35 protein-coding genes and 1 riboswitch are annotated in these 45567 nt (G+C 40.9%); of the genes, 31 read left to right on the forward strand and 4 right to left on the reverse strand.

Going from position 1 to position 45567, the window contains the following annotated elements; translation table 11 throughout:
• Positions 1 to 414: 414 nt before the first annotated feature.
• The 16 genes from HMPREF2795_RS04925 (at position 415) to HMPREF2795_RS05000 (ending at position 17645) form a co-directional block, all read left to right on the forward strand.
• Positions 415 to 1566: an iron-containing alcohol dehydrogenase gene (locus tag HMPREF2795_RS04925; RefSeq protein WP_075228372.1), complete on the forward strand. Its 1152-nt coding sequence runs from the start codon at positions 415 to 417 to the stop codon at positions 1564 to 1566.
• A gap of 185 nt (positions 1567 to 1751) precedes the next feature.
• Positions 1752 to 3023, forward strand: coding sequence for a glycosyltransferase (locus HMPREF2795_RS04930; RefSeq protein ID WP_075228373.1), 1272 nt, complete (start codon positions 1752 to 1754; stop codon positions 3021 to 3023).
• A complete protein-coding gene (locus HMPREF2795_RS04935; protein ID WP_075228394.1) occupies positions 3023 to 4003 on the forward strand; it encodes an NAD-dependent epimerase/dehydratase family protein in 981 nt (326 codons plus the stop codon). Before HMPREF2795_RS04930 ends, HMPREF2795_RS04935 begins: the two co-directional genes overlap by 1 nt.
• Positions 3978 to 4793, forward strand: a complete 816-nt coding sequence (locus HMPREF2795_RS04940; RefSeq protein ID WP_075228374.1) for an MBL fold metallo-hydrolase — start codon at positions 3978 to 3980, stop codon at positions 4791 to 4793. Before HMPREF2795_RS04935 ends, HMPREF2795_RS04940 begins: the two co-directional genes overlap by 26 nt.
• The gene (locus tag HMPREF2795_RS04945) at positions 4771 to 6033 is read left to right on the forward strand and encodes a F390 synthetase-related protein (RefSeq protein ID WP_075228375.1); all 1263 of its coding nucleotides are present in this window, start codon (positions 4771 to 4773) and stop codon (positions 6031 to 6033) included. The genes HMPREF2795_RS04940 and HMPREF2795_RS04945 overlap by 23 nt, the downstream gene beginning before the upstream one ends.
• Before the next feature lie 14 nt (positions 6034 to 6047).
• Entirely contained in the window at positions 6048 to 6992 is a 945-nt protein-coding gene (locus HMPREF2795_RS04950; protein WP_075228376.1) for a 3-oxoacyl-[acyl-carrier-protein] synthase III C-terminal domain-containing protein, read from the forward strand.
• Positions 6993 to 7162: 170 nt separating this feature from the next.
• Positions 7163 to 8695 (forward strand): cardiolipin synthase, encoded by a 1533-nt coding sequence (gene cls / locus HMPREF2795_RS04955; RefSeq protein WP_075228377.1) that lies wholly within the window; start codon positions 7163 to 7165, stop codon positions 8693 to 8695.
• A gap of 107 nt (positions 8696 to 8802) precedes the next feature.
• Positions 8803 to 8905: riboswitch (TPP riboswitch) on the forward strand.
• Between the two features lie 75 nt (positions 8906 to 8980).
• A complete protein-coding gene (locus tag HMPREF2795_RS04960; RefSeq protein ID WP_075226824.1) occupies positions 8981 to 9271 on the forward strand; it encodes a thiamine-binding protein in 291 nt (96 codons plus the stop codon).
• Entirely contained in the window at positions 9234 to 9992 is a 759-nt protein-coding gene (locus HMPREF2795_RS04965; RefSeq protein WP_075228378.1) for an ABC transporter permease, read from the forward strand. Before HMPREF2795_RS04960 ends, HMPREF2795_RS04965 begins: the two co-directional genes overlap by 38 nt.
• A gap of 37 nt (positions 9993 to 10029) precedes the next feature.
• Positions 10030 to 11037 carry an ABC transporter substrate-binding protein gene (locus HMPREF2795_RS04970; RefSeq protein WP_075228379.1) on the forward strand — a complete coding sequence of 336 codons (1008 nt, stop codon included), beginning with the start codon at positions 10030 to 10032 and terminating at the stop codon, positions 11035 to 11037.
• Complete coding sequence (locus HMPREF2795_RS04975; RefSeq protein ID WP_075228380.1) at positions 11037 to 11765, forward strand: ABC transporter ATP-binding protein; 729 nt, start codon at positions 11037 to 11039, stop codon at positions 11763 to 11765. Before HMPREF2795_RS04970 ends, HMPREF2795_RS04975 begins: the two co-directional genes overlap by 1 nt.
• Positions 11766 to 11880: 115 nt before the next feature.
• Positions 11881 to 12339, forward strand: a complete 459-nt coding sequence (locus HMPREF2795_RS04980) for a CtsR family transcriptional regulator (RefSeq protein ID WP_075228381.1) — start codon at positions 11881 to 11883, stop codon at positions 12337 to 12339.
• A gap of 6 nt (positions 12340 to 12345) precedes the next feature.
• Positions 12346 to 14778 (forward strand): ATP-dependent Clp protease ATP-binding subunit, encoded by a 2433-nt coding sequence (locus HMPREF2795_RS04985; protein ID WP_075228382.1) that lies wholly within the window; start codon positions 12346 to 12348, stop codon positions 14776 to 14778.
• Between the two features lie 247 nt (positions 14779 to 15025).
• Entirely contained in the window at positions 15026 to 16072 is a 1047-nt protein-coding gene (locus HMPREF2795_RS04990; protein ID WP_075228383.1) for an AAA family ATPase, read from the forward strand.
• 21 nt (positions 16073 to 16093) lie between these two features.
• A complete protein-coding gene (pnuC, locus tag HMPREF2795_RS04995; RefSeq protein ID WP_075228384.1) occupies positions 16094 to 16870 on the forward strand; it encodes a nicotinamide riboside transporter PnuC in 777 nt (258 codons plus the stop codon).
• Between the two features lies 1 nt (position 16871).
• On the forward strand, positions 16872 to 17645 hold the full coding sequence (locus tag HMPREF2795_RS05000; RefSeq protein WP_075228385.1) for an NUDIX domain-containing protein: 774 nt from the start codon (positions 16872 to 16874) through the stop codon (positions 17643 to 17645).
• Between the two features lie 211 nt (positions 17646 to 17856).
• Here the strand turns inward: HMPREF2795_RS05000 and HMPREF2795_RS05005 are convergent, their stop codons facing one another.
• Entirely contained in the window at positions 17857 to 18087 is a 231-nt protein-coding gene (locus tag HMPREF2795_RS05005; protein ID WP_045762774.1) for a hypothetical protein, read from the reverse strand.
• Positions 18088 to 18369: 282 nt separating this feature from the next.
• Between HMPREF2795_RS05005 and HMPREF2795_RS05010 the strand changes: the two genes are divergently transcribed.
• Positions 18370 to 19062: a hypothetical protein gene (locus HMPREF2795_RS05010; RefSeq protein WP_075228386.1), complete on the forward strand. Its 693-nt coding sequence runs from the start codon at positions 18370 to 18372 to the stop codon at positions 19060 to 19062.
• 211 nt (positions 19063 to 19273) lie between these two features.
• On the forward strand, positions 19274 to 19960 hold the full coding sequence (locus tag HMPREF2795_RS05015; protein ID WP_075228387.1) for a YoaK family protein: 687 nt from the start codon (positions 19274 to 19276) through the stop codon (positions 19958 to 19960).
• Between the two features lie 45 nt (positions 19961 to 20005).
• Here HMPREF2795_RS05015 and dusB read toward each other — a convergent pair whose 3' ends face one another.
• Positions 20006 to 20986, reverse strand: coding sequence for a tRNA dihydrouridine synthase DusB (gene dusB, locus HMPREF2795_RS05020; protein ID WP_075228388.1), 981 nt, complete (start codon positions 20984 to 20986; stop codon positions 20006 to 20008).
• The gene (gene hslO, locus HMPREF2795_RS05025; protein WP_075228389.1) at positions 20973 to 21845 is read right to left on the reverse strand and encodes an Hsp33 family molecular chaperone HslO; all 873 of its coding nucleotides are present in this window, start codon (positions 21843 to 21845) and stop codon (positions 20973 to 20975) included. Before hslO ends, dusB begins: the two co-directional genes overlap by 14 nt.
• Before the next feature lie 236 nt (positions 21846 to 22081).
• Here hslO and HMPREF2795_RS05030 point away from each other — a divergent pair, with 236 nt between their 5' ends.
• The 10 genes from HMPREF2795_RS05030 (at position 22082) to HMPREF2795_RS05075 (ending at position 32580) form a co-directional block, all read left to right on the forward strand.
• Positions 22082 to 22213: a teichoic acid D-Ala incorporation-associated protein DltX gene (locus tag HMPREF2795_RS05030; protein ID WP_000375187.1), complete on the forward strand. Its 132-nt coding sequence runs from the start codon at positions 22082 to 22084 to the stop codon at positions 22211 to 22213.
• Positions 22214 to 22233: 20 nt separating this feature from the next.
• Positions 22234 to 23784, forward strand: coding sequence for a D-alanine--poly(phosphoribitol) ligase subunit DltA (dltA, locus tag HMPREF2795_RS05035; protein ID WP_007555757.1), 1551 nt, complete (start codon positions 22234 to 22236; stop codon positions 23782 to 23784).
• Complete coding sequence (gene dltB, locus HMPREF2795_RS05040; protein ID WP_075228390.1) at positions 23781 to 25025, forward strand: D-alanyl-lipoteichoic acid biosynthesis protein DltB; 1245 nt, start codon at positions 23781 to 23783, stop codon at positions 25023 to 25025. The genes dltA and dltB overlap by 4 nt, the downstream gene beginning before the upstream one ends.
• A 13-nt stretch (positions 25026 to 25038) precedes the next feature.
• The gene (gene dltC, locus HMPREF2795_RS05045) at positions 25039 to 25278 is read left to right on the forward strand and encodes a D-alanine--poly(phosphoribitol) ligase subunit DltC (protein ID WP_000351968.1); all 240 of its coding nucleotides are present in this window, start codon (positions 25039 to 25041) and stop codon (positions 25276 to 25278) included.
• Entirely contained in the window at positions 25271 to 26539 is a 1269-nt protein-coding gene (dltD, locus tag HMPREF2795_RS05050) for a D-alanyl-lipoteichoic acid biosynthesis protein DltD (RefSeq protein ID WP_075228391.1), read from the forward strand. Before dltC ends, dltD begins: the two co-directional genes overlap by 8 nt.
• A gap of 139 nt (positions 26540 to 26678) precedes the next feature.
• Positions 26679 to 28880 carry a cell surface ecto-5'-nucleotidase Nt5e gene (gene nt5e / locus HMPREF2795_RS05055; protein ID WP_001042068.1) on the forward strand — a complete coding sequence of 734 codons (2202 nt, stop codon included), beginning with the start codon at positions 26679 to 26681 and terminating at the stop codon, positions 28878 to 28880.
• Positions 28881 to 29124: 244 nt separating this feature from the next.
• Entirely contained in the window at positions 29125 to 29565 is a 441-nt protein-coding gene (gene adcR, locus HMPREF2795_RS05060; protein ID WP_001249315.1) for a zinc-dependent transcriptional regulator AdcR, read from the forward strand.
• Positions 29565 to 30269, forward strand: a complete 705-nt coding sequence (locus HMPREF2795_RS05065; RefSeq protein ID WP_001269493.1) for a metal ABC transporter ATP-binding protein — start codon at positions 29565 to 29567, stop codon at positions 30267 to 30269. The genes adcR and HMPREF2795_RS05065 overlap by 1 nt, the downstream gene beginning before the upstream one ends.
• Positions 30262 to 31068, forward strand: coding sequence for a metal ABC transporter permease (locus HMPREF2795_RS05070; protein ID WP_000933416.1), 807 nt, complete (start codon positions 30262 to 30264; stop codon positions 31066 to 31068). The genes HMPREF2795_RS05065 and HMPREF2795_RS05070 overlap by 8 nt, the downstream gene beginning before the upstream one ends.
• A 9-nt stretch (positions 31069 to 31077) precedes the next feature.
• Entirely contained in the window at positions 31078 to 32580 is a 1503-nt protein-coding gene (locus HMPREF2795_RS05075; protein WP_000733019.1) for a zinc ABC transporter substrate-binding protein AdcA, read from the forward strand.
• A gap of 142 nt (positions 32581 to 32722) precedes the next feature.
• On the opposite strand, the gene HMPREF2795_RS05080 is transcribed toward HMPREF2795_RS05075, so the two are convergent.
• Positions 32723 to 33580 (reverse strand): 5'-nucleotidase, lipoprotein e(P4) family, encoded by an 858-nt coding sequence (locus tag HMPREF2795_RS05080; protein WP_000844832.1) that lies wholly within the window; start codon positions 33578 to 33580, stop codon positions 32723 to 32725.
• Between the two features lie 430 nt (positions 33581 to 34010).
• On the opposite strand from HMPREF2795_RS05080, the gene HMPREF2795_RS05085 reads away from it, so the two are divergent.
• The 3 genes from HMPREF2795_RS05085 to HMPREF2795_RS05095 all read left to right on the forward strand — a co-directional run.
• A complete protein-coding gene (locus HMPREF2795_RS05085; protein WP_075228392.1) occupies positions 34011 to 37613 on the forward strand; it encodes a DNA-directed RNA polymerase subunit beta in 3603 nt (1200 codons plus the stop codon).
• Between the two features lie 32 nt (positions 37614 to 37645).
• Positions 37646 to 41308 carry a DNA-directed RNA polymerase subunit beta' gene (gene rpoC / locus HMPREF2795_RS05090; protein WP_075228393.1) on the forward strand — a complete coding sequence of 1221 codons (3663 nt, stop codon included), beginning with the start codon at positions 37646 to 37648 and terminating at the stop codon, positions 41306 to 41308.
• 262 nt (positions 41309 to 41570) lie between these two features.
• On the forward strand, positions 41571 to 45567 hold a 3997-nt coding region (locus HMPREF2795_RS05095), incomplete at its 3' end, for a CshA/CshB family fibrillar adhesin-related protein (RefSeq protein ID WP_148131279.1).

Genomic DNA, 45567 nt, shown 5'->3' on the forward strand with positions numbered 1-45567 from the left:
TAATCTAGCTTAGCGATGACTTCTTTATGCGTTCCAGCATCAAGATAATCCAAGATTATGATGTTCTTGTCTTTAATATCGAGTAGTTTTGTGATAAAATGTAATTGTTCCATATGATTCTTTCTAATGATGGTTTGGTCGCTTTTCATTATAGATCTTATGGGACTTTTTTTCTACACAAAAATAGGCCCATAATATCCATAGGGGATTCACCCACTACAAATATTATAGAGCCTTTTTTCAATAAAATAATCCATCTCAAATTTGTCTGGTTATCTTTTCCTTATGAAATTTTATTAAAATATTTTTTCAATCTCCTATTTGTTAAAAAAATCACAAATATTTGAAAATGTAGAAAATATATTATATAATTAACCTAAATATATAGCGTAAAAAGCGCAAGGAGGATAAAATATGGCAACATTTTACGTTCCAGCAGTTAACCTTATTGGTAAAGGTGTGGTAAATGAAGTTGGGCCTTATGTTAAGGAATTGGGTTATAGTAAGGCTCTTTTGGTGACAGATAAGTTTATCGAATCAAGTGATATCTTGCCAAAAATTTTAAAACCTTTAGATGATGAAGGGATTGCTTACGTTATCTTTAGTGATGTTGAACCCAACCCTACTTGTAAAAATGTTATGGATGGGGTTGCTGCTTTGAAAGAGTACAACTGTGACTTTATCATCTCGGTCGGTGGTGGCTCTCCACAGGATGCAGCTAGCTGTATTTCTGTAATCGCGACTAATGGTGGTAAACCACAGGATTATGAAGGTTTGCATAAGTCTGCTCAAAAAGGTCTTCCAGTTGTCGCTATCAATACTACTGCAGGTACATCAGCAGAAATTACCATTAACTACGTGATCACTGATGAAGAACGTAAGGTTAAAATGGTAATGGTGGATAAAAACAGTCTTGCCCTTATCTCTGTTAATGACCCTGAATTGATGGTTTCAAAACCTCAAGCTTTGACTGCGGCTACTGGTATGGATGCTCTTACTCACGCTGTTGAAGCTTTGGTAACACCAGGTGCTTATGATGTGACTAAGAAACTCTCTATCGGAGCTATCGAGCTAATCAAAGAATATCTTCCACGTGCGGTAGAAAATGGACACGACATCGAAGCTCGAGAAGGTATGGTTAATGCTATCTTCCTTGGCGGAATGAGTTTTAACAATGCTGGACTCGGCTATGTTCACTCAATGGCTCACCAATTGGGGGCTGTCTATAACTTGCCTCATGGCGTGTGCTGTGCTATGCTTTTGCCAGTCGTTGAGCGTGAAAATGCCAAACGTGTACCTGTAGCCTTCCGTAATGTTGCGAAAGCCTTGGGAATGAAAATTGAAGGAAAATCAGATGAAGAATGTGCTGCTTATGCTATTTCTGAAATTGAAAAACTATCTGAAACTGTCGGTATTCCTAAGAAATTGACAGAACTAGGTATTGAAGAAAAAGACTTTGACTTTGAATACCTTTCTAAGAATGCCTTGATTGATGCTTGTGCACCAGGTAATCCATTTATGCCAACTTTGGAGGAAACCATTGCTTTCTATAAGGAATTGTTCTAACGAAAGCTACTTCAGAGCCCTTGTGGGATAGTAAATTTAAGATCCTTACATTACTGAATTCCTCCCGATTATTCAAATAATGTATGAGGAAATCAAATACTATTCCTATGATTTAAAGCCAATAATATTTAAGAAGAACTATCCTCGTGATAGTTCTTTTTTTGAAAATTTGATATGCTAGAACTATGAAGAAAATCAAAATTGATGTTGTAGTTGTCCCTTTAAGTGGTCATTTGTATCCAACTATGAATTTATTACTACCTCTATTAGACAATCCTCAGTATGAGATTCGTCTATTTACAGGCCCTCAGAAGAAAACTGTTGCTGAGGCTGCAGGTTTTAATGTAGTTACCATACTAGAAGATCATATTGAGGAATTTGAAAAGGCAGCAAATAACTCTGAACAATTAGGGATTTTATCAGCCTATCATCAACTTTCTGCTAGTATTGATTTAATTAATTTAGTTTCTGATCAATTAATGAAAGAGTGGCAAAAGAATCGCCCAGATATTGTTATTGCTGATTTTATAACTTTGTCAGGTGGGCTCGTGGCAGATCAGCTTGGAATTCCTTGGATTACTACCATGGCTACACAATTTGTTTTAGAGACTACTGATGGCCCGCCCTGTTTAATTGGTGGGATGGGGAGTCCCAAGAATGTCTGGGAGTCTGCAGTACAATTTTTAGGTAGAAAGGGAACTCGGTTAGTAAAACGGATTGTATCTTTTTCGTTTCGTGATCGTTTAAAGAGATATAATTTTAGACTCTATAATCAGCTGGACCAAGAGACTATTTATTCTCCATATTCAATCCTTGGTATAGGGATGAAAGAAGTAGAGTTAAAAAAGGGATTCCCAAAACACTACAAGTGGGTTGGTCCTTCTGGTGCTTCGGTTGAGGCAGGAGAGGATTATCCTTTAGATTTGTCGGTTTTCCCTAATCGAAAAAAGGTTTTGGTTACTTGTGGGACACAACTGGCATGGGCCAAAGATAATCTAATCTTTCAAGCGAAGCAACTAGTAAAAGCGCATCCTAATTTTCACTTTTTTGTGACTCGTGGAGTTGGTGGAGAACCTTTTCAGTGTGAGAATCTGATGGAGAATCTGTCCCTTGTTTCTTATCTTCCTTACAAAGAATACATTCCTCAGATGGATTATGTGATTCATCATGGTGGAGCGGGAATTTTTTATCAGTGTATCATTTATGGTAAACCGGCTTTGATTTTGCCTCATGACTACGACCAATATGATTATGCTGTTCGTGGTGTGGAAGCGGGTGTTGCTTTCACAGCTAAAAGAGATAATAGCCAGGAGATTGGGCAGGCATTTGAAAAATTAATTGCTAAAGAAGATTGGTCAGAATTAGAAATTTTACGCCAGGCTGCACAATCCTATCATCCAACAGAAATTTTGGAAAGCGAAATCCACCGTCTGTTAGCAGATAAGGAGAAAGAATGATGAAAAAAGTATTAGTTACAGGAGCCACTGGTTTCTTGGGTAAATATGTTGTAGAAGAACTAGTTGAGCATGGTTACCAAGTGCGAGCTTTTGGTAGAAATAGTCAGGTAGGGCAATCCTTGGAAGACTCTTCTGTCAGTTTTTTTCAGGGTGATTTGACCAAAGCTGATGATGTGCTAGAGGCATGTCAAGGGATAGACATGGTTGTTCATGCCGGGGCTCTTTCAACTATTTGGGGGCCATGGGAAGATTTTTATCAGGCTAATGTTTTAGGAACCAAATATGTTCTCGAGGCATGTCGCCAAACAGATATTCAACGTTTAGTCTATGTATCCTCACCAAGCATCTACGCTGCTCCTAAGGATCAGTTGGAAATCAAAGAAAGTGATGCACCAAAGGAAAATAATCTCAATAACTATATACGTAGTAAATTGGCTTCGGAGAGACTCTTTAAGGATTATCCAGATGTTCCTAGTATTATCTTGAGGCCTCGGGGACTGTTTGGGATTGGAGATACCAGCATCTTGCCACGGGTGATCAATCTTAGTCAAAAAATTGGTATTCCTTTAATTGGAGATGGGCGTCAGCTCATGGACATGACTTGTGTGGAAAATGTTGCTCTCGCAATTCGTTTAGCCTTAGAAGTCTCAGAAGCAAAAGGTGAGGTCTATAACATTACTAATGGTGAACCGAGGGCTTTTAGAGATTTGTTAGAGGAAAGTTTGACAGGTTTGGGTTTCCCAATCAAATATAGAAAAATTCCAGCATCTCTATTAGCAGGAATTGCAAGTAGTTTAGAGTTTCTTTACAAGTCCTTGAATCTGAAAGGGGAACCGCCTTTAATACGATATACCTATTATCTACTTCGTTATAGTCAAACTCTAGATATTAGCAAGGCTGAGAGGGAATTGGGGTATCGTCCGAAAATTAGTATTTCAGAAGGGATTGAACAATATGTCCAAGATTATCGAAAGCATTGAGTATTTCCCAGCGGGATATTGTACGAGTTATGCCGGTTTGCTCTTTAAAGGTGTTAAGAATAGAAAGATGACTTTCCCTGCAGGTGTCTTTTTGATTAAGCACAGGGATAAAGGTTATCTGCTATATGATACTGGCTATCACTACGATATTAAGACAAAACTAAGATATGCTTTATATCGCTTGGGGACGCCCGTTCAAATGATAGAGCAGGATCAGATTTCGCATTTGCTGAAGGCTCAAGGAATCAAGCCAGAAGAAATCAACTATGTCTTGTTGTCTCATCTACATCCAGATCATTTGGGAGGAGCTAGCTTCTTTCCGAATGCAAACTTTATCCTGACCCAGGAAGTCTATGATGTTTACAAGAAACCAAAACTAAAAGATTTAATTTTTAAAGAATTTTTGCCGAGTGACTTCGAGGAAAGACTGACAGTCATCAAGGCAGATCAGCAAAACTCCAACTTTAATTACCGTCCTACCTATGATTTGTTTGGAGACGGAAGTATCCTTGTCTCTTCTATTGATGGGCATGCCAAGGGACAAGCTTGCCTCTTTATTCCAGACTATCATCTCTTTATCGCAGCAGACCTTTGTTGGGGAATTGACCTTTTGCCTTACACTAAACAGATGCATCTGATTCCTTCCTTGGTGCAAGATAGTAAGGCTGACTATATCAAAGGAACAGAGCTCTTGGAAGAAGTTTTAAAGGATGGAATAGAAGTGCTAGTTAGCCATGACCCTGTAGAAAGGATTGAGCGGATTTTATATGAAAAAAATAACCTTTCTTAAAACTTTTTTCCAAACTCGTTGGCTACATAATTTTAAATCTCGAAAAGCCTTAGAAAACTATCAGAAAAAGCAGTTGGCTGCCTATATGGACTTTCTCAAACGTGAGTCGCCTTATTTTAAAAATGGTGTACCTAACGACTTTGACCATATGGATAAAGCATTTATGATGACGCATTTCAATGAGCTTAATACTCAAGGTGTGGATCGAGACGAGGCCTTGGCATTGGCTATCGAAAGTGAGAAGACCCGTAATTTTACAGAACTCAAAGGAGAAATAGCTGTTGGGCTGTCTTCTGGAACATCTGGACACCGGGGACTCTTTATCACAACTGAAAAAGAGAGAAGTATGTGGGCAGCGGCTATCTTGGCAAAGATGTTATCCAAAGGTCACCTTTTTGGGCACCGCATAGCCTTTTTCCTCAGAGCGGATAATGAATTGTATCAGACCATCAATACGGCGCTTATTCGTTTAGAGTACTTTGATATTTTCAAGAATACAGATGAGCATACCGAGCGTCTCAACAATTATCAACCGACCATTGTGGTGGCGCCTGCTTCTATGTTGATTGAATTGAGCAAGCGTCTAAAAGCTGGGGAGTTAGTCATTCACCCACAAAAAATCGTTTCGGTGGCTGAAATCTTGGAAGATAGTGACAAAGAGCGAATTTCGAACGCTTTTGCATTACCGATTATTGATCAGGTTTATCAAGCAACGGAAGGTTTCTTAGCTTGTACGTGCTCGGCTGGGAATCTTCATCTCAACGAAGACATCATTTTTGTGGAAAAACACTACTTGGATGACCGACGTTTTTATCCAGTGATTACGGATTTTAAGCGGAGCAGTCAACCTGTTTATCGCTATCAGCTCAACGATATCTTGGTTGAAAATCCTGAACCTTGTCCTTGTGGATCTCATTATACAAGGATTGACAAGGTTGAGGGGCGTTCTGACGACATCTTCTATTTTGATGGACAAGATGGAGGTCAGGTCACGATTTATCCTGACTTTATCAGACGTTGCATTCTCTTTGTGGAGAATGTCGGAGATTACCAAGTTAAACAACATTCTGAGAAGCTAGTGGAAGTTTGTCTGAGTCGAAGGGACGAGCAAGTAGAAACAGCAATCACAGAGCAATTCAGACTCTTAGCTCAACAGAAAGAGTTTAAAGCACCTGAAATACAATTTTCAGATTATCACTGGGATACAAGTCGTAAACTCAAACGTATCCAACGTTTATGAAAGGATAAAAGATTATGACAGAAGTGAAAAGACATGTAGAAATTGCAGGCTATGGAGTTTACCTTCCAAAAAATACAGTGCAATTTAAAGACCAAACCCGTTACCGTGTCGTAGAAAATGAAGAAACACAGCTAGATTTGGCAGAAGCGGCTATCCAACGTGCACTTGAAAATGCAAATTTGAATATTAAAGATATTGATTGCCTTGTATCAGCTAGTGCGGTTGGTGTTCAACCTATTCCGTGTACAGCTGCTTTGATTCATGAGCGCGTGGCAAAAGGACTCTCTATTCCAGCTATGGATATCAATACGACTTGTACAAGTTTTATCTCTGCTTTATCAACCATGTCACATTTGATTGAAGCTGGGGAATACTGTCGTGTTTTGATTGTATCTAGTGAAGTTGGTAGCTTGGGTCTTAATCCAAAGCAAAAAGAAAGTTTTGAACTCTTTAGTGATGGGGCAGCAGCCTTTATTTTCCAAAAAAGTAGTCAGGACAAAGGAGTGATAGCAAGCCTTCAACGTACTTGGTCAGAGGGGGCTCACGATACAGAGATTCGAGGAGGCTTGACTTCTTATCAGCCAAAAGAGTATTCTGAAGAGACCAAGACAAATTTTATGTTTGATATGAAAGGCAAGAAAATTCTCTTGCTTTCTGCTCGTGTCATTCCAGAAATGTTCCAAGAATTCCAAGAGAAATCTGGGATTTCTAAAGATGCTGTAGACTATATTATTCCCCACCAAGCTAGTCGCGCTCTTCCTTTGGTCATGGGAAAACTGGGTGTAGATGAAGACAAGTACCTTAACCTTGTTAGTGATTATGGAAATATGGTTTCAGTCTCTGTGCCATTTGGTTTAGCTTATTCTTTAGACCATAGCTTGGCCAAAGAAGGCGATGTAGTTTACCTGATGGGAACTGCAGCTGGTATGACGGTCAATATGTTGGCATTAAAATTGTAATATAAGAGCAGGCATGTATGTGGCCTGCTTTTTATTGTTCACCTCAGTTGGAGAACTATCGGCCTAAACAGAAAAGACTTGCTAAGTTCTTCTAAACTAAGTATACTAGAAGGTAACAAGCGTTTTCAGACGTTAAATTAGGGAGTAGACTTAGAAATTGAGGGGGAGTTATGGGAACTAGAAAATTGCGACTATTGATGTCCAAGTATGGTTTTAGCATTGCAATAATTCTGATAGAATTATTTGTAGTTTTTGCAGTCATTCTTTACATGAGCCAGATTGCTCCAATTATTTGGGTGACTCTTGTATTTTTGATCAGCGTAGCAACTGTTTTAGCCATTGTTAATCGTTCCATGTCTCCTGAGAGCAAGGTGACTTGGTTGATTGTCACTTTTGTCCCTGTTTTTGGTCCCTTACTTTATATCATGTTTGGTGAGCGTCGGTTATCAAAAAAGGAATTCAAACAACTGCAGGAACTTCGTTCTATTGCATCTCATGAAAAGCGAGAGCATAGTCTTCATCAGATCCTACAAGAAACTGATAAATCTGCCTACGGTATTATCAATGCCTTGTTACATATGGATAGTAATGCAGAGGTTTATGACCATACAGACTCACAATTCTTTGCTAATGGAGAAGAAATGTGGCAACAGATGCTGGAGGATCTGAAGAGGGCTGAAAAATTTATTTTTCTAGAATACTACATTGTCGACGAAGGTTTGATGTGGGATAGTATGCTTGAAATTCTTGAAGAAAAAGCTGCTCAGGGAGTCGAGGTCAAGATGCTCTACGATGATATTGGTTGTATGGTGACCTTGCCTGGGGATTATACTGTTCATTTGCGTTCTAAAGGGATTGATGCTCATAAGTTTAATAAGGTGATTCCTCGTATGACAGTGGCCTATAACAACCGTGACCACCGTAAGATTTTGGTCATTGATGGGCAGATTGCCTATACTGGCGGGATTAATCTTGCAGACGAATATATCAATCAGATTGAACGTTTTGGACACTGGAAAGATAGTGGAATTCGGATTGATGGTCCGGCGACTCAAGCATTTACCAGACTATTTCTCATGAACTGGTACATCAACCGTGGGGAAATCAGTGACTTTGATCAGTATCATTTGGAAAATCAGACACGATTTGGTAGCGGTCTTTGTATCCCGTATGGAAGTGGCCCTAAGCCTATCTATAAAATGAAGGTGGGGAAAATCGTCTACCAAAATCTGATTAATCAAGCGGAAGATTTTGTCTATATCACCACGCCTTATCTCATTATTGATTATGATTTGACAGAGGATATAAAAAATGCAGCCATGCGAGGTGTAGATGTGAGAATTATAACTCCATTTATCCCAGATAAAAAGCTCATCCAGTTAGTAACTCGAGGGTCTTACCCTGATCTTTTGTCTGCTGGTGTACGTATCTATGAGTATACTCCTGGTTTTATCCATAGTAAGCAAATGATTGTTGATGATCGATTTGCGGTTGTTGGAACCATAAACCTTGATTATCGCAGCTTGGTTCACCACTATGAAAATGCAGTTTTATTGTACGAAACACCATCGATTGCAGATATTCGTAAGGACTTTGAAGAGATTTTTGAAGTATCGCAAGAAATTTTTCCTGGAACAATCAAGCCTACTTGGTATCAAACATTAATCAAAGAAGTAGCTCAGTTATTCGCCCCTATGCTTTAATTGAAAGAGCTAGTTCATCTTTATAATTAGAGAAAGAGAAGGTTTGCCGTCTCTTTTTCTGTAAGCAGTTTCCTTGACATCTTATTTATTTTTCGTTATCATATGTCCATATAATATATGGGAGTCTGTGTACAGTCTGAGAGGAAGTGTTAAACTTCGACCGCACCTGATCTGGGTAATGCCAGCGTAGGGAACGATACTTGGCCTAATTTTGCACCTTTTTCATATATGAAAGAGGTTTTTCTTTTTTTACAAAGAAAAACTGTAATTTAGAAGGAGGTTTTAATGAAAGCAAGCATTGCTTTACAAGTCCTGCCCCTGTCACAGGGGATTGACCGCATAGCTGTAATTGATAAGGTCATTGCTTATCTGCAAGCTCAAGAAGTGACCATGGTGGTGACACCATTTGAAACGGTCTTGGAGGGGGAGTTTGATGAGCTTATGCGCATTCTCAAAGAAGCGCTAGAAGTGGCGGGGCAAGGAGCGGACAATGTTTTTGCCAATGTGAAAATAAATATAGGAGAGATTTTAAGCATCGATGAGAAACTTGAAAAGTATAATGAGACGACATATTAGTCTGCTAGGATTTTTGGGTGTCTTATCCGTTTGGCAGGTGGCGGGATTCTTAAAACTCTTACCAAAGTTTATCCTGCCGACACCACTTGAGATTCTCCAGTCTTTTGTTCGAGACAGAGAATTTCTCTGGTACCATAGCTGGGCAACCTTGAGAGTAGCTTTGCTAGGTTTGGTCTTGGGTGTTTTGATAGCCTGTATTATGGCCGTCCTTATGGATAGTTTGGGATGGCTCAATGACCTGATTTACCCCATGATGGTGGTTGTCCAGACTATACCGACCATTGCCATAGCCCCTATCCTAGTTTTATGGTTGGGTTATGGAATCATGCCCAAGATTGTCTTGATTATCTTGACGACTACTTTTCCTATCATCGTTAGTATTTTAGATGGTTTTAGGCATTGCGACAAGGACATGCTGACCTTGTTTAGTCTGATGCGAGCCAATCCTTGGCAAATCCTGTGGCATTTTAAAATCCCTGTCAGCCTGCCCTACTTTTATGCAGGTCTGAGGGTCAGTGTCTCCTATGCTTTCATCACAACAGTTGTATCTGAGTGGTTGGGAGGCTTTGAAGGACTAGGTGTCTACATGATTCAGTCCAAAAAACTGTTTCAGTATGATACCATGTTTGCGATTATTATTCTGGTATCGCTGATCAGTCTTCTGGGGATGAAGCTAGTCGATATCAGTGAAAAATATGTGATTAAATGGAAACGTGCTTAAAATAGATCGTTTTGGAAAAAGAAAAGAGGAAATAAAAATGAAGAAAACATGGAAAGTGTTTTTAACGATTGTAACAGCTTTTCTAGCTGTCGTGCTTGTGGCTTGTGGCCAAGGAACAGCTTCTAAGGATAACAAAGAAGCAGAACTCAAAAAAATTGACTTTATCCTAGACTGGACACCCAATACCAACCATACAGGGCTTTATGTAGCCAAAGAAAAAGGTTATTTCAAAGAAGCTGGAGTGGATGTTGATTTGAAATTGCCACCAGAAGAAAGTTCATCTGACTTGGTGATCAATGGTAAGGCACCGTTTGCTATTTATTTCCAAGACTACATGGCTAAGAAATTGGAAAAAGGGGCAGGAATTACTGCCGTTGCAGCGATCGTTGAGCACAATACATCAGGGATCATCTCTCGTAAATCTGATAATGTAACTAGTCCAAAAGACCTGGTTGGTAAGAAATACGGAACTTGGAATGACCCAACTGAGCTTGCTATGCTGAAAACCTTGGTAGAATCTCAAGGTGGAGACTTCGAGAAGGTTGAAAAAGTACCAAACAACGACTCGAACTCGATCACACCGATTGCCAATGGCGTTTTTGACTCTGCTTGGATTTATTATGGTTGGGATGGAATCCTTGCCAAATCGCAAGGTGTGGATGCCAACTTTATGTATTTGAAAGACTACGTCAAAGAGTTTGACTACTACTCACCAGTTATCATCGCTAACAATGACTATCTGAAAGACAACAAAGAAGAAGCTCGTAAAGTCATCCAAGCTATTAAAAAAGGTTACCAATACGCTATGGATCACCCAGAAGAAGCGGCTGATATCTTGATCAAGAATGCACCTGAGTTAAAGGATAAACGTGACTTTGTCATCGAATCTCAGAAATACTTATCAAAAGAGTATGCTAGCGACAAGGAAAAATGGGGACAGTTTGATGCTGACCGCTGGAATGCCTTCTACAAATGGGATAAAGAAAATGGTATCCTCAAGGAAGATTTGACTGATAAAGGATTTACTAACGAATTTGTAAAATAATGACAGAAATTAGACTAGAACACGTAAGCTATGCCTACGATGATGAAAAGATTTTAGAGGACATTAACCTACAAGTGACTTCAGGTGAAGTGGTCTCTATCCTAGGCCCCAGTGGTGTAGGAAAGACTACCCTCTTTAACCTGATTGCAGGCATTTTAGAAGTCCAGTCTGGACGAATCATTCTTGACGAGGAGGAAAATCCCAAGGGGCGCGTGAGCTATATGCTACAAAAGGATCTACTTTTGGAACACAAGACCGTTCTTGGTAATATCATTTTGCCCCTCTTGATTCAAAAGGTGGACAAGGCAGAAGCCATTGCCAAAGCAGATGAAATTCTTGCTACCTTTCAGTTGACGGCTGTAAGGGATAAGTACCCTCATGAACTCAGTGGTGGGATGCGCCAGCGTGTTGCTTTACTCCGTACCTACCTTTTCGGGCATAAGCTCTTTCTTCTAGACGAGGCCTTTAGCGCTTTGGATGAGATGACTAAGATGGAACTTCACGCTTGGTATTTGGAGATTCACAAACAGCTAGGGTTGACGACGCTCATCATCACGCATAGTATCGAGGAAGCCCTCAATCTTAGTGACCGTATCTATATCTTGAAAAATAGGCCTGGACAGATTGTTTCTGAAGTCAAACTTAATTGGTCTGAAGCTGAAGACAAGGAAGTTCAAAAAATTGCTTATAAACGCCAAATCTTAGCGGAATTGGGATTAAATAATTAGAAAGACAGGGAGTTGGTGAGGATTGTTCATTACCAGCCCCTTTTTCTTTTAAAAAATCGAAAAATTCGGTATAATAGTCAAAGATAGTCAAGGTTTAAAGAGAGGTGGGTTTGTTATGAGACTTAAAAATACATCAGATCATATTGAGGCCTACATCAAGGCAATTTTAGATCAATCTGGTATTGTGGAGTTGCAACGGAGTCAGTTGGCAGATACTTTCCAGGTTGTTCCTAGTCAAATTAACTATGTGATTAAGACTCGATTTACTGAAAGCAGAGGTTATTTAGTTGAAAGTAAGCGAGGAGGTGGAGGTTATATTCGCATTGGTCGAATTGAATTCTCTAACCATCATGATATGCTTCGAGATCTACTGTATTCGGTAGGTGAAGAAGTTAGCCTAGCTATCTTTGAAGATGTTTTAAGACTCTTGTTTGAGCAGGATTTGGTGACTCGTCAGGAGATGAATCTATTATTAGCGATGGCGACAGACCGAGTTTTAGGCGATGATGCCAATCTTATCCGTGCCAATATGCTCCGTCAGTTATTACAAGAGGTAGATAGAAAAGGAAAATAGAACTAAATGAAATATTCAAAAGCATTGAGAGAATGTATAGAAAGTGCCTTTCTGGTCGCAAGTCATTTTGGGGCAGAATACCTAGAGTCATGGCACCTATTGATTGCTATGGCCAATCATGGTTACAGTGTGGCTGGGGCGACTTTAAACGAATTTCCCTATGAGATTGATCGTCTGGAGGAAGTTGCTGTAGAGCTGACTGAAACAAAGTATAGCGATAAGGAACATTATCAGGAGCTGCCTTTTTCACACCGGTTGAAGGTATTGTTGTTGGAAGCAGAGCACGTTGCTTCTGTCGTACATGCCAAGGTATTGGGAACAGAGCATGTTCTTTATGCTATCTTACATGATGGCAATGCCTTAGCTACTCGCATTTTAGAAAAAGCGGGATTTTCTTACGAAGATCAGAAGGATCAGGTCAAGATTGCTGGACTTCGTCGAAGTCTTGAAGCGCGTGCTGGTTGGACTAGAGAAGATTTGAAGGCCCTTCGCCAGCGTCATCGTACGGTAGCGGATAAGCAAAATTCCATGGCTAATATGATGGGTATGCCTCAGACACCAAGTGGAGGTTTGGAAGATTATACGCATGACCTTACGGAGCAAGCTCGTTCGGGTAAATTGGAACCAGTCATCGGGCGCGACCAAGAAATCTCTCGTATGATTCAAATCTTGAGCCGTAAGACAAAAAATAATCCAGTCCTAGTTGGAGATGCAGGTGTCGGTAAAACAGCTCTAGCACTTGGTCTTGCTCAACGTATTGCCAACGGGGATGTACCTGATGAAATGGCTAAGATGCGAGTTTTAGAACTTGATTTGATGAATGTGGTTGCGGGAACTCGTTTCCGTGGTGACTTTGAAGAACGTATGAACAATATCATCAAAGATATTGAGGAAGATGGAAAGGTCATCCTCTTTATCGATGAGCTTCATACCATTATGGGGTCGGGAAGTGGGATTGATTCGACCTTGGATGCGGCCAATATCTTGAAACCTGCCTTGGCACGTGGAACTCTGAGAACTGTCGGTGCGACCACTCAGGAAGAGTATCAAAAGCACATCGAAAAAGATGCAGCCCTTTCTCGTCGCTTTGCAAAAGTGATGATTGAAGAGCCAAGTTTAGCAGATAGTATGGCTATTTTGCAGGGCTTGAAAGCAACTTACGAGAAACACCACCATGTCCAAATTACAGACGATGCAGTAGAAACAGCTGTCAAAATGGCACATCGTTATTTGACGAGTCGTCATTTGCCAGACTCAGCAATCGATCTTTTGGATGAAGCAGCTGCAACAGTGCAAAATAAATCGAAACACGCTAAACAAGATGAGTCAGGTTTAACACCAGCTGATAAGGCCTTGATGGATGGTAAATGGAAGCAAGCTGCTCAACTCATTGCAAAAGAACAGGAAGTTCCAGTCTATAAAGATTTGGTGACAGAATCAGATATTTTGACCACCTTGAGTCGCTTGTCAGGTATTCCAGTTCAAAAATTGACCCAAACAGATGCCAAGAAATATCTCAATCTTGAAGCTGAACTGCATAAGCGTGTTATCGGACAGGAACAAGCTGTATCTAGTATCAGTCGTGCCATTCGCCGAAATCAATCGGGTATTCGCAATAACAAACGTCCAATTGGCTCCTTTATGTTCCTAGGACCAACAGGTGTTGGTAAGACTGAGTTGGCCAAGGCCTTGGCGGAAGTTCTCTTTGATGATGAGTCTGCTCTTATCCGCTTTGACATGAGTGAATATATGGAAAAATTCGCAGCCAGCCGTCTTAACGGAGCTCCTCCAGGTTATGTAGGCTACGAAGAAGGTGGAGAGTTGACCGAGAAGGTTCGTAACAAACCGTACTCAGTCTTGCTCTTTGACGAGGTAGAGAAGGCTCACCCAGACATCTTTAACGTGCTCTTGCAAGTCTTGGATGATGGTGTCTTGACAGACAGTAAGGGTCGCAAGGTTGACTTCTCCAATACCATCATCATCATGACTTCAAACCTTGGTGCGACAGCTCTTCGTGATGATAAGACAGTCGGTTTTGGAGCTAAGGATATTCGTTTTGACCAAGAAAATATGGAAAAACGGATGTTTGAGGAGCTGAAAAAGGCTTATCGTCCAGAGTTTATCAACCGTATTGATGAGAAGGTAGTCTTCCATAGCTTGTCAAGTCAAGATATGCAGGAAGTAGTTAAGATTATGGTCAAACCATTGATTGCAAGCTTGGCAGAAAAAGGAATTGACTTGAAACTCCAAGCATCTGCCCTAAAACTTCTAGCTCAGCAAGGCTATGATCCAGAGATGGGGGCTCGTCCACTTCGTAGAACTTTGCAAACGGAAGTAGAAGACAAGCTAGCAGAGCTTCTCCTTAAAGGTGAATTGGAAGCTGGAAAGACTCTGAAAATTGGTGTTAAAGCTGGTCAATTAAAATTTGAGATTGTTTAAAAATGTGAGGTTGGAACAGATTGTTTCAACCTCTTTTTTGAAAAGTTGTTGCCCAAATAGCTACTTGGATTGTGCATTTGTTTTGAGGATTTCAAAGCAGAATGCTACTGATCAGGTTTTGCATAGCAAGTAAAAAAATCTTATCATGTAGCAATGTTTTTATAAAAAATAATAAAAAAGTGTTGACAAAGATAGAAAGATGAATTATAATACAAAATATAAAAAGTTATAAAAAGGTTGAACAGATATGAAAAAGAGTATAGCGGTGGTTTTTGGCACCTTTGCTCCCTTACATCAAGGGCATATTGATTTAATCCAAAGAGCAAAACGTCAATGTGATGCTGTATGGGTGGTAGTTTCAGGTTATAAGGGAGATCGTGGTGAACAGGTGGGACTTACACTACAAAAGAGATTTCGCTATATTCGTGAAGCTTTTCGAGATGATGAATTGACCTCTGTTTGTAAACTTGACGAAACCAATATTCCACGCTATCCAATGGGCTGGCAGGAATGGTTGGATCAGATGTTGCAGGCCATTTCCTATGACCAGACTAGTGAGGAACTTATCTTTTTTGTAGGAGAGTCCGAATACCAACAAGAATTGTCAAAACGTGGTTTTGAGACTGTTCTACAGGAAAGAAAATTTGGAATTTCGGCTACCATGATTCGAGAAAATCCAAGCAAATATTGGAAATATATCGCTCAACCTTTCCGCCGTCAGTTTACGAAAAAAGTGTTGATTATGGGAAGTGCTAGTAATGGGAAAACAACTCTAGCCAAGGATTTAGCTCGCTTCTATGATGCGCCAGTCAGTCTGGAATATGCTCGTGAGTATCAGATAAAAAATAACGTCCGAGATGATGAGCTTACTCCAAAAGACTATTATTACCTTCTATTGGGGCAATATGATCAAACTTCCAAGTTAATCGATAGTAATGCTAATCGAGGCTTGGTCATTGCAGACACCAACTCATTGGTAACCAAGGGTTATTACGATTACTACATGGAAACTGAAGAGCAGGGGGACTTGTCCGTAGAAACCTTTGATAATCTCTTCGTTTCCATCTTAGCCAAGGAAAAGTGGGATTTAATCCTCTTTGTGCAACCTGTCGGCTCTTATGTCAATGATGGTTTTCGAGACATGACCATGGCAGAAGACCATATCCGTCATAGTTTTTCTCAGCATTTGGATATGATGAGGGAGCAATACCTAGCCAATATCCCTCATGTTTATCTAGCTGATGACTATCTAGGAAATTATGAAGCAGCAAAAGTAGCTATCGATGCTATTTAGCAAGCAGATTAGGAGAAGAAAATGAAAAAAATAACTGAAAAAATTACTCGATTTATCGCAAACTTTAAAAATGTTCACGCAGAAGCTCGTAAAATTGGTTTTGCAGGAGTTATGCGTTTGCTATGGAAAGACCTCTTTGTAGGACGTAGTCTTTTCCAGTGGCTCTATTTGATTGTTTTATCAAGTGTCCCTCTTATTCTGGAGTTTACACAAAACACGGAAAGTCATGACTGGATTGGTCTCTTGGCCTCTTGGACAGGGATTGTCTGCGTTATCTTAGTAGCTGAAGGTCGAGCTAGTAACTACCTTTTTGGAGCTATTAACTCTGCAATTTATTTGGTCCTAGCTATGAATGCGACTTTCTACGGTGAAGTATTGACTACAGTTTATTTCTTTGTGATGCAGCCTATTGGTCTCTATACTTGGTTGTCTAATCGTATCAATGAGCAAGGAAAACCAGAGGAGTCTCACTTTGAAGCTAAGAAACTTGGTATGATTGATTGGCTCAAATATTTGGCTTTGACAGCCATCATCTGGATTGGTATGGGCTTTGCCTACCAAAGTATCCATAGCGCTCGTCCTTTCCGTGACAGTGTTACAGATGCGACCAATGGTGTTGGTCAGCTCTTGATGACACGTCTTTACCGGGAGCAATGGATTTTCTGGATTGCAACCAATCTCTTTAGTATTTACCTCTGGTGGGGTGAAAATATCCATATCCAAGGTATGTACTGGGTTTACACAATCAATAGTTTAGTCGGTTGGTACCAATGGACAAAAGCTGTCAAGGAGGGATAAGATGACTGAAAGGATAATCCCGGATGGAATGACAGAAAGAGAATATTTTGAGATTCATGCGACTGAGAAGGAATTTTTAGACTGGTACTGCAAACAGGATCTTCCTCAGTATGAAAAACCGAGCGTGACGGTGGATATGGTAGCTTATTGCTTTGTGGAAGGGAAAATCAAACTCTTGCTGATCCGTCGCAAGGCTCATCCTTATCAAAACTGCTTGGCTCTGGTCGGTGGTTTTATGGATAAGAGCGAAGATGCAAGGCATGCTTGCCAGCGTGAAGTGAGAGAGGAGGTTGACCTCGACCTTCCTTTGGAAAAAATCGAACAGTTGATGACAGTGTCTACTCCAGGTCGTGATCCGAGGGGCTGGACGGTTACTATCGCCCACTTGGTGTATCTACCTAGCCGCGCACTTGATCTCGTTCAAGCTGGAGATGATGCCAAGGATGTGGTTTTTGTCGATGTTGATTTTCAGACGGGCAAGTGCTTCCTAGAGGGACTAGAGTTGGAGGAGCAGGCCTTTGCCTTTGACCATTATGCCATTATCCAAGAGTCTATTAAACGAATCCAAGGGCGTCTTGACTGGAATCCGACCTTTCTCTATCTGCTGGAGGAGGAGTTCACTGTTTATGAAGGAACCGAATTGGTCAATCTCATCAACCCAGGACGACCAATCGTCAGCAATAACTTTCTCGTAAAATACGGTGAGTATGTAGAAGAAGTTGGGCTCAAACGAGTGCCTAAAAAGAAGCCAAGAAAAACCTATCGATTGAAATAAAAAGCTTTGGGATAGAAATCGATAGATCAAGTCTCGGTTTCCTAGTCTCAGTCCTGAGAAGTTTTAACAAACGATGGCTGGGTTCAAGTTTGAGAATAGAGAAAATAAAGTTTGCGTCACAAGCCAAGTCAGCTATCGTGTCAAAGGTTTATGATTCATAAAAAATCGAGGTCGGGATTCTTCCCGGCCTCTTTTTGTTGTTATTTTTTGTTTAAGGATGTTTATCTTTTTTAGGATTACTCATAAAACGAATGAATAAATCTTTGTATTTATATTTTAAATAATGTTCGTGTAAGTACATTAGAGCCACATAAACAATCATGAAAATAGTGGTTAAGTAGAACAAATCAAATGTTGTTTGAGCGTAATGAGTAGCAACCCCATAAGAAGAGAAAGCACCAATAATCATCCAAGGAAGATATTTGTAATATTTGCTTGACATAGGCCTACACCTCCAATATCCTATTTCAATTTTATTATATCCCTTCAAGAATAAAAATACAAGCGATTACACTTTTAAAAGATAGCATTTCAGTAAGAAGAATTTTTCTGTTTTTTTAAATTTTTAACGAATAATAAAGATAGGAGGGAAAAGGAAATAAATATACTCAAAAATAATTCTAAAAAATTTTAGATAAATAGTTGACAGATTTAAAAACAAATATTACAATAATGTTACAAAAATATTTCTTAACATTTCAAAAATGTTACAAAGGAGCATAAAATGAAAAATAAAACTTCTATCAAATTAATGGCCGCAACTGTACTCGCTTCAACATTGCTATTGGGGGCTTGTGGTAATAAGAAAGAAAATACCACAAGTGATAGTTCTAGCAAGACAACACAAGCATCTTCTAGTTCTAAGGCAAGTTCTTCAAGTAAAGAGAACAAGACTCAGAAATCCTCAAGTTCAACTTCATCAGAAAAAGCTAAATCATCATCTTCTGAACAGTCAACGACTACTGCTAACCAATCGCAAGCAACACCAGCACCAGAAACAAAACAAAACCAAGAATCTTCTGCTAAGCAAACCCCTTCGCAAGCCCCATCCAATCAACAAGGAACACAAGCAAAACCGAATCAGTCGGCTTATGATCCAGCAACTGATCGCAAACTTCAAGACAAGCAGGCAGAACATAACAAACGTTATAAAGGTGTCTTGACTATGGTGGACAAAGATTTTTCAGCTGCAGCTGGAAATTGGAAGGGTGCTAATGGTGAAACTATCACTGTTTCATCAGGTGGTCAATTTACAGTAGAATCTGCTGATGGCAAGAAAGAAAACTACTCTATTCAAAGCTATTCTTATACCCTTGATGATGGGAAATACAATGCTGAAGTAGGTGGTGGAAAAGTCATCCAAATTACAACAGGTGCAGATGGCACTGTCTCAAGTGTTACTTTGATTAAGCCATAGACTTTAGTATTGAAATAATTTGTTTAAAAATAGTTCAGTTGATGATTATTTACAGCATTCCCAGTTGATAAGATGTCATAAATGAACTTCAGAGATGATACTAACTTAGGAGTATATGTAATCATGTCTCCCTGAACTGACAGTTTTTCACTTAGTTTCTCCGAGAGAAGTGGTATAATGAATGCATTAAAGGGAAACGAGTGATGAATCAATGACGGATCAATTAATTTTACCTCAAAACACACGACTCATGGGAGTGTTTCTTGGCTTTATCGGTGGTTCTTTGGATGTATTCTGTCACATTCAGTATCACAGTTTGGTGGCGACACAGACAGGGAACATTCTCCTACTGATATCAGATTGGCACGACTCACATGTCATCAATACCATGTTGCGATTCTGCTCGATTATATTCTTTTCCCTAGGCTTTCTTTTTGCCTTACACGTGAAAGAATATCGCAAAACAGCCTATTGGCGGGTTAAGATGCTACTTCCCTTATTTATCGGGACCCTTGTTCTGCCCTTCTTTTCTCGTTTTCCTCTATTAGAAGTTCCTTTTATTGCTTTTGGAACAGGCATGATGATGCTAACATTTACGGGTAGTTTGATTGAAGATCATCCCTATGTCATTTTTATGACGTCTGGAAATTACCGAAAAATGTTGACTGCTTTGTATCGCATCGTTAGAGGAGAAGGAGATATTCAAGAATATCGTCGTCAAGCCTTGAACTATGGTATTGTTGTAGGTAGTTTCGTAGTGGGGGCCATTAGCTTGGCTGTATCTATGCATTTTCTCCATGAATGGTCTATCTGGATTGTCAGCTTCAATTTGTTTTTGATTATGGCATACTATATTGCTAGAGTGAAGCAACTAGATTTGCAAGATGAAAATATATAAAAAACGGCAAATCTCAAATTGAGGGATTTGCCAATTTTTATACGTTTATGCTTTCTCTAACTGTAAGAGTGCTTCAATCTCAGCCAGTGTGCTTGCTTGTGAGATAGCTCCACGAAGTTTAGCTGCACCTGATGTTCCACGGAGGTAGTGAGGAGCGAGTCCACGGAATTCACGGACCGCAACCTTTTCTCCCTTGAGGTTAATCAAGCGTTTCAAATGCTCATAGGCGATGTTCATCTTATCTTCAAAGGTTAAATCAGGAAGGATTTCTCCAGTTTCAAAGTAATGATTGATTTGATTGAAGAGATAAGGATTTCCCATAGCTGCGCGTCCAATCATCACGGCATCAGCACCGACTTCTTCGATGCGTTGTTTGGCTTCTTGGACAGTGCGAATGTCACCGTTAGCGATAAATGGAATTTTTGTCAGAGCTTGTGCAACCTTGTGAAGGATCTCGAGGTCAGCGTGACCAGTATACATTTGCTCACGTGTACGGCCATGCATGGCAAGGGCAGAAACACCAGCAGCCTCAGCAGCGAGGGCATTTTCCACAGCTAGAGATGGATCAGACCAGCCTGTACGCATTTTGACAGTGAGAGGGATATCAAGGACAGATTGGACCTTGTTAATGATAGAGTAGATCTTGTCTGGATCCTTGAGCCACATAGCGCCAGCTTCGTTTTTTACGATTTTATTAACTGGGCAACCCATGTTGATATCCACGATATCGGTCTTGGTGTTTTCTTGGATGAATTCTGCTGCGCGTGCTAGGCTGTCTTCATCACTACCAAAAAGTTGGATCGAGACGGGGTTCTCTCCTTCATCGATATGAAGCATGTGCAGAGTTTTTTCGTTGTTGTATTGGATTCCCTTGTCAGAGACCATTTCCATGACAACGAGTCCAGCTCCAAGTTCTTTTGCGATAGTACGGAAGGCGGAGTTGGTCACGCCGGCCATGGGTGCTAAAACGGTACGATTGGGAATCTCAACATTGCCAATCATAAAGGGTGTATTAAGATTTGTCATGGATGAGTTCCTCCAGGTCGTTTTCGTCAAAATTATAAGTAGTTTGGCAGAATTGACAAGTGATTTCTGCCCCGTTGTCTTCGTCCTTCATTTCCTGCAAGTCTGAGCTTGGAAGACTAGAAAGAGCCTTCATAAAACGTTCTTTACTACAGTCACATTGGAAACGAATTTCTTCTTCAGACAGACGTTTGTATGGCTCGTCACCATAGATGGCTTTAAGAAGAGCTTCAATATGGTCTTCACTCTCGAGAAGGGTTGAGATAGCTGGCATTTCTTGGATGCGTTTTTCAAAGCGAGCAATCTCTTCTTCCTTGGCTCCTGGCAAAACTTGAACTAGGAAACCACCTGCAACCTTGACCTTGTCTTCTTCGTCCAAAAGGACATTGAGTCCAACTGCTGACGGAGTTTGCTGGCTTTCTGTCAAGTAGAAGGCAAGATCTTCACCGATTTCTCCAGAGATGAGGGGAGTCATAGAGTTATAAGGATTTCCAGTGCCGTAGTCTGTGATAACGAGAAATTGACCATTTCCGACAAAAGGCCCGACTAGGACTTCGCCAGTTGCAGTTTTTTTGATGTCAACTCCAGGGTTTTGAACGTAACCTTTGACGTTCCCCTTGGTATCTGCGACAGTGATGATGGCACCTAGAGAGCTAGTTCCAAGAACTTTAACCGTTAGCTTGGTATTTCCTTTTTCATTGGCTGCGAGAATCTGGCTGGCGATAAGGGTACGACCAAGTGCTACAGTTGAGCTAGCTTGTGTTTGATGTTTTTCTTGAGCAGTGCGGACAGTTTCAGTGCTATCAAGAACATAAGCACGAAAAGCCCCGCTTTCTGATATAGTTTTAATAATTTTATCCATAGCTACTATTTTAGCATAAAAATGCTCAAAGGGGGAGTGGGGTGTCTACTATCGTTTTAAAGTGATCTGTTTACATCAGTGAAATTATGAAGAAAGAACTAAAATAGGCTAAAATGTGCTCTTTAAAAATGGTAAACAGTTGAAAATGAAGAGACTAAAGTGGTAAAATGGGAACAAGAAAAAATAGTAATTGTTTGTGGGAAAATTGACGGAAATTTACAGAAAAGAAATCGATCATGGATAGAAAGAAACCATTATATATTTTTTTAGGGCAAACGGTCCTGTATTTTATTGTTTTACTGGGTTTGCTTTATTTCTTTAGTTATCTTGGTCAAGGTCAGGGTGGCTTTATCTACAATGAATTTTAACTTTAAGGAGAAAACGAACTGTGTCTAATAAACCGATAAAAGATATGATTGAAGCGATTGAGTACTTCGCCCAAACTCAGCCTAGCTTTCCAGTCTATAATGTTCTTGGTGAGGAACGTACCTATGGTGATTTGAAGGCTGATTCGGATAGTTTGGCTGCAACCATCGATCAACTAGATTTACCTGAAAAATCTCCTGTAGTCGTTTTTGGTGGTCAGGAGTATGAGATGTTAGTTACCTTTGTAGCTCTGACTAAGTCAGGTCATGCCTACATTCCAATTGACAGTCATTCGGCCTTGGAGCGAGTTTCAGCTATTTTAGAAGTGGCAGAGCCAAGTTTGATTATTGCCATCTCAGACTTTCCATTAGAGCAGGTCTCTACACCAATGATGAATCTAGCTCAGGTTCATGAAACCTTTGCTCAAGGGAATAGCTATGAGATGACGCATCCGGTCAAGGGGGATGATAACTACTACATCATCTTTACTTCAGGGACAACTGGAAAACCAAAAGGGGTGCAAATTTCGCATGATAATTTGCTCAGCTTTACCAACTGGATGATTACGGACAAGGAATTTGCGACGCCAGAGCGTCCACAAATGTTGGCGCAACCGCCCTATTCTTTTGACTTGTCTGTCATGTATTGGGCACCGACCTTGGCTCTTGGAGGAACGCTTTTTGCCCTCCCATCAGCCATTACTCAAGACTTCAAACAACTCTTTGCAACTATCTTTTCTCTTCCGATTGCTATTTGGACTTCGACACCATCTTTTGCAGATATGGCCATGTTATCTGAAGATTTCAATGCTGAAAAGATGCCAGGGATCACTCATTTCTACTTTGATGGGGAAGAGTTGACCGTGAAAACCGCTCAGAAATTGCGCGAGCGTTTCCCGAATGCACGCATTATCAATGCTTACGGTCCAACGGAAGCAACAGTTGCTTTGTCAGCAGTCGCTATTACAGATGAGATGTTGGCAACCCTGAAACGTTTACCAATTGGCTACACCAAAGAAGATTCTCCAACCTTTATCATTGATGAGGAAGGGAATAAATTGCCAAACGGAGAGCAAGGGGAGATCATCGTATCTGGTCCAGCTGTTTCAAAAGGCTACATGAACAATTCTGAAAAAACAGCTGAAGCCTTCTTCGAATTTGAAGGTCTGCCAGCCTATCATACGGGAGATGTCGGAACAATGACAGATGAAGGTCTCCTTCTCTATGGTGGACGGATGGACTTCCAGATCAAGTTTAACGGTTACCGCATTGAGCTAGAGGATGTTTCTCAAAACTTGAACAAATCCAAGTACGTTGAATCTGCTGTTGCAGTTCCACGTTACAACAAAGACCACAAGGTTCAAAACCTCTTGGCCTATGTTATCTTAAAAGATGGTGTCAAAGAACAATTTGAGCGCGACATCGATATCACGAAAGCGATCAAGGAAGACTTGGAAGATATTATGATGTCTTACATGATGCCGTCTAAGTTCCTTTACAGAAAGGAATTGCCACTAACTCCAAATGGCAAGATTGACATTAAAGGCTTAATCAATGAGGTAAATAATAGATGATGGAGCTTCTCAAACAGCTTCCTCATATTGAGCCCTATGGAAATCTACAGTACTTTGTCTACGTGATTACCGCTACCTTGCCCATCTTTATCGGTCTTTTTTTCAAAAAACGTTTTGGCTGGTATGAAATATTGGTTAGTCTCTTCTTTATAGTCACTATGTTGACGGGAGGCAAGACCAATCAATTAGCTGCCTTAGGAATCTATCTAATTTGGCAAATGGTACTGGTTCTTTTTTACAAGCAGTATCGAAAAGTCCGAGACGGCAAATGGATTTTCTATCTCGTTAGTCTGTTGTCGTTACTTCCCATCATCTTTGTCAAGGTGCAGCCTGCTATCAATGGAACGCAGTCTTTGCTTGGATTTTTGGGAATTTCTTATTTGACATTTCGTTCGGTAGGAATCATCATCGAACTTCGAGATGGAGTCATTAAGGATTTGAAGATGTGGGAGTATTTGCGTTTTCTTCTCTTTATGCCGACATTTTCAAGTGGTCCTATTGATCGTTTCAAACGTTTTAATGAAAATTATAAGACGATACCAGAGCGCGATGAGTTGCTAGATATGCTAGCTGAGTCAGTTCGATATATCATGTGGGGATTTCTGTATAAATTTATCCTAGCTCATATTTTAGGCGAGATTTTATTACCACCGCTAAAGAATTTAGCTTTACAAACAGGTGGCGTCTTTAACTATTATGTAGTGGCCATCATGTACACATTTGGTTTGGAGCTCTTCTTTGACTTTGCAGGTTACTCTATGTTTGCTCTAGCTATTTCAAATCTGATGGGGATTCGTAGTCCGATCAACTTCAACAAACCCTTTTTATCAAGGGATTTGAAGGAGTTTTGGAATCGCTGGCACATGAGTTTATCCTTCTGGTTCCGTGATTTTGTCTTTATGCGCATGGTCATGGTGATGACGAGAAAGAAGCTCTTTAAGAATCGAAATGTGACCTCAAGTGTCGCCTATATCCTGAACATGCTCCTTATGGGGTTCTGGCATGGGATAACTTGGTTTTACATCGCCTACGGACTCTTTCATGGAGTGGGCTTAGTCATTAATGATGCCTGGGTTCGAAAGAAAAAAACGCTCAATAAAGAACGTAAGAAAGCAGGGCGACCTCCCTTGCCTGAGAATCGCTGGGCTCAGTTGCTTGGCATGGTGATAACCTTCCATGTCGTGATGGTTTCATTCTTAATCTTTTCTGGATTTTTGAATGATTTATGGTTTAAAAAATAAAAGGAATTAAAAAATGGATATCAAATCAGAAGTTATTGAAATTATTGATGAATTATTTATGGAAGATGTATCTGACATGATGGATGAGGATCTTTTTGACGCAGGTGTCTTGGATAGTATGGGAACAGTTGAATTGATCGTGGAAATCGAAAATCGCTTTGATATTCGTGTCCCAGTTACAGAATTTGGTCGTGACGACTGGAATACAGCTAATAAAATCGTAGCAGGGATTACGGAGTTAAAGAATGCTTAAACGCCTGTGGTTAATCTTCGGGCCCATTCTTATTGCAGGTTTATTGGTTCTTCTACTCATTTTTTTCTACCCTAGTAGTAAGAGTCATAATCTAATGGAGGAAAAATACTCTGCAGCCTCTATAAGTGCAGAAAGTTTCAAAGAGAGAAGACAAAAAGTGAGAGCTCTCACGGATCCTAATATACGTTTTATACCCTTTTTGGGTTCGAGTGAATGGATTCGTTTTGATAGTATGCATCCAGCAGTACTAGCTGAAAAGTATAATCGCCCCTATCGTCCTTATTTTATGGGGCAGGCAGGAGCAGCTTCTCTTAGTCAATACTTTGGGCTGCAACAAATCACATCTGAGCTTGAAAACAAACAAGCGGTATTTGTAATCTCTCCACAGTGGTTTACAAAAGAGGATCATGACCCAACTATTTTTCAAACCTATTTTAACAATGATCAGTTGACTGCCTTTTTAGAGAATCAATCTGGGGATGCAGCCTCTCAATATGCGGCTAATAGACTCTTAAAGCAAAATCCAAGAGTTCCGATGAAGAGGATTGTTGAGAAGCTGGCTAAGAATGAACAATTGTCAGATTTTGATCAAACGGTGGTTAATCTCTCTGCTGAGTTCAATGAAAGACAAGCTGCCCTTTTTGGTCAGTTCTCCATTCGGGGCCGATTAAAGTATAAAGATCATATTGAAAAATATTTGAGCAGTCTCCCAGAGCATTTTTCGTATGAAGAATTGGAAAATATTGCACGTAAGGATGCAGAAGAAAATACGACCAATAATGATTTGGGGATGGATAACCACTTTTACAATACTCAACTAAAGAAAGATTTAAAAAAGTGGGAAGGGTATCAAAAAAATTACAACTTTCTCCAGTCAAGTGAGTACAATGATTTGCAGTTAGTGCTCGATCAATTTGCTAAATCTAAGGTGAATGTGCTCTTTGTCTTTCAACCTGTCAATAAAAAATGGATGAATTATACAGGCTTGAGTGAGGAGATGTATCAACACGCAATTGAAAAAATTCGTTACCAGTTGGAGAGTCAAGGCTTTACCAATATCGCTGACTTTTCAAAAAACGGTGGAGATCCCTACTTTGTTAAGGACACGATTCATATCGGTTGGTTAGGCTGGTTAGCATTTGATAAGGTTGTAAATCCCTTTTTGAGCAATCCAACAACAGCGCCTAATTACCAAATGAATGATCGTTTCTTTAGTCAAGATTGGGCAACCTATGATGGAAATATCCAAGATTTTCAATAATATAGAAAAAGAGTTTGAACTTTTTGTTCAGACTTTTTTTATGAAATGTTGGATAGGTTACCTTCAAAAAGGTTAAAAGTTTTAAAATGATGCTAAATAGCGTATAATGGTAGAAGAAAGAAGAGAAAGGGATTTCAATATGAATAAACGTTTTTTGTTGCCTGTGCTATCGACAGCCCTATTAGCTCCAGCCTTTTTAGCTGGACAAGTCTATGCTGAAGAAAATACTAGTTCTTCAGAAGCTACAGAAGTTGTGAGCACTACAGAAGCACCAGTAGTGACAGCGACTCCTGAGGTTGTTACAAGTCCGGCAACGCCAGTTGAAGAGGCTGCACCTCAAAAAGAAGAAGCAGATACTGTTATCTTGCACACTAATGACGTGCATGGTCGTATTGTAGAAGAAAAAGGAGTAATTGGAGATGCCAAACTCGCAACGGTTATTGAGAAGGAGCGAGAAAAGGGCAACCAAACGACTCTAGTAGTAGATGCAGGCGATGCCTTCCAAGGTCTGCCAATTTCAAACTCTACAAAGGGTGAAGCACGTGCCAAAATCTTAAACGAGATGGGCTATGATGCTATGGCTGTAGGAAATCATGAGTTCGACTTTGGACTTGATGAAGTTAAAAAATACAAAGAAATTTTGAACTTCCCATTGCTCAGCTCAAACACTTATGTCAATGGTGCTCGTTTATTTGAAGCAGCAACAATTGTTGATAAGAACAAGGATGTTGCAGGTGATGAGTTTGTCGTCATCGGTGTGACAACACCTGAAACAGCTACTAAGACCCACCCTAAAAATGTTAAAGGCGTAACCTTTACAGAACCTATTGCAGAGGTTAACAAGGTTATCGAAGAAATTCAAGCTAAAGCCTTGGCAGAAGGCAAAGACTACAAACACTATGTTGTTCTCGCTCACTTGGGAGTTGATACAACAACACCAGTAGAATGGCGCGGTTCTACTCTTGCAGAAGCACTTTCAAAAAATCCTCTTTTGAAAGGTAAGCGTGTCACTGTTATTGATGGTCACTCTCATACAGTAGAATCGACTACTTATGGTGACAATGTAACATACAACCAGACAGGAAGCTATCTCCATAACGTTGGTAAAATCACTTACAAATCTCGCCAATTATTGGGGAATCCTTCACTCATTGCAGCTGCAGATGCTAAGAAATTGGAAGCTAATCCAAAAATTGAAAAACTTGTCAAGGACATCAAACAAAAGTATGACGCTGAAAATGCTATAGAAGTTGTTTCAAATAGTCCAGTTGAATTGAACGGTGACCGTGAAAATGTCCGTGTCCGTGAAACTAACCTTGGAAATGTTGTCGCAGATTCTCTCTATCAATACGGTCAAACAGGCTTTAGTCATCCGACGGATATCGCTGTGACCAATGGTGGTGGCTTGCGTGAAACGATTGCCAAAGATAAGCCAATTACAAAAGGAAATGTCATTGCGGTTCTACCATTTGGGAACACAATTTCACAAATTCAAGTAACTGGTCAGCAAGTTTTTGACATGTTTGAAAAATCACTTGGATCTATTTTGCAGGTTGATAAGGCAGGAAAAACTGTCTTGGATGAAAATGGTCAACCATTGCTAGAACCAAGTGGCGGATTCTTACAGATTTCAGGAGCCAAGGTCTACTACGATACAAATCTAGCTGCAGGCAAACGTGTCTTGGCTATTCAAGTTAAGAATGGTGCGACTGGTCTTTATGAAAAACTAGATTTGGAAAAAGTTTACTACCTAGCAACCAATGACTTCCTTGCAGCAGGTGGTGACGGTTATACTATGCTTGGTGGTGCCAGAGAAGAAGGTCCTTCAATGGATGCCGCCTTTGAAGATTACCTTAAAACAGCTGATTTGACTCAGTATGAAAAGGTAAATCCAAACTCACGCACGATTTCTGTGGATTCAAAAACATTTAAACTGCCAGAAGATCAAGGTAAAGAGCAAGATCCAGCTAAACCAGGAAAAGATTCAGAAACAGATCCAGCAAAAACTCCTACTCAACCAGGAAAAAATCAGGAAACAACTCCGGCTAATTCAGGAAATGATGCAACTAAGCCAGGAAAAGTTCAAAAGACAACTCCAGCTAAATCGGAGCAAGATTCAGCAACAAAAACAACTCCATCAGGAAAAAATCAGGGAACAACTCCTGCTCAAACATCTACTGTAAAAGTTGATTATAAGGTTGCAGATCAGTTTGCTAACAAGACAGTAGTTTCAGAAAAATTACTTCCAAATACAGGTAGTGAGCAATCTATTTTCATGATGCTATTGGGTATGATTCTTGGAGCGACAGCCCTCTGGACTAGTCGTAAACAAGAAAAATAATTCTACAAGATGAAAACATCTCAGGTGTTTTCATCTTTTTTCTTGACTCCTTGCTTGGATGTGATATACTTAACTAGTAAAGGAATGGCGCGATACTCAATAAAAATCAAAGAGCAAACTAGGAAGCGAGACGCAGGCTGTACTTGAGTACGCCAAGACGAAGCTGACGTGGTTTGAATTTGATTTTTGAAGAGTATGAAAACCTTGTATTTATAGAAATTCCGTTCTGAGAAAGGAGCAAATCATGAGACAGTTGGCAAAAGATATCGATCAATTTTTAAATGAGATTATCCTAAAAGCTGAAAACCAGCATGAAATTCTCATTGGTCATTGTACCAGTGATGTAGCCTTGACCAATACCCAGGAGCATATTCTCATGCTTTTATCAGAGGAGTCGCTCACCAACTCTGAGTTGGCGCGTCGTCTCAATGTCAGTCAAGCTGCCGTTACAAAGGCTATCAAATCCCTGGTTAAGGAGGGAATGTTAGAAACGTCTAAGGATCCTAAGGATGCTCGCGTTGTCTTCTATCAATTGACAGACTTGGCTCGACCTATTGCTGAGGAACACCACCATCATCATGAACATACCCTCTCGACTTATGAGCAGGTTGCCACTCAGTTCACACCAAACGAACAAAAAATTATCCAGCGGTTTTTAACTGCTTTAGTAGGAGAAATCAAGTAATGAGATACATCACAGTAGAGGATTTGTCCTTCTATTATGACAAGGAACCTGTGCTTGAGCATATCAATTACAGTGTTGATAGTGGGGAATTTGTCACACTGACAGGAGAAAATGGAGCGGCAAAGACTACTCTTATCAAAGCTAGTCTAGGTATTTTACAACCACGAATTGGGAAAGTAACCATCTCAAAGACAAATATTCATGGGAAAAAGCTAAGAATTGCCTATCTTCCTCAACAGATTGCAAGTTTTAATGCAGGCTTTCCAAGTACCGTTTATGAATTTGTCAAATCAGGTCGCTACCCAAGAAAGGGCTGGTTCCGTCGTTTGAATGCTCACGACGAAGAACACATCAAGGCTAGTTTAAACTCAGTTGGCATGTGGGAACATCGGGATAAACGGATTGGCTCTCTCTCTGGTGGGCAAAAGCAAAGAGCGGTCATTGCACGTATGTTTGCTTCAGATCCAGATATCTTTATCTTGGATGAGCCGACAACAGGGATGGATGCAGGTACCAAGAATGAATTTTATGAGCTCATGCACCACAGTGCCCACCACCATGGCAAGGCTGTTTTGATGATTACTCACGATCCTGAAGAAGTCAAGGATTACGCAGATCGCAATATCCACCTTGTCCGTGACCAAGATTCCCCATGGCGTTGTTTCAATGTCCATGAAAATGACCAGGAGGTGGAGCATGCTTAATCTATTGTCTTATGATTTTATGCAGCGAGCCTTTTTGGCCGTTATTGCCATGAGTCTCTTTTCGCCAGTCCTTGGGACCTTCCTCATCTTGCGTCGTCAGAGCCTTATGAGTGATACTCTGAGTCACGTTTCGCTTTCAGGGGTTGCCTTTGGTTTGGTTTTGGGGATTTCTCCAACCATCTCAACCATTGCCATTGTCTTGATTGCCGCGGTCTTTCTTGAATATCTCCGTACGGTTTACAAGAGCTTTATGGAGATTGGGACAGCTATTCTCATGTCTACAGGACTTGCAGTTTCACTCATTGTTATGAGTAAGGGTAAGAGCTCGAGTTCTATGAGTTTGGACCAATACCTGTTTGGTTCTATTGTGACCATCAGTCAAGAGCAGGTAATTGGGCTCTTTGTCATTGCAGCGGTTGTTTTAATTCTGACCTTCCTCTTTTTGAGACCCATGTACATCTTAACGTTTGACGAGGATACAGCTTTTGTAGATGGCCTTCCAGTGCGTACTATGTCTATCCTCTTTAACATGGTGACGGGTGTGGCTATTGCTCTTATGATTCCAGCTGCAGGAGCACTCTTGGTATCGACCATCATGGTCCTACCAGCTAGTATCGCTTTGCGTTTAGGGAAGAACTTTAGTTCGGTGATGATTCTTGCCAGCGTTATTGGTTTTCTAGGTATGGTGGCGGGACTTTATATCTCCTACTATGCAGAGACACCACCGAGTGCAAGTATTACCATTATCTTTGTAGTTGTCTTTTTGTTAGTCAGCTTACTCAAACGTTTTATCAAATAGGAGAAGAAAATGAAAAAACTAGGCCTACTTTTGGCAAGTCTTGTGACGGTATTCTTAGTGGCTTGTTCCAATCAAAAACAGGCAGATGGAAAATTAAATATCGTCACAACATTCTACCCTGTTTACGAATTTACCAAACAAGTAGCAGGCGATACAGCCAATGTCGAGCTCTTGATTGGGGCAGGGACAGAACCACATGATTATGAACCATCGCCTAAGGCAGTTGCTAAAATCCAAGACGCCGACGCCTTTGTGTATGAAAATGAGAACATGGAAACTTGGGTTCCCAAGCTTTTAGATTCACTAGATGCCAAAAAAGTAAAAACAATCAAGGCTACTGGAGATATGTTGCTTCTTCCAGGTAGTGAAGAAGAGGAAGACCATGACCACGGCGAAGGGGGTCATCATCACGAGTATGACCCTCATGTATGGTTGTCTCCTGCGCGTGCAATCAAACTTGTAGAGCACATCCGTGATAGTCTTTCAGCTGACTATCCAGATAAGAAGGCGACTTTTGAGCAAAATGCAGCAGCCTATATCGAAAAATTGCAAGCCTTGGATAAAGCCTATACTGAAGGACTTTCTAGTGCTAAACAAAAGAGTTTTGTGACTCAACACGCTGCCTTTCGTTATCTTGCCTTAGACTACGGACTCACTCAAGTCTCTATCTCTGGGCTTTCGCCAGATGCGGAGCCTTCAGCAAGCCGCTTGGCAGAATTGACCGAGTACATCAAGAAGAATAAGATTTCTTATATCTACTTTGAAGAAAATGCCTCACAAGCTCTAGCTAATACTCTTTCAAAAGAAACAGGAGTTAAGTTAGATGTTCTGAATCCTCTGGAAAGCTTGACCGAAGAGGACATGAAGGCCGGTGAGAACTATATCTCTGTCATGGAGAAAAATCTCAAAGCCCTCAAGCAAACAACTGACCAGGCAGGGGCAGAAATTGAACCAGAAAAAGCCGAGGAAACTAAAACCGTTCAAAATGGTTACTTTGAGGATGCTGATGTCAAGGATCGTACCTTGAGTGACTATGCTGGTAACTGGCAGTCAGTCTATCCTTTCCTTGAAGATGGTACTCTAGACCAAGTCTTTGACTACAAGGCTAAGTTGACTGGTAAGATGACTAAGGATGAATATAAATCCTACTATCAAAAAGGCTATCAAACGGATGTATCTAAGATTAATATCACGGATAACACTATGGAATTCATCCAAGGTGATCAAAGTAAGAAATATACCTACAAGTATGTCGGCAAGAAAATCTTGACCTATAAGAAAGGGAATCGAGGAGTTCGTTATCTCTTTGAAGCGACAGATGCAGACGCTGGACAATTTAAGTATGTTCAATTCAGCGACCACAATATCGCACCAGTCAAGGCAGAGCATTTCCATATCTTCTTTGGAGGCACTAGCCAGGAAGCCCTCTTTGAAGAAATGGATAACTGGCCAACCTACTATCCAGATGGCTTATCTGGTCAAGAAATCGCCCAAGAAATGCTGGCTCATTAAGATACGATTCACATGATAAAAGCGAACAGGAAAGTTTTCTGGTTATCAGAATCCTCTCTTGTCCGCTTTTTTGAGTTTTGTCAGTTAAAGAGCTTTTGCACTTCTTTTTGTACTTATGGCCTTATTGAATACCAAGTTTTCATTACTTGTCAAAGCCTTGTAAAGCCTTTTCACGTTCTTCTACTTGTCCCTTGGCATCGAGTTTATTACCACCGTAAACTGCTGTTTCCCATGATCCATACATTGGATTTGGGAAGATGATGAATTTTTCACCGAATTCTTTTTGCAATTCTTCAAGCTGTTTATCACGGTCAGATTCAGAAGTCTTAGAAAAATCTGCAAAGTCTACAAGGTTATCACCAAATAGTAACACAAGATTTGTCTTTTCTTGAACCGCTTGTCGACGACCTTCTTTGGATTTTACACCACTTTCTAGGAACATGAGGTGATCACGTCCTTGTACAGGAATACCTTCGCTTTCTAGATTTTTAATGGTAGCATCTACTTGGTCGACTGAACGGTCAGAAATATAGTAGATTTGGACACCGTTTTGATCGGCAAACTGAAGAAAATCTTTAGCACCTGGGACGGCTTTTGCTGCAGCTTTTTGGACCCAAACATCCCAATTTTCAGGTGTGAATACTGTTCCATCTTTGACATTTTGAACTTGATAAGGACTGTTATCTAGGACCGTTTCGTCCAAGTCCAAAACAATCGAATAAGGCTTGTCTGATTCTGTTTTCAGTAATTCCTTTAGACGATCTGTAGCAACATTATAACCTTGTAGATACAAGGCTTTTGTTTCGGCCGCTTTTTGATACCAGAGAGTTGACATGGTATTTTCTCTAGACCGTAGTTGGTCGTAAGTCATTGTAATCTGATTGTCAGATGAGTTATTAGCGGATGTTTGTGTTTCTGTGGATTTTGTGGCGCAGCTGGTCAATAAGATGACAGATGCAAGTGCAGAAACGATTGTAACAGTGGTTTTAGCTGTTTTCATAAAATGTCTCCTGTCTATTAATTTCAATAACAGTATAGCATGAGGGAATAGTTAAGGCAAGCGTTTTCCTAAATATGGACTTGATTTTCCAAAGAAAGATGTAGATAATTAACGGATTAGAGGAAGAGAAAAATATTTTAAAACCTTGAAAAATCTAGCTAAATAGGGTATAATATAAATAATCATTTGTCGTAGGTTTTGTCTGAAATATTGTCCGGACAAGGCTCACAGCAGTTAAATCTCCTGAAAAAGTCGGATTTAGCTGCTCTTTTTGTGCTTTTTTTCAAGTTTTTTGACCTTTGTAACAAAGATTTAAAGATTCTGAAAATTAGTCAAGGGGGATAAGTTGATAGGGTTTTTAGAACCATCTAACGATAATTACTAGCTTAGATCACTAAGCTTGGAACTTTATTTAAAAAGGAGAATCATCTTGGCAGGACATGACGTTCAATACGGGAAACATCGTACCCGTCGTAGTTTTTCAAGAATCAAAGAAGTTCTTGACTTACCAAATTTGATTGAAATTCAAACTGATTCATTCAAAGATTTCCTAGACCATGGTCTGAAGGAAGTGTTTGAAGATGTATTGCCAATTTCAAACTTCACAGACACAATGGAGTTGGAATTTGTTGGCTACGAAATCAAAGAACCTAAATATACGCTTGAAGAGGCTCGTATCCACGATGCTAGCTACTCAGCACCTATCTTTGTAACCTTCCGCTTGATTAACAAAGAAACTGGCGAAATCAAGACACAGGAAGTTTTCTTTGGTGATTTCCCAATCATGACTGAGATGGGAACCTTTATCATCAACGGTGGTGAACGTATCATCGTATCACAGTTGGTGCGTTCTCCAGGTGTTTACTTTAATGACAAGGTAGACAAAAATGGTAAAGTGGGTTACGGTTCAACTGTTATCCCTAACCGTGGAGCTTGGTTGGAACTTGAAAGCGACTCAAAAGACATCGCCTATACTCGTATCGACCGTACTCGTAAGATTCCATTTACGACCTTGGTTCGTGCGCTTGGTTTCTCAGGCGATGATGAAATCTTTGATATCTTTGGTGACAGCGATCTTGTTCGTAACACTGTTGAAAAAGATATTCACAAGAACCCAATGGACTCTCGTACAGACGAAGCTTTGAAGGAAATCTACGAACGCCTTCGTCCAGGTGAGCCTAAGACTGCTGAAAGCTCACGTAGCTTGCTTGTAGCTCGTTTCTTTGACCCACGTCGTTATGACTTGGCTGCAGTTGGTCGTTACAAGATCAATAAAAAACTCAATGTTAAAACACGTTTGCTTAACCAAACCATTGCTGAGCCATTGGTAGACCCTGAAACAGGTGAAATCTTGGTAGAAGCTGGAACAATCATGACTCGTAGCGTGATTGAGAGCATTGAAAGCCATTTGGATGGTGATTTGAACAAGATTGTCTACATTCCAAATGATGCGGCTGTAGTAACAGAGCCAGTTGTTCTTCAAAAGTTCAAGGTTGTAGCACCAACTGATCCAGATCGTGTTGTAACAATCATCGGTAATGCAAATCCAGATGATAAAGTTCGCACTATCACACCAGCAGACATCCTTGCTGAAATGAGCTATTTCCTCAACTTGGCTGAAGGTATCGGTCGTGTGGATGATATCGACCACCTTGGAAATCGTCGTATCCGTGCCGTTGGTGAATTGCTTGCCAACCAAGTACGCCTTGGACTTTCACGTATGGAACGTAACGTTCGTGAACGTATGTCTGTTCAAGATAACGAAGTATTAACACCTCAACAAATCATTAATATCCGTCCAGTAACTGCAGCAATCAAAGAATTCTTTGGTTCTTCTCAATTGTCACAGTTCATGGACCAACACAACCCGCTTTCTGAGTTGTCACACAAACGTCGTTTGTCTGCCTTAGGACCTGGTGGTTTGACACGTGACCGCGCTGGATATGAAGTGCGTGACGTGCACTACACTCACTATGGTCGTATGTGTCCAATCGAGACACCTGAGGGGCCAAACATCGGTTTGATCAACAACTTGTCTTCATACGGACACCTCAACAAGTATGGCTTCATTCAAACACCATACCGCAAGGTTGACCGTGAAACTGGAAAAGTAACTAACGAAATCGTTTGGTTGACTGCTGATGAAGAAGATGAGTACACAGTAGCACAGGCTAACTCTAAATTGAACGCAGATGGCACTTTTGCTGAAAAAGTTGTCATGGGACGTCACCAAGGGGTTAACCAAGAATACCCAGCTTCAAGTGTTGATTACATGGACGTTTCTCCAAAACAGGTAGTTGCCGTTGCGACAGCATGTATTCCTTTCTTGGAAAACGACGACTCCAACCGTGCCCTCATGGGTGCCAACATGCAACGTCAGGCTGTACCATTGATTAATCCAAAAGCACCTTACGTTGGTACTGGTATGGAATATCAAGCAGCCCACGACTCTGGAGCGGCTGTAATTGCTCAGTATGATGGTAAAGTTACTTATGCCGATGCTGACAAGGTAGAAGTTCGTCGTGAAGATGGCTCATTGGATGTTTACCATATCCAAAAATTCCGTCGTTCAAACTCAGGTACTGCTTACAACCAACGTACGCTTGTTAAAGTTGGTGACGTTGTAGAAAAAGGCGACTTTATTGCAGATGGACCTTCTATGGAAAATGGAGAAATGGCGCTTGGGCAAAATCCAATCGTTGCCTACATGACATGGGAAGGTTACAACTTCGAGGATGCCGTTATCATGAGCGAACGCTTGGTGAAAGACGATGTCTACACATCTGTCCACCTTGAAGAATATGAATCAGAAACACGCGATACAAAGCTTGGACCTGAAGAAATCACTCGTGAAATTCCAAACGTTGGTGAAGATGCTCTTAAAGACCTTGACGAAATGGGAATTATCCGTATCGGTGCTGAGGTTAAAGAAGGGGACATCCTTGTAGGTAAAGTAACACCTAAGGGTGAGAAAGACCTTTCAGCTGAAGAACGTCTCTTGCACGCTATCTTCGGAGACAAGTCTCGTGAAGTTCGTGATACTTCTCTTCGTGTACCACACGGTGCCGATGGTGTTGTTCGTGATGTTAAGATCTTTACACGTGCAAATGGAGATGAATTGCAATCAGGTGTTAACATGCTGGTTCGAGTTTACATCGCTCAAAAACGTAAGATCAAGGTCGGAGATAAGATGGCCGGACGTCACGGAAACAAAGGGGTTGTCTCTCGTATCGTTCCTGTAGAAGACATGCCTTACCTTCCAGACGGAACTCCAGTTGATATCATGTTGAACCCACTTGGGGTGCCATCACGTATGAATATCGGTCAGGTTATGGAGCTCCACCTTGGTATGGCAGCTCGTACTCTTGGTATTCACATCGCAACACCAGTCTTTGACGGAGCAAGTTCAGAAGATCTTTGGTCAACTGTTAAGGAAGCAGGTATGGATAGCGATGCTAAGACTATCCTTTACGATGGACGTACTGGTGAACCATTTGATAACCGTGTGTCAGTTGGTGTCATGTACATGATCAAACTTCACCACATGGTTGATGATAAATTGCACGCTCGTTCAGTCGGACCATATTCAACCGTTACCCAACAACCACTCGGAGGTAAAGCTCAGTTTGGTGGACAACGTTTCGGTGAGATGGAGGTTTGGGCGCTTGAAGCCTATGGTGCATCAAATGTTCTTCAAGAAATCTTGACTTACAAGTCTGACGATATCAACGGACGTTTGAAAGCTTATGAAGCTATTACAAAAGGAAAACCAATTCCAAAACCAGGTGTTCCAGAATCCTTCCGAGTTCTTGTTAAAGAATTGCAATCACTTGGTCTTGACATGCGTGTCCTTGACGAAGATGATCAAGAAGTTGAACTTCGTGATCTTGATGAGGGCATGGACGAAGATGTCATCCACGTAGATGACCTTGAAAAAGCACGTAAAAAAGCTGCTGAAGAAGCAAAAGCTGCTTTTGAAGCTGAAGAAGGTGCAAAAGCGGAAGCAACAGAAGAAGCTACTGAACAAGAATAAGTAGCTCACTTAGAATAGAAAGGGAAGAAATAGTGGTTGACGTAAATCGTTTTAAAAGTATGCAAATCACACTAGCTTCTCCAAGTAAAGTCCGTTCATGGTCTTATGGAGAAGTCAAAAAACCTGAAACAATCAATTACCGTACGTTGAAACCAGAACGTGAAGGACTATTTGACGAAGTCATCTTTGGTCCTACAAAAGACTGGGAATGTGCTTGTGGTAAGTACAAACGCATTCGTTACAGAGGGATTGTTTGTGACCGTTGTGGTGTTGAAGTAACGCGTACAAAAGTTCGTCGTGAACGTATGGGACACATCGAGTTGAAAGCTCCTGTATCTCATATCTGGTATTTCAAGGGAATTCCAAGCCGTATGGGCTTGACCCTTGATATGAGTCCTCGTGCCCTCGAGGAAGTAATCTACTTTGCTGCTTACGTGGTGATCGATCCGAAGGATACACCACTTGAGCACAAATCTATCATGACAGAGCGTGAATATCGTGAGCGCTTGCGTGAATATGGCTACGGATCATTCGTTGCTAAAATGGGTGCCGAAGCTATCCAAGACCTCTTGAAACAAGTAGATCTTGAAAAAGAAATTGCTGAACTTAAAGAAGAATTGAAAACAGCAACTGGGCAAAAACGTATCAAAGCTATCCGTCGTTTGGATGTTTTGGATGCCTTTTACAAGTCTGGAAACAAACCTGAATGGATGATTCTTAACATCCTTCCGGTTATTCCACCAGATCTTCGTCCAATGTTGCAGTTGGATGGTGGCCGTTTTGCCTCATCTGACTTGAACGACCTTTACCGTCGTGTTATCAACCGTAACAACCGTTTGGCTCGTTTGCTTGAGTTGAACGCACCAGGTATCATCGTTCAAAATGAGAAGCGTATGCTTCAAGAAGCGGTTGACGCTTTGATTGACAATGGTCGTCGTGGTCGTCCAATTACAGGACCAGGTAGCCGTCCACTTAAATCATTGAGCCACATGCTCAAAGGTAAACAAGGACGCTTCCGTCAAAACTTGCTCGGTAAACGTGTTGACTTCTCAGGACGTTCCGTTATCGCCGTTGGTCCAACTCTTAAGATGTACCAATGTGGTGTGCCACGTGAAATGGCAATCGAGCTCTTTAAACCATTCGTGATGCGTGAAATCGTTGCGCGCGATATCGTGCAAAACGTTAAAGCGGCTAAACGCTTGGTAGAACGTGGAGATGAACGTATCTGGGATATCCTCGAAGAAGTTATCAAAGAACACCCAGTACTTTTGAACCGCGCACCTACCCTTCACCGTTTGGGTATCCAAGCCTTTGAACCTGTCTTGATTGACGGTAAAGCCCTTCGCTTGCACCCACTTGTCTGTGAAGCCTACAATGCCGACTTTGACGGTGACCAAATGGCCATACACGTACCGCTCTCAGAAGAAGCCCAAGCAGAAGCTCGTATCTTGATGCTTGCTGCTGAGCATATCTTGAACCCGAAAGACGGTAAACCCGTTGTTACTCCATCTCAGGACATGGTTTTGGGTAACTACTACTTGACCATGGAAGAAGCTGGTCGTGAAGGTGAAGGAATGGTCTTCAAAGACCGTGACGAAGCTGTTATGGCTTACCGCAATGGCTATGTTCACCTCCACTCACGTGTTGGTATCGCAACAGACAGCCTCAACAAACCATGGACAGAAGAGCAAAAACACAAAATCTTGCTTACAACTGTTGGTAAGATCCTCTTCAACGACATCATGCCAGAGGGTCTACCATACTTGCAAGAACCAAACAATGCCAACTTAACAGAAGGCGTTCCAGATAAATACTTCTTGCCACTTGGTGGAGATATCAAGGAAGCAATCAGCAATCTTGAACTTAACCCTCCATTCAAGAAGAAAAACCTTGGAAATATCATCGCTGAAATCTTCAAACGTTTCCGTACGACAGAAACTTCTGCCCTACTTGACCGTATGAAGAACCTCGGTTACCACCACTCAACTCTTGCAGGATTGACAGTGGGTATTGCCGACATTCCAGTCGTTGAAGACAAGGCTGAAATCATCGAAGAATCACACAAACGTGTAGAACAAATCACGAAACAATTCCGTCGTGGTATGATCACAGACGACGAGCGTTACAATGCTGTAACAGCTGAATGGCGTGCTGCCCGTGAAAAGCTTGAGAAACGATTGATTGCCAACCAAGATCCTAAGAACCCAATCGTTATGATGATGGACTCTGGAGCCCGTGGTAACATCTCAAACTTCTCACAGCTTGCCGGTATGCGTGGTCTGATGGCTGCTCCGAACGGACGTATCATGGAATTGCCAATCCTTTCAAACTTCCGTGAAGGTTTGTCAGTGCTCGAAATGTTCTTCTCAACTCACGGTGCTCGTAAAGGTATGACCGATACGGCCCTTAAGACAGCCGACTCAGGTTACTTGACTCGTCGTTTGGTTGACGTTGCCCAAGATGTGATTATCCGTGAAGATGACTGTGGAACTGATCGTGGTCTCTTGATCCGTTCTATCACTGAAGGTAAAGAGATGATTGAGTCTCTTGAAGAACGTCTCAATGGTCGTTACACTAAGAAAACTGTTAAACACCCAGAAACTGGTGCAGTTATCATTGGTCCAAATGAATTGATCACAGAAGACAAGGCGCGTGAAATCGTCAATGCTGGTGTTGAAGAAGTAACTATCCGCTCAGTATTTACATGTAACACTCGTCATGGTGTTTGCCGTCACTGTTATGGTATCAACTTGGCGACTGGTGATGCGGTTGAAGTTGGTGAAGCAGTTGGTACAATCGCTGCCCAATCTATCGGGGAACCTGGTACACAGCTTACAATGCGTACCTTCCACACGGGTGGGGTTGCCTCAAATACCGATATCACTCAGGGTCTTCCTCGTGTCCAAGAAATCTTTGAAGCCCGCAATCCTAAAGGGGAAGCGGTTATCACAGAAGTCAAAGGACAAGTTACTGCTATCGAAGAAGATGCTTCAACTCGTACTAAGAAAGTCTTCGTTAAGGGTGAAACTGGAGAAGGCGAATACGTGGTACCATTTACAGCTCGTATGCGTGTTGAAGTTGGGGACCAAGTCTCTCGTGGTGCAGCATTGACAGAAGGTTCAATCCAACCAAAACGTCTCCTTGCTGTACGTGATGTCTTATCAGTTGAAACTTACCTCCTCGGTGAAGTACAAAAAGTTTACCGTAGCCAAGGGGTAGAAATCGGTGACAAACACATCGAGGTAATGGTTCGTCAAATGATCCGTAAAGTTCGTGTTATGGATCCAGGAGACACAGATCTTCTCATGGGAACTCTTATGGACATCAACGACTTTACAGATGCTAATAAGGATGTTCTCATCGCAGGTGGAGTGCCAGCGACTGGTCGTCCAGTCCTTATGGGAATCACCAAAGCCTCACTTGAAACAAATAGTTTCTTGTCAGCAGCTTCCTTCCAGGAAACAACTCGTGTCCTTACAGACGCAGCTATCCGTGGTAAGAAAGACCATCTCCTTGGTCTTAAGGAAAATGTTATCATCGGTAAGATTATCCCAGCTGGTACAGGTATGGCACGTTACCGTAACCTTGAACCACAAGCTATCAATGAAGAGTCTTACCTAGCATCTTCTCAAGAAGAAGCTTCAGTAGATACGACTGTAGAAGAAGTCGTTGAAACTGTTGAAGTAAGTGAATAAAATAATGCTTAAACAAAAAGAGGGTTATCCCTCTTTTTTTGTATTAAATATATAGAAAAGGTATATTGAATTTTATATGATTTACTGAATAATTTGAACTATAAAAGTAGAAATTTTTTTCAGAAAAATTGAGCAAAATGCTTGGTATTCAACGGCTGACATGATAAAATATAACAGCGAGTAGTTTACGAAATATAATGGATAGTAAATACATATTTATTCTAAACTAAGTTAAATTTTATGCAACTCGGAGGTAATATTAGTGAAAAATGATCTGTTTAATGATCGTATTAGTCGATTTTCAATTCGTAAGTTAAATGTAGGAGTTTGTTCAGTTTTACTAGGAACTTTAGTTATGCTTGGAACTGCTACAGGAGTAGCAGCTGAAGAAGTCGCTGAGAATAAGCAAACTGACGAGGTTGCTGTGACAACTGAAAAGGAACAGCCAGAATCTCTTTCTACGTCTCAAGCTGAGAAAGAAGATGCTACAACTTATCAGGCAACTCCAGTTGTCCCAGTTGCAACTGAGACTAAGCCTGAACTAGATCAAACAAGATTACAAGCCTATATTGCTGAGATTGAGACAAACCTGACAAATGGTAAATATAGCAATAAGACTGATGAAAGTATTGATGCTTTAAAAGTAAGTCTTGTTAATGCTAAGAATGTTCTTGTCTCTGCTGAAAGTCAAGCTGAGTTGGATGCTGCTTATCAATCACTTGTAACAACGGTAAATGCAAAACTTAAAAATAAGGTAGTAGCAGAAGCAAAACCAGTTGTGGAAGCTAAGGCTGAAGTTACTGAAAAAACTGAAGAAAGTATCGGAAAACCAGCAGCAAATACTCAGCCAGCAGAAGGTACAAATGCAATCGCAAATACAGGTCAGAACGATCCTCGTAATGGTAAGGAGATTAATAAAAATACAGCATTTCGTGCGGATACTGCAACAGCTACTGGAATTGGTGCAGACGTTGAAGACGCAACTTCAACTCCAAAGGTAGAAAAACCTGGCTTTACAACAAATATCAATGCTAAAGACATAGCCAGCCAAATCTCTTGGTTGGACTTTGGCGATGTAGCTAACTGGACAGGAACCACAACAACATCAAAAGGTGACCTTGCTCTCCAAGTTGGGGCTACCTATACTAAGGAAATTATGCCGGGTTATGTGGTTACCATCAAGGTTAAATCTTTGAAACCCTTCCAGGCGACAGAACTTTATAAAAAACGCCTTGAAGACCGAGGAGCAACAGAAGCTGAAAAAGCGACCTATGATCCAAATGCAAGAAATGGTTATGGGAATGCGACTAATACACCTGCTACGAGAGTAGCTTTTACTGCTGGTGAAGAAGCTAAAGTTATTGCCGAAGCTCAAAACCGTTGGACTGAAATTAAAAAAGAAGGTATTGACACTGGTACAACTAAGAAAACTACTATCAGTTCAGAACTTGAAGGTGGGAATATCGGTGTTCAGTTTGAAGTTTCTGCGACCTTCCGTGGAAAAGTGGTCAAACCTGCCATTGTCATGGCGGATGGTGAGTCCGCTAACCCTGGTGAAATGGTTATGTTCACCACAAACGGAGAAGGTTGGCAACATATTGGGGAATGGCCCAAGGGCAATAATAAAACTTATATTCCACAAGATACAGACAATTTATTCGGTCCAAACCCTGCCACTAATATAGATGGCATGGGCTACTATAAGTTGAACCTTGACCTACTTCGACGTTCAAATCAAGTTGGGCCAGATAAAAAAGCGGTTGCTTGGAAGTACTTTGGAAGTGCCGATTTAACAACTGGAGGTCTCGGAACAGGGGTCTTTGGACCAAATATTTCAAGTATTGCTGCTGTTCCCCTTGTTATGACACGTGGAGCGTCCGAAGTTGGCTTGTATATCGCATCTTCAGGTAAACAATCAGCCATGCTTGGATTCTTCCCACTTGATGAAGGAGATGCTCCTGAATCATACGGCAAGGCAGTTCATTCAATTGCAACTGTGGATGGGATTACCGGTAAGAAAGTAAACCAACCTTATCTCGGCCACTTGAGTCCTGATATGGATGAAAACAATACCCTTGATTGGACTGGTGACGATAAAGCGACAACGGCTGATGAAGGAATCGACCAATTGCTTCCAGATAATCTTAAAGGGAAAACCAATGAGATGATCAAGATGGACCGTACCAAACCAGGTAATTATAAGATTTCTGTTGAAGCCCATACTGATGGGGCTGCACAGGCAAATATCTACGGTTGGGTAGACTTCAATCAAAATGGAACCTTCGATGAAGACGAGCGTTCAAATTTAGCTACTATTACGAAAGATGGTATAGTTGAGTTAACATTTGCAAACAGCAAAACTTATATTGACCCTAGTGTTACTGAATTAGGGGTTCGTCTTCGTATCGCTAAGAATGCTAAAGAAATTGAAAGCCCAACAGGTATGGCCTTCTCAGGAGAAGTAGAAGACTTCAAGACTCAAATTACGCACCCACCAAAAGGGGAATTCAAGGAAACTTCTGGTCTTCAAGCTGCTAAACAAACAGCAACTGTAGCCTTTACTGCTCGAGGTTTGCAAGGCTATAGCTTAACTGAATCAGCAAAAATTGATGAAACAGTAGCACCATACATTGTCGATGCAAATGGGAACAAGGCTATTTTGGATGCTGAAGGCTACTATGTCGTACCAGGTCAAGGTAAATATAAAATTACCGCAAATGGTAAAGACGTAGATGTAGAATTCATCCCTGAAGATAATTTCTTAGGAACAGCTGATGGAATCTCTATCCGTCGTACAGATAGTAATGGCTACGACACAGGTTGGTCAACTAAATTTCCAGCCAATGAAGCTAATGTTGATACTTTGATAAATACAATGGATGGACTTTATATCCCAACCGTTACTCCAAAGGATATCGAAGGTGAAAATAAAACTTCAACAGATGTTCAAGGAGCTAGTCAAATAGCTACTCCAGAATTTGCTCTTGAAGGAACAAATAGTAATGGTGAGAAAGTTAAAATCACACCTGATTTTGATTATCCAGCTAAGTTTGTGAGTCCTACGACTGGCAAGGTTATCAATGACCCTGTTCTAACTGTAGAAGGGGAAGGGATTTACTACTTAGACGATTTGACTGGGAAAGTTACCTTTGTGCCGGAACCAGGATTTACTGGCACTGCTAAGGGAGTAACAGTTTCACTTACTGCACCAGTTGGACGAGATAAAAATAAACAAGTTCAGTCAGAATTTATAAAAACAGCTACTGCTAAGTATACTCCAACAGTAACCCCAGCCACAATCAGCTCTACTAATAAGGTTTCTGAGGATGTGCAAAATGTCCCTCAAACTCAAACACCTACATTTGAGTTAAGCAATGACAAGGCTACGAAGATTACTAGCAGGAAATTAGTAGATCCAGCAACTGGCCAGCCTACTGATGAAACCAGTGTGAAAGTAGCAGGCGAAGGAACATATACAATTGATCCTACTACAGGAGCGGTTACCTTCGCACCTGAAAAAGACTTTGTTGGAACTGCAACAGGTGTAACAGTTCAAGCAACTGCGACTATTACAAATGCGAACGATAAGACGGCGACAATCACTTCGGATGCAATTTATACACCAACAGTTGTAGCGGCTGTTCCAACAGCTCAACCAGCTACATCTAAAGATATCCAAGGTGCCACTCAAACAGGCACACCAACCTTCGCAGGAACAACTGTCCAAGTAAATGGTCAAGATAAACCTGTAACCATTAAATCAAATAGTTATAAGCTCTTGGATAAAGATGGTAATGAAGTTACAACTACGCCAGCTTATGCTGCAGATGGTACAACGCCAATCGGTACTTTCACGATCGATCCAGCAACTGGTACTGTAACATTCACACCAACTGATAAATCATACACAGGTGCAGTCACACCAGCCAAGGTTCAAGCTGAAAGCTCAAACGGTATTAAGGTTGATACAACCTACACACCTGAAATTGTTCCAGTAACCCCAACAACTACACCATCTGAATCAACTGACATCCAAGGTGCAACTCAAACAGGTAAACCTGAATTCAAGGGTGGAACTGTAACTGTTGACGGTGTCGAGAAGACTGTTGAGATCAACGAAGCTGTTCCGGCAACATTTGATGATGGTTCAACGACTAAAACTGTGGAAGGTGTTGGTACATATACAGTAGCTGCAGATGGAACAGTAACTTTTGTTCCTGAAAAGTCATTCACAGGTAAAGCACCGGCCGTAACGGTTG

Origin of the sequence: Streptococcus sp. HMSC056C01 (assembly GCF_001811305.1) — a bacterium.
GTDB lineage: Bacteria > Bacillota > Bacilli > Lactobacillales > Streptococcaceae > Streptococcus.

What these genes read in the sequence shown, in the direction of transcription:
- HMPREF2795_RS04990 (WP_075228383.1), top strand. Translation starts at nt 15,026, where the DNA reads ATGAAAAAGAGTATAGCGGTGGTTTTTGGCACCTTTGCTCCCTTACAT.
- HMPREF2795_RS04945 (WP_075228375.1), top strand. Translation starts at nt 4,771, where the DNA reads ATGAAAAAAATAACCTTTCTTAAAACTTTTTTCCAAACTCGTTGGCTA.
- adcR (WP_001249315.1), top strand. Translation starts at nt 29,125, where the DNA reads ATGAGACAGTTGGCAAAAGATATCGATCAATTTTTAAATGAGATTATC.
- HMPREF2795_RS05005 (WP_045762774.1), bottom strand. Translation starts at nt 18,087, where the DNA reads ATGTCAAGCAAATATTACAAATATCTTCCTTGGATGATTATTGGTGCT.
- HMPREF2795_RS04975 (WP_075228380.1), top strand. Translation starts at nt 11,037, where the DNA reads ATGACAGAAATTAGACTAGAACACGTAAGCTATGCCTACGATGATGAA.
- HMPREF2795_RS05065 (WP_001269493.1), top strand. Translation starts at nt 29,565, where the DNA reads ATGAGATACATCACAGTAGAGGATTTGTCCTTCTATTATGACAAGGAA.
- dltC (WP_000351968.1), top strand. Translation starts at nt 25,039, where the DNA reads ATGGATATCAAATCAGAAGTTATTGAAATTATTGATGAATTATTTATG.
- dltB (WP_075228390.1), top strand. Translation starts at nt 23,781, where the DNA reads ATGATGGAGCTTCTCAAACAGCTTCCTCATATTGAGCCCTATGGAAAT.
- HMPREF2795_RS04935 (WP_075228394.1), top strand. Translation starts at nt 3,023, where the DNA reads ATGAAAAAAGTATTAGTTACAGGAGCCACTGGTTTCTTGGGTAAATAT.
- nt5e (WP_001042068.1), top strand. Translation starts at nt 26,679, where the DNA reads ATGAATAAACGTTTTTTGTTGCCTGTGCTATCGACAGCCCTATTAGCT.
- HMPREF2795_RS05070 (WP_000933416.1), top strand. Translation starts at nt 30,262, where the DNA reads ATGCTTAATCTATTGTCTTATGATTTTATGCAGCGAGCCTTTTTGGCC.
- hslO (WP_075228389.1), bottom strand. Translation starts at nt 21,845, where the DNA reads ATGGATAAAATTATTAAAACTATATCAGAAAGCGGGGCTTTTCGTGCT.
- HMPREF2795_RS04965 (WP_075228378.1), top strand. Translation starts at nt 9,234, where the DNA reads ATGAGAAACTTGAAAAGTATAATGAGACGACATATTAGTCTGCTAGGA.
- HMPREF2795_RS04930 (WP_075228373.1), top strand. Translation starts at nt 1,752, where the DNA reads ATGAAGAAAATCAAAATTGATGTTGTAGTTGTCCCTTTAAGTGGTCAT.
- HMPREF2795_RS04985 (WP_075228382.1), top strand. Translation starts at nt 12,346, where the DNA reads ATGAAATATTCAAAAGCATTGAGAGAATGTATAGAAAGTGCCTTTCTG.
- HMPREF2795_RS05015 (WP_075228387.1), top strand. Translation starts at nt 19,274, where the DNA reads ATGACGGATCAATTAATTTTACCTCAAAACACACGACTCATGGGAGTG.
- HMPREF2795_RS05010 (WP_075228386.1), top strand. Translation starts at nt 18,370, where the DNA reads ATGAAAAATAAAACTTCTATCAAATTAATGGCCGCAACTGTACTCGCT.
- HMPREF2795_RS04950 (WP_075228376.1), top strand. Translation starts at nt 6,048, where the DNA reads ATGACAGAAGTGAAAAGACATGTAGAAATTGCAGGCTATGGAGTTTAC.
- HMPREF2795_RS05030 (WP_000375187.1), top strand. Translation starts at nt 22,082, where the DNA reads ATGGATAGAAAGAAACCATTATATATTTTTTTAGGGCAAACGGTCCTG.
- cls (WP_075228377.1), top strand. Translation starts at nt 7,163, where the DNA reads ATGGGAACTAGAAAATTGCGACTATTGATGTCCAAGTATGGTTTTAGC.
- HMPREF2795_RS05000 (WP_075228385.1), top strand. Translation starts at nt 16,872, where the DNA reads ATGACTGAAAGGATAATCCCGGATGGAATGACAGAAAGAGAATATTTT.
- HMPREF2795_RS04970 (WP_075228379.1), top strand. Translation starts at nt 10,030, where the DNA reads ATGAAGAAAACATGGAAAGTGTTTTTAACGATTGTAACAGCTTTTCTA.
- pnuC (WP_075228384.1), top strand. Translation starts at nt 16,094, where the DNA reads ATGAAAAAAATAACTGAAAAAATTACTCGATTTATCGCAAACTTTAAA.
- HMPREF2795_RS04960 (WP_075226824.1), top strand. Translation starts at nt 8,981, where the DNA reads ATGAAAGCAAGCATTGCTTTACAAGTCCTGCCCCTGTCACAGGGGATT.
- HMPREF2795_RS05075 (WP_000733019.1), top strand. Translation starts at nt 31,078, where the DNA reads ATGAAAAAACTAGGCCTACTTTTGGCAAGTCTTGTGACGGTATTCTTA.
- HMPREF2795_RS04925 (WP_075228372.1), top strand. Translation starts at nt 415, where the DNA reads ATGGCAACATTTTACGTTCCAGCAGTTAACCTTATTGGTAAAGGTGTG.
- HMPREF2795_RS04980 (WP_075228381.1), top strand. Translation starts at nt 11,881, where the DNA reads ATGAGACTTAAAAATACATCAGATCATATTGAGGCCTACATCAAGGCA.
- dusB (WP_075228388.1), bottom strand. Translation starts at nt 20,986, where the DNA reads ATGACAAATCTTAATACACCCTTTATGATTGGCAATGTTGAGATTCCC.
- HMPREF2795_RS05080 (WP_000844832.1), bottom strand. Translation starts at nt 33,580, where the DNA reads ATGAAAACAGCTAAAACCACTGTTACAATCGTTTCTGCACTTGCATCT.
- HMPREF2795_RS04940 (WP_075228374.1), top strand. Translation starts at nt 3,978, where the DNA reads ATGTCCAAGATTATCGAAAGCATTGAGTATTTCCCAGCGGGATATTGT.
- dltD (WP_075228391.1), top strand. Translation starts at nt 25,271, where the DNA reads ATGCTTAAACGCCTGTGGTTAATCTTCGGGCCCATTCTTATTGCAGGT.